52 protein-coding genes (2 of these 52 only partly in view) are annotated in these 55763 nt (G+C 67.8%); 19 read left to right on the top strand and 33 right to left on the bottom strand.

All coding sequences use genetic code 11. The annotated features are described in order from the left end of the window. A protein-coding gene (locus IE266_RS01100; RefSeq protein ID WP_189678183.1) for a helix-turn-helix domain-containing protein crosses the window boundary here: on the bottom strand, nt 1-19 show its start. The gene continues 551 nt to the left of window position 1, outside the view; 19 of the gene's 570 nt are visible here — the first part of the coding sequence; the start codon lies at nt 17-19; its stop codon lies beyond the left edge, outside the window. A 282-nt stretch (nt 20-301) separates the two neighbouring features. On the opposite strand from IE266_RS01100, the gene IE266_RS01095 reads away from it, so the two are divergent. After that, nucleotides 302-481: a hypothetical protein gene (locus IE266_RS01095; RefSeq protein ID WP_189678182.1), complete on the top strand. Its 180-nt coding sequence runs from the start codon at nt 302-304 to the stop codon at nt 479-481. 66 nt (nt 482-547) lie between these two features. Further along, on the top strand, nt 548-1327 hold the full coding sequence (locus tag IE266_RS01090; protein WP_189678181.1) for an SDR family NAD(P)-dependent oxidoreductase: 780 nt from the start codon (nt 548-550) through the stop codon (nt 1325-1327). A gap of 99 nt (nt 1328-1426) precedes the next feature. On the opposite strand, the gene IE266_RS01085 is transcribed toward IE266_RS01090, so the two are convergent. After that, nucleotides 1427-2599 carry a thiolase family protein gene (locus IE266_RS01085; RefSeq protein WP_189678180.1) on the bottom strand — a complete coding sequence of 391 codons (1173 nt, stop codon included), beginning with the start codon at nt 2597-2599 and terminating at the stop codon, nt 1427-1429. Between the two features lie 89 nt (nt 2600-2688). Between IE266_RS01085 and IE266_RS01080 the strand changes: the two genes are divergently transcribed. From IE266_RS01080 to IE266_RS01070, 3 genes are all read left to right on the top strand, one after another. Continuing rightward, complete coding sequence (locus IE266_RS01080; RefSeq protein ID WP_189678179.1) at nt 2689-3027, top strand: STAS domain-containing protein; 339 nt, start codon at nt 2689-2691, stop codon at nt 3025-3027. A 1-nt stretch (nt 3028) separates the two neighbouring features. Next, on the top strand, nt 3029-3508 hold the full coding sequence (locus IE266_RS01075) for an ATP-binding protein (protein ID WP_229863853.1): 480 nt from the start codon (nt 3029-3031) through the stop codon (nt 3506-3508). Between the two features lie 236 nt (nt 3509-3744). Then, the gene (locus IE266_RS01070) at nt 3745-5322 is read left to right on the top strand and encodes a gamma-glutamyltransferase family protein (RefSeq protein ID WP_189678178.1); all 1578 of its coding nucleotides are present in this window, start codon (nt 3745-3747) and stop codon (nt 5320-5322) included. Nucleotides 5323-5365: 43 nt separating this feature from the next. On the opposite strand, the gene hspQ is transcribed toward IE266_RS01070, so the two are convergent. Continuing rightward, nucleotides 5366-5692, bottom strand: a complete 327-nt coding sequence (gene hspQ, locus IE266_RS01065; protein ID WP_189678177.1) for a heat shock protein HspQ — start codon at nt 5690-5692, stop codon at nt 5366-5368. A 182-nt stretch (nt 5693-5874) separates the two neighbouring features. Here hspQ and IE266_RS01060 point away from each other — a divergent pair, with 182 nt between their 5' ends. Further along, a complete protein-coding gene (locus IE266_RS01060) occupies nt 5875-6459 on the top strand; it encodes a transglycosylase SLT domain-containing protein (protein WP_189678176.1) in 585 nt (194 codons plus the stop codon). A 7-nt stretch (nt 6460-6466) separates the two neighbouring features. Here the strand turns inward: IE266_RS01060 and IE266_RS01055 are convergent, their stop codons facing one another. From IE266_RS01055 to IE266_RS01040, 4 genes are all read right to left on the bottom strand, one after another. Then, the gene (locus IE266_RS01055) at nt 6467-6997 is read right to left on the bottom strand and encodes a LolA family protein (protein WP_308434556.1); all 531 of its coding nucleotides are present in this window, start codon (nt 6995-6997) and stop codon (nt 6467-6469) included. A 171-nt stretch (nt 6998-7168) separates the two neighbouring features. After that, on the bottom strand, nt 7169-10075 hold the full coding sequence (locus IE266_RS01050) for a DNA translocase FtsK (protein ID WP_189678175.1): 2907 nt from the start codon (nt 10073-10075) through the stop codon (nt 7169-7171). A gap of 18 nt (nt 10076-10093) precedes the next feature. After that, nucleotides 10094-11275, bottom strand: a complete 1182-nt coding sequence (locus IE266_RS01045) for an aminotransferase class I/II-fold pyridoxal phosphate-dependent enzyme (protein WP_189678174.1) — start codon at nt 11273-11275, stop codon at nt 10094-10096. Nucleotides 11276-11383: 108 nt separating this feature from the next. Beyond that, the gene (locus IE266_RS01040) at nt 11384-12712 is read right to left on the bottom strand and encodes an amidase (protein ID WP_189678173.1); all 1329 of its coding nucleotides are present in this window, start codon (nt 12710-12712) and stop codon (nt 11384-11386) included. An 84-nt stretch (nt 12713-12796) separates the two neighbouring features. Between IE266_RS01040 and IE266_RS01035 the strand changes: the two genes are divergently transcribed. Next, nucleotides 12797-14023, top strand: a complete 1227-nt coding sequence (locus IE266_RS01035; RefSeq protein ID WP_229863852.1) for an FAD-dependent monooxygenase — start codon at nt 12797-12799, stop codon at nt 14021-14023. 127 nt (nt 14024-14150) lie between these two features. Here the strand turns inward: IE266_RS01035 and IE266_RS01030 are convergent, their stop codons facing one another. The 13 genes from IE266_RS01030 to IE266_RS00970 all read right to left on the bottom strand — a co-directional run bounded on the left by IE266_RS01030 (nt 14151) and on the right by IE266_RS00970 (nt 28270). Then, complete coding sequence (locus tag IE266_RS01030; RefSeq protein ID WP_189678171.1) at nt 14151-14339, bottom strand: Trm112 family protein; 189 nt, start codon at nt 14337-14339, stop codon at nt 14151-14153. Next, nucleotides 14336-14977: an LON peptidase substrate-binding domain-containing protein gene (locus IE266_RS01025; protein ID WP_189678170.1), complete on the bottom strand. Its 642-nt coding sequence runs from the start codon at nt 14975-14977 to the stop codon at nt 14336-14338. Before IE266_RS01025 ends, IE266_RS01030 begins: the two co-directional genes overlap by 4 nt. A gap of 27 nt (nt 14978-15004) precedes the next feature. Beyond that, on the bottom strand, nt 15005-15919 hold the full coding sequence (gene trxA, locus IE266_RS01020; protein ID WP_189678169.1) for a thioredoxin: 915 nt from the start codon (nt 15917-15919) through the stop codon (nt 15005-15007). Nucleotides 15920-16002: 83 nt separating this feature from the next. Next, a complete protein-coding gene (locus IE266_RS01015; RefSeq protein WP_189678168.1) occupies nt 16003-19074 on the bottom strand; it encodes an efflux RND transporter permease subunit in 3072 nt (1023 codons plus the stop codon). Between the two features lie 37 nt (nt 19075-19111). Then, the gene (locus IE266_RS01010) at nt 19112-20176 is read right to left on the bottom strand and encodes an efflux RND transporter periplasmic adaptor subunit (RefSeq protein WP_189678167.1); all 1065 of its coding nucleotides are present in this window, start codon (nt 20174-20176) and stop codon (nt 19112-19114) included. Further along, nucleotides 20173-21243, bottom strand: coding sequence for an efflux RND transporter periplasmic adaptor subunit (locus IE266_RS01005; protein ID WP_189678166.1), 1071 nt, complete (start codon nt 21241-21243; stop codon nt 20173-20175). Before IE266_RS01005 ends, IE266_RS01010 begins: the two co-directional genes overlap by 4 nt. Nucleotides 21244-21312: 69 nt before the next feature. Next, nucleotides 21313-22068, bottom strand: coding sequence for a tyrosine-protein phosphatase (locus tag IE266_RS01000; protein ID WP_189678165.1), 756 nt, complete (start codon nt 22066-22068; stop codon nt 21313-21315). A gap of 21 nt (nt 22069-22089) precedes the next feature. Then, complete coding sequence (locus tag IE266_RS00995) at nt 22090-22896, bottom strand: metallophosphoesterase family protein (protein ID WP_189678164.1); 807 nt, start codon at nt 22894-22896, stop codon at nt 22090-22092. Continuing rightward, on the bottom strand, nt 22893-23666 hold the full coding sequence (locus tag IE266_RS00990) for an ATP-binding cassette domain-containing protein (RefSeq protein ID WP_189678163.1): 774 nt from the start codon (nt 23664-23666) through the stop codon (nt 22893-22895). Before IE266_RS00990 ends, IE266_RS00995 begins: the two co-directional genes overlap by 4 nt. After that, the gene (locus IE266_RS00985; protein WP_189678162.1) at nt 23663-24628 is read right to left on the bottom strand and encodes an ABC transporter ATP-binding protein; all 966 of its coding nucleotides are present in this window, start codon (nt 24626-24628) and stop codon (nt 23663-23665) included. The genes IE266_RS00990 and IE266_RS00985 overlap by 4 nt, the downstream gene beginning before the upstream one ends. Nucleotides 24629-24630: 2 nt before the next feature. After that, complete coding sequence (locus tag IE266_RS00980; RefSeq protein WP_189678161.1) at nt 24631-25446, bottom strand: ABC transporter permease; 816 nt, start codon at nt 25444-25446, stop codon at nt 24631-24633. Nucleotides 25447-25786: 340 nt separating this feature from the next. After that, nucleotides 25787-26731, bottom strand: a complete 945-nt coding sequence (locus tag IE266_RS00975) for an ABC transporter permease (protein WP_189678160.1) — start codon at nt 26729-26731, stop codon at nt 25787-25789. Nucleotides 26732-26779: 48 nt separating this feature from the next. Next, on the bottom strand, nt 26780-28270 hold the full coding sequence (locus IE266_RS00970) for an ABC transporter substrate-binding protein (protein WP_189678159.1): 1491 nt from the start codon (nt 28268-28270) through the stop codon (nt 26780-26782). 310 nt (nt 28271-28580) lie between these two features. Here IE266_RS00970 and IE266_RS00965 point away from each other — a divergent pair, with 310 nt between their 5' ends. The 4 genes from IE266_RS00965 to IE266_RS00950 all read left to right on the top strand — a co-directional run bounded on the left by IE266_RS00965 (nt 28581) and on the right by IE266_RS00950 (nt 32480). Further along, nucleotides 28581-29678, top strand: coding sequence for an ABC transporter substrate-binding protein (locus IE266_RS00965; RefSeq protein WP_189678158.1), 1098 nt, complete (start codon nt 28581-28583; stop codon nt 29676-29678). Nucleotides 29679-29776: 98 nt separating this feature from the next. Further along, nucleotides 29777-30646, top strand: coding sequence for an ABC transporter permease (locus tag IE266_RS00960; protein ID WP_189678157.1), 870 nt, complete (start codon nt 29777-29779; stop codon nt 30644-30646). Further along, nucleotides 30643-31425, top strand: coding sequence for an ABC transporter permease (locus tag IE266_RS00955; RefSeq protein ID WP_189678156.1), 783 nt, complete (start codon nt 30643-30645; stop codon nt 31423-31425). Before IE266_RS00960 ends, IE266_RS00955 begins: the two co-directional genes overlap by 4 nt. After that, entirely contained in the window at nt 31425-32480 is a 1056-nt protein-coding gene (locus IE266_RS00950; protein ID WP_189678155.1) for an ABC transporter ATP-binding protein, read from the top strand. Before IE266_RS00955 ends, IE266_RS00950 begins: the two co-directional genes overlap by 1 nt. 69 nt (nt 32481-32549) lie before the next feature. On the opposite strand, the gene IE266_RS00945 is transcribed toward IE266_RS00950, so the two are convergent. Next, nucleotides 32550-34052: a UxaA family hydrolase gene (locus IE266_RS00945; RefSeq protein WP_229863883.1), complete on the bottom strand. Its 1503-nt coding sequence runs from the start codon at nt 34050-34052 to the stop codon at nt 32550-32552. Between the two features lie 32 nt (nt 34053-34084). Then, nucleotides 34085-35053, bottom strand: coding sequence for a D-erythronate dehydrogenase (gene denD, locus IE266_RS00940; RefSeq protein ID WP_189678153.1), 969 nt, complete (start codon nt 35051-35053; stop codon nt 34085-34087). A gap of 136 nt (nt 35054-35189) precedes the next feature. On the opposite strand from denD, the gene IE266_RS00935 reads away from it, so the two are divergent. Further along, on the top strand, nt 35190-36038 hold the full coding sequence (locus tag IE266_RS00935) for a fumarylacetoacetate hydrolase family protein (RefSeq protein ID WP_189678152.1): 849 nt from the start codon (nt 35190-35192) through the stop codon (nt 36036-36038). 3 nt (nt 36039-36041) lie between these two features. Next, nucleotides 36042-36998, top strand: coding sequence for a 2-hydroxyacid dehydrogenase (locus tag IE266_RS00930; RefSeq protein ID WP_229863851.1), 957 nt, complete (start codon nt 36042-36044; stop codon nt 36996-36998). A gap of 64 nt (nt 36999-37062) precedes the next feature. On the opposite strand, the gene IE266_RS00925 is transcribed toward IE266_RS00930, so the two are convergent. The 5 genes from IE266_RS00925 to IE266_RS00905 all read right to left on the bottom strand — a co-directional run bounded on the left by IE266_RS00925 (nt 37063) and on the right by IE266_RS00905 (nt 42353). Beyond that, on the bottom strand, nt 37063-37908 hold the full coding sequence (locus IE266_RS00925; RefSeq protein WP_189678151.1) for an amidohydrolase family protein: 846 nt from the start codon (nt 37906-37908) through the stop codon (nt 37063-37065). Between the two features lie 77 nt (nt 37909-37985). After that, a complete protein-coding gene (locus IE266_RS00920) occupies nt 37986-38864 on the bottom strand; it encodes an amidohydrolase family protein (RefSeq protein ID WP_189678150.1) in 879 nt (292 codons plus the stop codon). Continuing rightward, nucleotides 38861-39334: a MarR family winged helix-turn-helix transcriptional regulator gene (locus IE266_RS00915; RefSeq protein WP_189678149.1), complete on the bottom strand. Its 474-nt coding sequence runs from the start codon at nt 39332-39334 to the stop codon at nt 38861-38863. Before IE266_RS00915 ends, IE266_RS00920 begins: the two co-directional genes overlap by 4 nt. 91 nt (nt 39335-39425) lie before the next feature. Then, nucleotides 39426-39842 (bottom strand): Cu(I)-responsive transcriptional regulator, encoded by a 417-nt coding sequence (gene cueR, locus IE266_RS00910; RefSeq protein WP_189678148.1) that lies wholly within the window; start codon nt 39840-39842, stop codon nt 39426-39428. 9 nt (nt 39843-39851) lie between these two features. Beyond that, nucleotides 39852-42353, bottom strand: a complete 2502-nt coding sequence (locus IE266_RS00905; RefSeq protein WP_189678147.1) for a heavy metal translocating P-type ATPase — start codon at nt 42351-42353, stop codon at nt 39852-39854. Nucleotides 42354-42476: 123 nt separating this feature from the next. On the opposite strand from IE266_RS00905, the gene IE266_RS00900 reads away from it, so the two are divergent. Continuing rightward, nucleotides 42477-43076, top strand: coding sequence for a hypothetical protein (locus tag IE266_RS00900; RefSeq protein ID WP_189678146.1), 600 nt, complete (start codon nt 42477-42479; stop codon nt 43074-43076). Nucleotide 43077: 1 nt separating this feature from the next. Here the strand turns inward: IE266_RS00900 and IE266_RS00895 are convergent, their stop codons facing one another. Next, nucleotides 43078-43731, bottom strand: a complete 654-nt coding sequence (locus tag IE266_RS00895) for a pseudouridine synthase (protein ID WP_189678145.1) — start codon at nt 43729-43731, stop codon at nt 43078-43080. 105 nt (nt 43732-43836) lie between these two features. On the opposite strand from IE266_RS00895, the gene IE266_RS00890 reads away from it, so the two are divergent. Further along, nucleotides 43837-44247, top strand: a complete 411-nt coding sequence (locus IE266_RS00890) for a nuclear transport factor 2 family protein (protein WP_189678144.1) — start codon at nt 43837-43839, stop codon at nt 44245-44247. Nucleotides 44248-44255: 8 nt separating this feature from the next. On the opposite strand, the gene IE266_RS27145 is transcribed toward IE266_RS00890, so the two are convergent. Next, entirely contained in the window at nt 44256-46523 is a 2268-nt protein-coding gene (locus tag IE266_RS27145) for an Ig-like domain-containing protein (RefSeq protein WP_189678143.1), read from the bottom strand. A 237-nt stretch (nt 46524-46760) separates the two neighbouring features. On the opposite strand from IE266_RS27145, the gene IE266_RS00880 reads away from it, so the two are divergent. After that, nucleotides 46761-47963 (top strand): aminotransferase-like domain-containing protein, encoded by a 1203-nt coding sequence (locus IE266_RS00880; protein WP_189678142.1) that lies wholly within the window; start codon nt 46761-46763, stop codon nt 47961-47963. Between the two features lie 73 nt (nt 47964-48036). Continuing rightward, complete coding sequence (locus tag IE266_RS00875) at nt 48037-49566, top strand: DUF2125 domain-containing protein (protein ID WP_189678141.1); 1530 nt, start codon at nt 48037-48039, stop codon at nt 49564-49566. Between the two features lie 5 nt (nt 49567-49571). On the opposite strand, the gene IE266_RS00870 is transcribed toward IE266_RS00875, so the two are convergent. Together IE266_RS00870 and IE266_RS00865 are read right to left on the bottom strand one after the other, a co-directional pair. Then, a complete protein-coding gene (locus tag IE266_RS00870; RefSeq protein ID WP_189678140.1) occupies nt 49572-50411 on the bottom strand; it encodes an alpha-1,2-fucosyltransferase in 840 nt (279 codons plus the stop codon). 61 nt (nt 50412-50472) lie between these two features. After that, a complete protein-coding gene (locus tag IE266_RS00865; protein WP_189678139.1) occupies nt 50473-51075 on the bottom strand; it encodes an alpha-ketoglutarate-dependent dioxygenase AlkB family protein in 603 nt (200 codons plus the stop codon). Nucleotides 51076-51350: 275 nt separating this feature from the next. Here IE266_RS00865 and dnaK point away from each other — a divergent pair, with 275 nt between their 5' ends. Together dnaK and dnaJ are read left to right on the top strand one after the other, a co-directional pair. Further along, the gene (gene dnaK, locus IE266_RS00860; RefSeq protein ID WP_189678138.1) at nt 51351-53261 is read left to right on the top strand and encodes a molecular chaperone DnaK; all 1911 of its coding nucleotides are present in this window, start codon (nt 51351-51353) and stop codon (nt 53259-53261) included. A gap of 76 nt (nt 53262-53337) precedes the next feature. Then, the gene (dnaJ, locus tag IE266_RS00855; RefSeq protein ID WP_189678137.1) at nt 53338-54474 is read left to right on the top strand and encodes a molecular chaperone DnaJ; all 1137 of its coding nucleotides are present in this window, start codon (nt 53338-53340) and stop codon (nt 54472-54474) included. Between the two features lie 289 nt (nt 54475-54763). On the opposite strand, the gene IE266_RS00850 is transcribed toward dnaJ, so the two are convergent. Together IE266_RS00850 and IE266_RS00845 are read right to left on the bottom strand one after the other, a co-directional pair. Next, entirely contained in the window at nt 54764-55531 is a 768-nt protein-coding gene (locus tag IE266_RS00850; RefSeq protein WP_189678136.1) for an ion transporter, read from the bottom strand. Between the two features lie 90 nt (nt 55532-55621). Further along, a protein-coding gene (locus IE266_RS00845; RefSeq protein WP_189678135.1) for a glutathione S-transferase family protein crosses the window boundary here: on the bottom strand, nt 55622-55763 show its final stretch. It continues 557 nt past the right edge of the window; the window shows 142 of its 699 coding nt (coding positions 558-699); its start codon lies off the right edge, out of view — the gene reads right to left on this strand; the stop codon is at nt 55622-55624.

The raw sequence follows: 55763 nt of genomic DNA, 5'->3' as shown, positions 1-55763 counted from the left end.
CGGTGGCGGGGTGGAACATGGGGGCGCTCGTGAAAATTCTGGTGATAATTTCATTCTGCGCCGAGTCGGTGAAATTTCAAAGCGAAATTTCACAACGGGTGCGAGGTCGTTTGGGGGGCCGTGCGACGTGGTGACGCGAAATTCACCGCTTGCCTTGAAACCGGGCAGGTGCCGAGCGGTTTGACGCAATGATGCTGCAATGCAGCATGAGGGCAGCGCGGGGATGGCGTCTTGTGGTATGCTGGCCCTGCGACCGAAGTGCCGGAGGACGCTTGGCCTGACGCAACATAGGAGCCCCGCCATGTGCCTGACCACGGAAATGCTCGCCCTCTTCCTCAACATGCTCGATCCGGCGATCATCGAGACCCATGCCGACCGCATCGCCATCCATGCCCAGCTGCAGACCACGATCTGGGAACCGAAGGCCGATCTCTGGTGCACGGATGGGCGCCACCCGGAGCGGCTGGTGGAGGCGAACTGAGCCCGTCGGCTTGACCTCGCCCGCCCCATGCGGAAGACCTGACCGCGTGGACCGAGGGAGAGCGGCATGGATATCACCGGAGCGCGGGCATTGGTCACGGGCGGCGGCGGCGGGTTGGGGCGACATATCAGCCTGGCGCTGGCGCGGGCGGGGGCGGATGTGGCGGTGACCTACCTGTCGCGCAGCGGCGAGGCGGAGAAGCTTTGCGCCGAGGTCGAGGCGCTGGGGCGGCGGGTCATGGCGGTGCGCATGGACATCACCGATGCCGCCGCGATCGAGGCGGCGGTGGGCGCGGTGGCCGGGGCCTGGGGCGGGCTCGACATCCTGGTGAACAACGCCGGGCGGGGCCGTCCGACCCTGCCGGGCGAGGATCGGCCGCGCGAGGTGGCCCATGGCGATATCGCGGCGCTGACGCCGGAGCTTTACGACCTGCTGATGGCGATCAACATGCGGGGTCCTTTCCTTGCCGCCCGCGCAGCGGCGCCATGGCTGCGGGCCTCGGGGCGGGGGCGGATCGTCAACATAGGCTCTACCATCGGGTTTTCGCCGCGGGATGCGGGGCTGTCCTTTGCCATGGCCAAGGCGGGGGCGGTGCCGCTGACGCGCTACCTGGCGACCACGCTGGCGCCCGAGGTGCTGGTGAACTGCGTCGCGCCCGGGCTGATCGAGGGCACGGGGCTGACCGGCGCGGCCTCGCAGGCCTATATCGAGAGTTGGCGCGACAAGGCGATCCTGGCGCGCACCACCGCGCCCGAGGACGTGGCCGCGCAGGTGCTGGCGCTGGTGCAGAGCACATCGACCACCGGGCAGACGGTGGTGGTGGACGGCGGCATCTCGTTCAACTGAGGGATGCGCCGGCGGCGGGCGGGGCTGGGGGGCTGTCTGCCCCCCTCTGGGCCTTGCGGCCCATTCACCCCCCGAGAGGTATTTGGAAAGAGAAGAAGCCTAAAGCCGCTCGATGGCGATGGCAGTGCCTTCGCCGCCGCCGATGCAGATGGCGGCGATGCCGCGCTTGAGGCCGCGGGTTTCCAGCGCGTTCAGCAGCGTGACCATGATGCGCGCGCCCGATGCGCCGATCGGGTGGCCGAGCGCGCAGGCGCCGCCGTTGACGTTGACCTGGTCGCGGTGCACCCCGAGTTCACGCATGAAGGCCATGGGGACGACGGCGAAGGCCTCGTTCACCTCCCAGAGATCGACGTCGTCGACATCCCAGCCCAGCCGGTCTAGCAGCTTGCGCGCGGCCGGCACCGGGGCGGTGGGGAAGAGTGCGGGCGCCTGGGCGTGGCTGGCGTGGCCAAGGATGCGGGCGCGCACCGTCAGGCCGCGCGCCTCGGCGGCTTCGGCGCTGGCGAGCACCAGGGCGGCGGCACCGTCGGAGATCGAGGAGGAATTGGCCGCCGTCACGGTGCCATCCTTTCGGAAGGCGGGTTTCAGCAGCGGGATCTTCTCGGGGCGGGCCTTGCCGGGCTGTTCGTCGGTGGTGATCACTGCCTCTCCCGAGCGGCCGTGCAGGGTGACGGGGGCGATTTCGGCCTTGAAGGCGCCGGAGCGTTCGGCGTCGAGCGCGTTGGAGAGCGAGGCGAGGGCATATTGGTCCTGGGCTTCGCGGGTGAACTGGAAGGCCTCGGCGCAGTCCTCGGCGAAGGTGCCCATCAGGCGGCCCTTGTCGTAGGCGTCCTCGAGCCCGTCGAGGAACATGTGGTCGATCACCTGTTGATGGCCGATCCGGGCGCCGCCGCGCATCTTGGGCAGCAGGTAGGGGGCGTTCGACATGCTTTCCATGCCGCCGGCGACCATCACGTCGGCATGGCCGAGCGCGATCTGGTCGAAGCCGATCATCGCCGCCTTCATCCCCGAACCGCACATCTTGTTGAGCGTGGTGGCGGGCACCTCTTCGCCGAGGCCGGCGTCGAAGAGCGCCTGGCGGGCCGGGGCCTGGCCCTGGCCGGCGGGCAGCACGCAGCCCATCAGCACCTCGTCCACGGTGGCCGCGCCGGCGTCCCTGAGCGCGGCGCGGATGGCGACGCCACCCAGATGCGCGGCGCTGATCCCGTCGAACACGCCCTGGAACCCGCCCATCGGGGTTCGCGCGGCGCCTGCGATGACAACCTCTTTCATGGCAATCTCCCTTGTCCTGTCCCCTGAATACCGAATGGTAACGAATGCCGTCTAGCGTGCATGCGCAGAATGGCGACGAGGACGCGAGGATGATCCTGACCAGCACCCTGACGGATGGCGCGAATGTGGTGACGGTTAAGGCGCCGCGCATCGATGCGGCGCTGGCGATCCGGTTCAAGGAGGATATGCGGGCGAAGACAGGCGAGGGCCCGGAACGGGTGATTCTCGACCTGTCCTGCGTGGATTTCATCGATTCCAGCGGGCTGGGGGCGATCGTCGCCGCGATGAAGCAGATGGGCGGCGCGCGTCGGCTGGACCTGGCGGGGTTGACGGAGACGGTGGACAAGGTGTTCCGGCTGACCCGGATGGATACCGTCTTTTGTCTTTACCCGTCGCTCGAGGACGCCCTGGCGGTGGACCGGGCCTGACATGCCGGACGGGCTGCGCCCGACAGGCGAGGTGCGGTTCCGCGCCTCGGGGGCGGCGGCGCAGCGGGCGATGGCGCGGGTGGTGGCAGCCTTGCAGAAACAGGGTCTGCAAGGGGCCTGTCTCGGCGCGGCCGAGATCGTGCTGGCCGAGATCGTCAACAATATCGTCGAACATGCCTATGCGGGCGCGGCGCGCGGCGAGGTCGGGATCGCCTTTGACCTGGCGCCCGGCGGGTTGTGGCTGCGGGTCTGGGATCGTGGCGCGGGGTTTCCGGGCGGTGTGCCGCCGGAGGGGAAGCCGGTGGATCTGGCCGTGCCGCGCGGCGAGATGCCCGAGGGCGGATTTGGCTGGCACCTGATCCGCAGCCTGGTCGACGAGGTGACCTACGAGCGGTGCGACGGGGTGAACCGGCTGGGCGTGCGCATTGCCGCGGGGGTCTGTGCCCGGATCGACACAATCGAGGCTCCGAAAGAGGACTGACTCGCATTTTAGAGGGTTGCCGCAATGCTGCCGCAATTGCTCCCAACTGCCGCCCCAGTGACTCAACACAAATGAAACTGTAGCTGCATATGGCTTCCCTCGGCGCTGCGCGTCATAGCCCCCACCCAGTGCGCGGCGCCGAGGATTTCTCTCCCGCCAGATCAACCTGAAAAATCCGGTTTTATCGGGTGTCGATGCCGTCTAGGCTCGGCCCGATCTGACAGGAGACCAGTGTTATGCGCGACTTCCAGGCCCCCGGCCGTTCCTCTACCTTTGCGACCGAGGGCATGTGTGCCACCTCGCACCCGCTGGGGGCGCAGACCGCGCTGGAGGTGTTGAAACGCGGTGGCAACGCGATGGATGCGGCGATTGCAGGGGCGCTGGTGCTGGGGATCTGCGAGCCGCAGATGACCGGGATCGGCGGCGATTGCTTCGTGCTCTGGACGCCGCCGGGCAGCAACGAGATCAAGGCGCTGAACGGGTCGGGCCGGGCGCCGGCCGCGGCCAGCGCCGCGGCGCTGCGGGCGCGGGGCGAGCGCGTGGTGCCGGTGCGCGGGATCGAGGCGGTGACGGTGCCGGGTGCGATCGACGCCTTCTGCCACCTGTCGGAGACCGTCGGCAAGCTGGGGATCGACGCGCTGGTGCAGCCGGCGATCCACTATGCCGAGGCCGGGGTACCGGCGGCGTCGCGGGTGGCCTTCGACTGGCCGCTGGATGCGCCCTTCCTGAAGGGCAGCGCGCGGCGGTTCTTCCTGAAAGACGACAAGCCGCTGACCACCGGCCAGATCTTCCGTGCGCCCGGCCAGGCCGAGGTGCTGCGCCGGATCGCCCTCCAGGGGCGCGACGGGTTCTATGCCGGCGAGGTGGCGCAGGACATGGTCGATTCGCTCAACGCGCTGGGCGGGGTCCATGCGATGGACGACTTCGCCGCCACCGCCTGTACGCCGAGCGATCCGGTCAGCGGGCCCTATCGCGGGATCGAGCTGGTCGAGCACGCGCCCAACGGGCAGGGGGCGACGGCGATCCTGCTGCTGAACATCCTGGCGCATTTCGATATCGCGGGGATGGATCCGTTCGGGGCGGAGCGGCTGCATATCGAGACCGAGGCCTCGAAGCTGGCCTATGATGCGCGCAACCGTTTCATCGCCGATCCGGATCATACCGCGCGCCTTCAGCACATGCTGGCGCCCGAGACGGCGGCGAAGCTGGCGGCGCTGATCGACCCGAAGACGGCGATGGCCCAGGCGGCGCCGCTGACCGAGGCGATCCACCGGGACACGATCTATATCACCGTGGTCGACAGGGACCGGATGGTGGTTTCGCTGATCTACTCGATCTTCCACGGCTTCGGGTCGGGCTTTGCCTCGGACAAGTTCGGGATCCTGTTCCAGAACCGCGGCGCGGGCTTCACGCTGGAGGAGGGGCACCCGAACGAGATGAACGGCGGCAAGCGGCCGATGCATACGATCATTCCGGGGATGCTGCGCGAGAACGGGCGGGTGCTGATGCCTTTCGGGGTGATGGGCGGGGCCTATCAGCCCACGGGCCACGCCCGGCTGGTCAGCAACCTGGTCGATTGCGGGATGGAGCTGCAGGCGGCGATCGACGCGCCGCGGGCCTTCCCCGAGGGCGGGGTGCTGAAGATCGAGCGGGGCTACAGCGAGAAGACCCGCGCCGAGCTGGAGGCGCTGGGCCACAAGCTCGAACTGCCGGAAAAGCCGCTGGGCGGAGCGCAGGCGATCCGGATCGGCGAGGACGGGGTTCTGGAAGGCGGCAGCGACCCGCGCAAGGATGGTTGCGCGCTGGGCTACTGAGGCGCAAGAGCGGGCGCTTCGGGCAGATCCCGGAGCGCCGGCTTCAGTTCAGGTGGAAGTGCAGCGGGTAGGCGCCGTCCTGGAACGGGCCGAACATGTCGCCGATGTCGGGGTGATCCACGGGTTCGCCGGAATAGTCGGCGATCAGGTTCTGTTCCGAGACATAGGCGACGTAATAGGTCTGATCGTTCTCGGCGAGCAGGTGGTAGAAGGGCTGCGCCTTGGCGGGGCGGCTTTCCTCGGGAATGGCTTCGTACCATTCGTCGGTATTGGAGAACTCGGGGTCTACATCGAATACAACCCCCCGGAAGGGATGCTTCCGGTGGCGGACGATCTGTCCAAGGTTATATTTCGCACGCTTTTTCAACATTTGTACTAGCCCTTACCCCCATAATTACGCCTTGGGCGGCGCCTTGTCCAATATTTGCACGGTATTCGCAAGAAACAGTTTGTGACGTGGGGGGGCACAGTTCGGGTCTCCGCCTATGGTTGCGAATGTGGTTTGCGAGCGGGTCGGGATGCTGTAGAATTGCCGAAAAAAGGCAGAGGCAAATGAGCAGAACCCTCGGCGTAATGATCTTGACGCTGATCCTGGCGTCATGTGGCGGCGGCTATTCCGCGCCGCCTTCGGTGCTGGACGACGCCTGCATGATCGTCCGGCAGGATTCACGCTATGTGCGCGCCTTCAAGGCGACCGAGCGGCGCTGGGGCGTTCCGGCGGCGGTGCAGATGGCGACGATCTACCACGAGAGCCGCTTCCGCAGCGATGCGCGGACGCCCTTCCGCTATGCGCTGGGCATCATTCCGATGGGGCGGCAGAGCAGCGCCTATGGCTATAGCCAGGCGCTGGACGGCACCTGGGACGAATACCTCAAGGACACCGGGCGGCGTGGGGCGCGACGCGACGATATCCGCGATGCCGCGGATTTCATCGGCTGGTACATGAACCGCTCGCGCGAGAAGAACGGCATCCAGCTGACTGACGCCCGCAACCAGTACCTGGCCTATCACGAGGGCCACAATGGTTTCGCGCGGGGCAGCCACAACTCCAAGAGCTGGCTGCTGCGCACCGCCTCGGAGGTCGAGGCGCGCGCGGTGCTTTACGAGAACCAGCTGCGGGGCTGCAGGGCCTACTGACGGGACCTCAGCGGTTGCCGGCGCGTGTGGGAACCTGGGTTTCGAACATGCTGTCGGCGAATGTCATGCCGGTTTGCAGCCCGTCGAGCACCACGGCGGTGCGGGTGCCCTGTTCGTTGGTGATGATCCAGCGTTTCAGGGCGATCGGGTTGGCGCTGAACATCAGGTCGATGAAGCCGATCTCGGGCTCTTTCGGGTCCTGCGCGCGCACAACTGTGAATTCACCGTCGAACGTGTGCGACTTGACCATCTTCGCCTGTTTCAGGTTGACGCGCCGGGCCAGGATCAGGTTCAGCGGCGTGCGTTTGAGCGGATAGGTCTCGGGTGGCTGGTTCGACTTCTTGTCATGCAGGATGACCGCGCCGCTGCCGGCGATCACCACGCCGGAGTTCGGCGGGGCGTATTCGAAGCGCATCCGGCCGGGGCGCTTGATGTAGAGCATCCCGGTCGACTTCGACCCGTCCTCGTTGAACTGGGTGAAGGAGGATTGCGCCGTCTGCAGCCCGTTCAGGTAGTCCGAGAGCGCATCAAGCGACAATTTATCCTCTGCCAGGGCATGGGAGGGGAGGAAGGGGAGAAGGGCGAGCCCGCCCGCAAGGCTGCGTCGTGTGATCATGGGGTCCATATAGTCTGCCTGTCGCCGCTCTGCACGGCGCATCCGATCACAACGGCATGAAGCCGCCGCCGGTTCCCCGGCGGCGTTGCTGTCTCAGTGCTGCTCGGGCACCAGGATCTCGCGCTTGCCGACGTGGTTGGCGGCGGTGACGATGCCCTCGTCCTCCATCTGCTCGACCAGGCGCGCGGCCTTGTTGTAGCCGATGGCCAGCTTGCGCTGGATGTAGGAGGTCGAGCATTTGCGGTCCTTGATGACGACCTGCACGGCCATGTCGTAGAGCGCATCCTCGCCGTCGGTATTGCCGCCGAGGCCGAGGACCAGGTCGATGTCGCTGGCGCTTTCCTCGTCCGGGCCTTCGAGCACGGTGTTGACGTAGGCCGGCGGGCCGAAGCCCTTGAGGTGGTTCACCACTTCCTCAACCTCTTCGTCCGAGACGAAGGGACCGTGGCAGCGGGTGATCTTGGCGCCGCCCGCCATGTAGAGCATGTCGCCCATGCCAAGCAGCTGTTCGGCGCCCATTTCGCCCAGGATGGTACGGCTGTCGATCTTCGAGGTCACCTGGAAGGAGATCCGGGTGGGGAAGTTCGCCTTGATGGTGCCGGTGATGACGTCGACCGAGGGACGCTGGGTCGCCATGATGAGGTGGATGCCGGAGGCACGGGCCATCTGCGCCAGGCGCTGGATGCAGGCCTCGATCTCCTTGCCGGCGACCATCATCAGGTCGGCCATCTCGTCGACGATGACCACGATGAAGGGCATCGCCTCGGGTTTGCTTTCCTCGGTCTCGAATACGGGTTCGCCGGTCTCGTCGTCAAAGCCGGTCTGCACGGTGCGCGAGAACATCTCGCCCTTGGCCAGCGCATCCTTCACGCGGCCGTTGTAGCCCTCGATGTTGCGGACGCCCATCTTGGACATCTTGCGATAGCGGTCCTCCATCTCGCCCACGACCCATTTCAGGGCGACAACCGCCTTCTTGGGGTCGGTGACGACGGGGGAGAGCAGGTGCGGAATGCCGTCGTAGACGCTGAGTTCCAGCATCTTCGGGTCGATCATGATGAGGCGGCATTCCTCGGGCGTCAGCTTGTAGAGCAGCGACAGGATCATGGTGTTGATCGCCACCGACTTGCCCGAGCCCGTGGTGCCCGCGATCAGCAGGTGGGGCATCTTGGCGAGGTTGGCGACCACCGGGTCGCCGCCGATATTCTTGCCCAGCGCCAGCGGCAGGCTCATGGTGCTGTCGCCGAAGTCGCGGCTGGCGAGGATCTCGCGCAGGACCACCTTCTCGCGGTTCTCGTTGGGCAGTTCGATGCCGATGACCGAGCGGCCCGGAACGGTCGAGACGCGGGCGGAGAGCGCCATCATCGAGCGGGCGATGTCGTCGGCGAGGCCGATCACGCGGCTGGCCTTGAGGCCCGGCGCGGGTTCGAGTTCATACATGGTGACGACGGGGCCGGGGCGCACCGAGACGATCTCGCCCTTGACGCCGTAGTCGTCGAGCACGTTTTCGAGCATCCGGGCGTTTTCGGCCAGGGCCTCGTCCGAGAGGTGATGCCGGGTGATGCCCGCCGGGTTCATCAGCAGGTTGAGCGGCGGCAGTTCGAAGTCGTTGGCATCGGCGTCGAAGTTCAGCGCCGGCTGCGCCTCGGCCTGGGCGCGGCGCGACGGCGCCGGGGCCTTGCGGGTCGGGTTCTGCACGACCTTCTTCGGCTCGGCGACCGGGATCTGCATGGCCGGGCGTTCCGGTTCCTCGAGCGGCAGGTAGTCGTCTTCCTCGAAGCTCTCGGGTTCGTAATCTGCTTGGTAGTCGGCGTCGTACTCACGCTCGATCGCGGGTTGCACCTGCGGCGCCGGCATGTGCGCGCGGGTCAGCGGCGGCTCGGCCACGCGGCGGCCACCGGTCAGCGGCGGTTCCGGCGGCAGCCCGTGGTTGCCGGTCCGGTTCAGGATCAGCGGATCGGGGCCACGGCCGCGGCCCTTGGTCAGCGGGCGGGTCAGGTCGGGTTCGGGCTCGACCGGGACGCCGGCCTGCTTGCGGGTGCGCACCACGTCGGCGATGCGGGCCTTGATGCGGTCGTCGCCGGGCATCTCGGCATCGAATTCGCGGGGTTCGTGTTCGACCAGTTCGGCAACCGGCTCGGCGCGGCGGATCAGGCCGGGCATCCGCGACAGGAAGCTCGGGCGCTCGCCCGCGCTCTCGCCCTTGCGCGAGACGATGCGGATCGGTTCGAAATCCTCGAGCACCGGGTCGGAGCGCAGCACGGCGGCCTCTTCGCGGCGGGCGGCGGCCATCTCGCGCCGTTCGGCCAGCCGCAGCCGCTGTTCGCGCAGCGCCGCGCCCGAGGCGCGGGCGGTCATGCCCAGCAGGGTCAGCAGGCCGCCGTAGGCCATGATCAGTCCGATCAGGGCAAAGCGCAGCCCGCGGTTGATCTCGGCGCGGGTGAAGCCCATCACGAAGGCGCCGAGCGCCAGCATCCCGACGGCCAGCAGCAGCGAGGAGAGTTTCAGGCCGACATGCGAGCCGAAGGGCAGCAGCGTCAGCAGCGCGCCCATCACCGTGTCGCCGAACAGACCGCCGAGGCCGAAGCTGTGCGTCGCGCGCCATTCCTCGCCCGGCACCAGCGTCGCGGCATAGACCGAAGCGAGCGCGATGGCGATCGGCGCGAAGATCAGCCGGTTCATCGCCCGGTCTTCGCCGTAATGCGCGGCGAAGCGGATGCCCCAGACGCCGAGGATCAGGGCGATGCCCCAGCTGCCCCAGCCGACGATCATGAACAGCGGCGCGGCCATGGAGGCGCCGATCCGGCCCATCCAGTTCTGCACCGGCGCATCGGTCGAGACCATCCAGTTCGGATCGTCCGGCGTGTAGGAGCCGATCATCGCCGCGGCGGCGATGGCAAGACCGATCAGCGCGATCCCGACAAGCTCCTTGCCGCGCTTCTCGATGGCGGCCTGCATGGTGCTGTCCAGAAAGGGATCCCTGCTACGTGTTTGATATGCCATGCTGTCCTCGGTCTCGTCTTATTTGTAGAGACAGTCGCGGAGCCGGGTGAGGCCCTGCGCCATCTCGTCCTTTGGGGCCACCATGGCGACCCTGATAAATCCTTCGCCGGGGTTCTGCCCCGGTTTGCCCTGCGCGAGGTAGGCGCCCGGCAGCACCCTCACCCCGGTCTCCTTCCAGAGCTTGAGCGCGGCCTGTTCGCCATCGTCCACCGGCAGCCAGAGGAAGAACCCGGCCTCGGGGGCGCGATAGCCCTGCACGTCGGCGAAGATCTCGTCGGCGGCCGCGTATTTCTGCTGGTAGAGGCCGCGGTTCTCGATCACGTGGGCCTCGTCGGCCCAGACGGCGGCGGCGGCGGCCTGAAGTGGCCCCGGAAGCGGTGCGCCGGAATAGGCTCTAAGCTGCTTCATTGCCGCGATGGTCTTGGGGCCGCCGGCGACAAAGCCCGAGCGCAGCCCCGGCAGGTTCGACCGTTTCGAGAGCGAGTGGAAGGCGATCACCCGCTCGGGGTCGGCGCCGACTTCCTTCGCCACGCTCAGCACACCCGGGGGCGCGTCGTCGCGGTAGATCTCGCTGTAGCATTCGTCGGCGAAGACGCGGAAGTCGTATTGCTCGGCCAGGGCCAGCAGTTCGGCCCAGTAATCGCGCGAGGCGACGGCGCCCTGCGGGTTGGCGGGTGAGCAGATATAGGCGGCGGCAGTGCGGTTCAGCACGTCCCTGGGCAGCGCACCGAAATCGGGCAGGTGTCCGGTGGCGTCGGTGGCGGGCACAAAGACCGGCTCGGCCCCGACCGAGATCGCCGCGATCATGTAGACCTGGTAGAAGGGGTTCGGCGAGAGGATCACCGGCTGTTGGCCGTTCTTGGTCTCGGGCACCAGCGCCATGGCGGCGTTGTAGAGGCCCTCGCGGGTGCCGTTCAGGACCATCACGTTCTGCCCCGGATCGAGGCTCACGCCATAGCGCCGCGCCACCCAATCGGTGATCGCGCCGCGCAGGGCATCGGTGCCTTCGTTCTGGGGATATTGGTTGAAACCGTCCGCATTCCTGACGATCACGTCGACGACCCAATGGGGAAAGGCGTGCTTCGGCTCGCCGATCGTCATGTGCACGACGTCGCCGCCGGGTGCATGGGCATCCAGAAGGGCCCGCAGACGCGGGAATGCATAGGGCGGCAGGTTCGCGAACCGCTTGGGAAATTCCATGTTTTTACTGCCTCTTACGGGATCGTTTCGCCCCGTTTTTTCCAAAGGTTAGCCGCGCGCTGGCGCTGCGTCCAGCCGCGTTGCGTCAAGAAGGCAGGATTGTGGCTTTCAGGCCAAGGCCGCTTCGGCCGCCGCGCCGATGCGCAGCAGGGCCGCTTCCTCGAAGGGACGACCGAAGAACATGATGCCGCAACTCGGGCTGCCCGCCGGCAGGGTCAGGGCGCTGAGGCCCAGCAGGTTGCCGATCCGGGTGTTGCGCAGCGCCAGCAGGTTGGCCCGCTTGAAGTAGTCCGAATCCGACTCGAGCCGCTTCACGTTGGGCGGCAGGATCGGCGAGGTCGGCAGCAGCACGGCGTCATAGCCCGAGGTGGCGGCGAGATAGGCGCGGCGGGCCTCGTGCAGCTTGTTGCGGGCGGCCACGTAATCTGGCGCCGAGAACTGCTTGCCGCCCCGGAAGCGTTCGAGGATCTCGGAATACATGCGCTGCGGGTTGGCCTCGATCACGTCGCGCCACTGGCCATATGCCTCGCCGGCGAAAAGCGGGCCGGTGGTGGAAAAGGCATCGGTGACCGAGTCGGTCTCGATCTCCTCGATCATGGCGCCGGCAGCCGAGAGTTTCGCCAGCGCGGCGGCGAAGGCGGCGCCGGGGGCGTCCTCGACCTCGTCCATGGCCAGCGTCTTGAGCACGGCGAAGCGGCGGCCCCGGAGCGAGGCGCCGCGCAGGTCGGGGGCGGTGCCGCCTTCCATCGCGGCGAGCAGCAGGCCGGCGTCCTCGACGCTGCGGGTCAGCGGGCCGACGGTGTCGAAGCTGACGATCAGCGGCACGACGCCTTCGAGGCTGAGGCGCCCGGAGGTGGTTTTGAGCCCGACGAGGTCGTTCCAGACCGCCGGCGCGCGCACCGAGCCGCCGGTGTCGGAGCCGATGCCCGCCGCGGCGAGGCCGAAGGCGACCGAGGCCGCCGCGCCCGAGGAGGAGCCGCCCGGCGCGGCCTCGGGGTCGTTGATGTTCGGCGGGGTCTGGGTGCTGGGGTTCACCCCGAGGCCGGAGAAGGCCAGTTCGGTCATATGGGTCTTGCCGAGGCAGACCAGCCCGGCCTCGGTGGCGTTGCGCAGCACCAGCGCGTCACGCTCGGGCACCCGGCCCTCGAGCAGCAGCGAGCCGGCCTCGGTTCCGACACCGGCGGTGTCGAACAGGTCCTTCCAGCTGATCGGCACACCGTCGAGCGGCGAGCGGCGGCGCCCGGCCTTGGCGCGGTCATGCGCGGCGATGGCTTCGCTCATCGCGCGTTCCTCGGTCAGGCGCGCGTAGATGCGGCCGGTCATCGGGTGGGCCTTGATGGCGTCCAGGTAGGTTTCGGCCAAGGCCACCGGGTCGATCCGGCCCGCGCCGATCTCGCGCCCCAGATCCGCCGCCGTCATCGAAAGCCAGTCGCCCATCGCAATCCCCCGAGGTGTTTCGCCGCGACCGTAGCGACGGTGTCACGCATGGACAATCCCGAAGCGAAAGCCATAGTGCGGCACATGAGCGATACTTCCGATATCCTGATCGTTGGCGGCGGCCTGAATGGCCCCGCGCTGGCCCTTTCCCTGGCGCAAGCCGGGTTCTCCGTGACCGTGATCGACGCCTTGGCCGAGCAGATCCGCGCCGATGCCGCCTTTGACGGGCGCGCCTATGCGCTGGCGCTGAGCTCGCAGCGGTTGCTGGCGGCGATCGGGGTCTGGGACCGGGTGGCCGATCAGGCGCAGCCGATGCTGGAGATCCGGGTCAGCGACGGCCACGCGGGGCTGGGGCCCTCGCCCCTGGTGATGCAGTTCGACCATGCCGAGATCGAGGAAGGCCCGATGGGCTTCATGGTCGAGGACCGGCACCTGCGCCGCGCGCTGATGGAGGCGATGGCGGCCGAGCCGGGCATCACCACGCGGTCGGGGGTGCGGGTGGTGGCGCAGGCCACCTCGACCGCCGGGGCCGGGGTGACGCTGTCGGATGGCGCGACCCTGGGCGCGCGGCTGCTGGTCGGCTGCGACGGCCGGGCCAGCGGCACCGCCGAGCGCGCCGGGATCGGGCGCACGGGCCATGGCTATGGCCAGACCGCGCTGGTCTGCGCCATCGCGCATGAGCTGCCGCATCACGGCATCGCGCACCAGTTCTTCATGCCGCCGGGGCCGCTGGCGATCCTGCCGCTGACCGGCAACCGCAGCTCGATCGTATGGAGCGAGACCACGGCTCATGCCGCCGAGATCGCCGCCATGGACGAGGAAGCCTATCTCGCCGTGCTGCGGCCGCGCTTCGGCGATTTCCTGGGCGAGATCGCGCTGGCCGGGCAGCGGTTCAGCTATCCGCTGGGGCTGACGCTGGCCAAGAGCTTCATCGGCGAGCGGCTGGCGCTGGTGGGCGATGCCGCCCACGGGATGCACCCGATCGCCGGGCAGGGGCTGAACGCCGGGCTGCGCGACGTTGCCGCGCTGGCCGAGGTGGTGACGCTGGCGGCGCGGCGGGGCGAGGATATCGCCGGGCCGGGCGTGCTGGACCGCTACCAGCAGTGGCGGCGGTTCGACACCACCACGCTGGCGCTGGCGACGGATGCCTTCAACCGGCTGTTCTCGAACGACAACCCGCTGCTGCGGCTGGGCCGTGACCTGGGCATGGGGCTGGTCAATGCCGCACCGGCCCTGCGCCGGGGGTTCATCCGCGAGGCGGCGGGGCTGACCGGCGACCTGCCGCGTCTGATGCAGGGGCTGCCGGTCTGAGGTCCACGCCCCTGGAGCCAGCGTCGCTTCGGGGGCCTTGCCCCCGGCCGCGCCTGCGGCGCGACTCCCCCGAGTATTTTTGAAGAAGAGAAGCTTGGGGCGCGGCGCGGCCTGCCCTGCCGGCGGCTCAGTCGAGGGTGCGGGCCTCGTCGACCAGCATGATCGGGATGCCGTTGCGGATCGGGAAGGCCAGGCCGGCGGCGCGCGAGATCAGTTCCTGCTTCTCGGCATCGTAGTCGAGCGAGGCATGGGACTGCGGGCAGACCAGCGCCTCGAGCATGCGGCGGTCGAAACTGACCGTGGTTTCGTCATTCATTGCCAGACCTCCTGTCCGGAACCGCCGCGCAGGGTGAATTCGATCAGCGTGACCAGCGTTTCGCGCCGGGTTGCAAGGGAAGGCGCTTCGAGCAGCGCCTGCTTGTCCTCGGGGCTGAAGTCGAGCAGCATCGAGAGGGAGTTGATCAGCAACTCGTCCTCGGCCTGTTTCAGCGTGTCCCAGTCGGTGCTCATCTGGCGCCGCTCGAAGAGCTGGCGCAGCACCTCGAGGAACTGCTCGCGGTCGAGGCCGGGGTCGCTCTCGACCTTGCCGAGGTCGCGCTCGAAGCCCTCCCAGGAGACCTCGCAGCGGCGGTAGGGAGTGAAGCCCTCGAGTTCGCGCAGGACCCGGAAGCGGGACTGGCCGGCGAGGGTTATCATGTAGCGCCCGTCCTCGGTTTCCGAGAACTGGGTGACCCGGCCGGCGCAGCCGATGGTGTGCAGCTGTGTCGCGCAGTTGGGGCGGGGGTTGGGCTGGATCATCCCGATCAGCCGCTGCGGCGTCTTGAGCGCGTCCTCGAGCATCTGGAGGTAGCGCGGTTCGAAGATGTGCAGCGGCAGCCGGGCGCGCGGCAGCAGCAGCGCCCCCGGCAGGGGGAAGACCGCAATCGTGTCGGGCAAGTCCGCAGGTTTCAGCATGACGGTCAACCTAGCGCACCGGGACGCTCAGGCAAATATCAGCGAGCTCAATTTGCGCCGGCCGGCGAGGACGATCGGATCGTTCGGTTTCAGCGCGTCGAAGATGGTGAAGAGCTGGGTCTTGGCGGCGCCTTCGTTCCATTCGCGGTCGCGGCGGAACAGGTCGAGCAACTGCGTCACCGCCTCGGCCACGTCGCCCGAGGCGTGCAGCGCCTGGGCGAGGTCGAAGCGGGCCTGCAGGTCGGCCGGGTCGGCCTCGACCCGGGCGCGCAGCTCGGCCACGGGGCCGGCATTGGCGGCCTGGCGGGCGAGCGCGATCTGGGCGTGGGCGGCTTCGAGTTCGGCGGTCCTGGCGATCTTGGCCGGGGCGCCGTTCAGGATCGCCTCGGCCTGGTCGACATCGCCGGTGGCCACATGGGCGCGCACCAGCCCCCCGTAGGCGACGGCGTTCTCGGGCTCTTCGGCCAGGATCGCCGCGAAGACCTCGGCGGCATCGGCGGCGGCGCCTTCCTCGAGCATCTGTTCGGCGGCGGCCAGCGCCTCGGCCAGTTCCTCGCCCGGTGCAACCCCACCGCCGGCCTTGGTCACGCGGTCGATGAAGGCCTTGATCTCGGAGGCGGGGACCGCGCCCTGGAAGCCGTCGATCGGCTGGCCGTTGAAGAAGGCGTAGACCGTCGGGATCGACTGGATGCGCAGCTGGCCGGCGATGTTCTGCGCCTCGTCGACGTTCACCTTGACCATCTTCACCGCGCCCTTGGCGGCGCGGACGGCGTCCTCGAGCATCGGGCCGAGGGTCTTGCAGGGGCCGCACCAGGGCGCCCAGAAGTCGACAACCACCGGTACGTCGCGCGAGGCCTCGACGACATCGGCCATGAAGGTGGCCTCGGTCGTGTCCTTGATCAGATCGGCGCCGGTCGTGGCGCTCAGGTTCAGGTCCATCATCTCCACCCTGCGTTCAGGTTCTCTGTTGCCCCCTCATATGTGGGGTCAGGTCCCGGATGTCAAAGCCTGTCGCGGGACGAGCTTCAGGCGGGGGTGCCGGTTTCCGTCGCGGTTTCGCGTTCGGGGCGGCGGACGCGGAAGACGGCGAGGTATAGCGCGGGGACGAAGACCAGCGTGACCACCGTGCCGGCGATGATGCCGCCCATCATGGCATAGGCCATCGGGCCCCAGAAGATCTGCCGCGAGATCGGGATCAGCGCCAGCGAGGCGGCGGCGGCGGTCAGCACGATCGGCCGGGCGCGGCTGTCGGAGGCGGCGAAGACCGCGTCCCAGGGATGCAGCCCGTGTTCGCGCTGCACCTCGATCTCGTGCACCAGGATGATCGAATTGCGGATCAGGATGCCGACCAGGGCGAGTACGCCGAGGATGGCCACGAAGCCCAGCGGCGCGCCCGAGGGCAGCAGCGCGCCGACCACGCCGATCAGGCCGAGCGGGGCGGCGGCGAAGACCACGAAGGCGCGGCGGAAGCCCTGCATCTGCACCATCACCAGCGTGGCGATGATGAGCAGCATCAGCGGCACCACGGCGGCGATGGGCGCCTGGCTCTTGGCGCTGGATTCGACGGTGCCGCCGACCTTGACGGAATAGCCCGGTGGCAGCTTGGCGGTGAACTCGGCCATCCGGGTCTTGAGGTCGTCGACGATGGTGGCCGGCTGGTCGGCGGTGGAGATCGCCGCCTTGACGGTGACGGTGGGCATCCGGTTCTCCTGCCGGATCACCGGCAACTCGGTGTCGAAACCGAAGACCGCGATGGCCGAGAGCGGCACCGGCTGGCCGCTGGTGGTGGAGAGCTGCAGGTTGGTCAGCGCCTCGACCGAGCGGCGGTCCTCGTCGCTGCCGCGGGCGACCAGGTCGACCAGGAAGGTGTCGTCGCGCAGCTGGGTGACGGTGGTGCCGTCATAGACGGTCTGCAGCGCCGCCGCGATCTCGCGCGAGGTGATGCCGAGCAGGCGGACGCGGTCCTGCAGGATGTCGACGCGGACCACGCGGGCGGGTTCGTTCCAGTCGAGCACGATATTGGCGGTGCGCGGGTCGCTGGCCACCACGGCGGCGGTGTCGCGGGCGATGTCGCGCAGCTGGTCGAGGTCGGGGCCGGTGACGCGGTATTGCACCGGGCGGCCGACGGGCGGGCCGATCTCGAGCAGCTTGACGAAGATGTCGACGCCGGGGAACTCGGTCTCGGTCAGTTGCGTCAGCCTGGCGCGCAGGCGGTTGCGGGAGTCGATGCCCGGTGTCTGGATCACGATCTGGCCGACGTTGGGCGCGCCGTTCATCACGTCGTAGGACAGGATGAAGCGCGGCGCGCCGCGGCCGACGTAGCTGGAGTGGAACAGCACGTCGGGGTCGTCTTTCAGGTAGGCTTCCATGCGGTCCATCTGGGCGCGGGTGGCCTCGATGGTGGCATTCTGCGGCAGGGTGAAGTCGAGGATCAGCTCGGGCCGGTCGGAATTGGGGAAGAACTGGTTCTCGACGAAGCGCATCCCGTAGATCGAGGCGCCGAAGGCCACCAGGGTCAGCGCGATGGTGAGCCAGCGCAGGCGCATCGCGCCGCGCAGCAGGAACTGGAAGGCGCGGCGGGTGCGGCCGACCTTTTCGGCGTGATGCGCCAGTTTCGAAGGCAGCATGGTCACGCCGATCAGTGGCGCGAAGAGCACGGCGACGACCCAGGAGACCAGCAGCGAAACGGCGATGACCACGAAGAGCGAGAAGGTGAACTCGCCCGCCGCCGAATTGTTCAGGCCGATCGGGATGAAGCCCGCCATGGTGACCAGCGTGCCGGTCAGCATCGGGAAGGCAATCGAGGTCCAGGCGAAGGAGGCGGCCTTGGTCAGGCTCTCGCCGACTTCGAGGCGCGAGATCATCGTCTCTATGGCGATCATGGCGTCGTCGACCAGCAGGCCGAGCGCGATGATCAGCGCGCCCAGCGAGATGCGCTGCAGGGTGAAGCCGAGGACATGCATGATGACGAAGGTGATGGCGAGCACCAGCGGGATGGTCAGCGTCACCACGAAGCCGGCGCGCAGGCCGAGGCTGACGAAGCTGACGGCGAGTACGATCACCACCGCTTCGAGCAGGGCCTGGAGGAAATGGCCGACGGCCTCTTCCACCACATGCGGCTGGTCGGCCACCTGGTGGATCGAGACGCCGATGGGCAGTTGTTCCTCGACGCTGTTCATCGCCTCGGTCAGGGCTTCGCCGAAGTCGATGATATTGGCGCCCTGGCGCATCCCGATGGCGAGGCCGATGGCCTCCTGCCCGTTGTAGCGGAAGAGTTCCGAGGCCGGGTCCTCGTAGCCGAGCGAGACCTCGGCCACGTCGGTCAGGCGGAAGAACTGGTCGCCGACGCGCAGGTTGACGTCGGAGAGGGCCTGGGTGCGATCAAAGCCGCCGCCGAGGCGGACCATGACCCGCTCCGAGCCGGAATTGATCTCGCCCGAGGGCAGGATGGCGTTCTGCGAGGCGAGGACGGCCTGGGCCTCGGCCTGGCTGACGCCGAGGGCGGCGAGTTTCTCGGTGGAGAACTGGAGGTAGACGACCTGGTCGCGGGCGCCGAAGATCTCGACCTTGCCGGTGTCCTCGAGGCCCTGCACGGCGCGGCGGGCCTGTTCGACGTAGTCGCGCATCTCGCGGGGGCTGAAGCCGTCCGAGGTGAAGGCGTAGATGTTGCCGAAGACGTCGCCGAAGCCGTCGTTGAACTGGAAGCCGGCGAATTCCGCCGGGAAGTCACCCCGGATGTCGGCCATCATGTTGCGGACCTTCTGCCAGATCTGCGGCAGGTCGCGGGCCTTGGTGGTGGCCAGCAGCTCGATATAGACCACCGAGACGCCGGGGCGGGTGATCGACTTGGTCTTGTCGAGCTGGTCGAGGTCTTCGAGCTTCTTCTCGATGCGGTCGGTGACCTGGGTGAGCGTCTCCTCGATCGAGGCGCCGGGCAGGGCGGCGGAGATCACCATGGTCTTGACCGCGAAATTCGGGTCTTCCTCGCGGCCGATCGAGACATATGCCAGGATGCCGGCCACCAGCGAGACGGCCATCAGGAACCAGACGAAGGAACGGTGCTGGAGCGCCCAGTCGGAGAGGTTGAAGCGGGTCATGGCTGGGGGCCTCCGGAAAGGGGCGGAAATGCGCGGCTCACAGCTTGCCGCCTCCGGCGAGGGGGCCCTCGAGGCGGCGGCCGACGGCCTGCCCCTCGGTGACCGAGTTGACGCCGCGGGTCAGGATCTCGTCGCCGTCGGCGATGCCCGAGAGCACCACGACGCGGCCGGCGGCGCGGGGGCCGAGCTGGACGGTGACCCGCTCCAGCTGGCGTTCGGCGCCGGCGATGCGCCAGACGGCGGGCGGTTCGGCGCCGGCGATCAGCGCGCTGACGGGCAGGGTGGTGATCTCGGCCTGGGCCAGGTCCGAGCGGGCGACCGAGACCAGCGCGCCGAGGCGGAAGGCGGTCAGGTCGCCATCGAGGCGCAGGTGGGCCGAGCGGGTGCGGGTGGCGCGCGCGCTGACCGGGTCGATCCGGTCGAGCGTGGCGGTGACGGTGCGGGCGGGGTTGGACATGAGCCGCACGGTGTAATGCGCCCCCGGCGCGGTAGCGGCGGCGGCGTCCTCGGAGAGCGCGATGACGGCCTCGCGCCCTTCGCGGGCCGCCAGGGTCACGACGGTCTGGCCGGCGTCGAGCGCGGCACCGGGTTCGGCGTGGATCTCGGTCACGATGCCGTCGAGCGGGGCGCGCAGGTCGGCCTGGTTGCGCGCGTCCTTCGCGCGGGCGAGACCGGCCTCGGCCTGTTCCAGTGCGGCCTTTGCCGAGGCGAGCGCATTGGCGGCGGATTCGGCGGCGGAGGCGCTGTCGACGCCGCGCTCGACCAGCGCCTTGACGCGGTCGCTGGTGTCCTGCGCGGTCTGCAGGCTGGCCTCGGCGATCTTGACCCCGGCCTCGGCGGCGCGGACCTGGGCGTCGAGGTCAGAGGCGTCGAGACGGGCCAGAACCTCGCCCTTGTCGACGGTGTCCCCGGCATCGACCGCGCGTTCGGCCAGGGTGCCGAGCTGGAGGAAGCCGAGGTCGATCTCGGAGGCGGCGCTGACGGTGCCGACCCAGGCGGATTCGATCCCGGCCTGCGGGGCGACGATTTCCGAGATGACCGGGCGTTCCTCGGCCAGCGCGGGCGTGGCGAGCAGCAGGAGGGCGAGCGTGTGGCGGATCATTTCGCGGCCTCCGACAGGCGGACCTTGCGGCCGGGGTAGAGCAGCTGGGCACCGAGGGTGACGACCATCTCGCCCTCTTCGAGCCCGGTTTCGATGAAGATGCGGTCGCTGGTATAGCGGCTGATGGTCACCGGGCGCAGCAAGACCGACATGCTCGCCTCGTCGACGATCCAGACGGCCGGGCCTTCGGCGGTGGCCGAGAGAACCGACCAGGGCAGCGCGATCCCCTTGCCGTCGGATTGTACCGCCGAACCGCGCACCGCATCGCCGTAGCTGAGGCCGGGCAGCGAGGCGTTCATCGCCACCTTGACCTGCACCGTGCCGGTGGCGACGTTGACCAGCGGCGAGATCTCGCGCACGCGGCCGGTGACCGCGACGTCGGGCCGGTCGATCGGCGAGAGCTGCACCACGGGGGGCGTGGCATTCTGGGCGGCGTTGGTGAGCACCGCCTCGGGCACGTTGAAGACGGCCTCGTAGCCCTCGCCCAGGGCGAGTTCGAGAATGGGCTGGGCCGCCCCGATGATCTGGCCCGGTTCGGCCAGGCGGCGGATCACGGTGCCGCTGGCCGGGGCGAGCAGGACGGTGTCCTCGAGCGCGGTCCGGGCCTGGGCCAGTTCGGCCTCGGCCTGGGCCTGGCGGGCGACGGCGGCGGCGAGCCGGTCGGTGGCGGCGTCACGGTTGGCGCGGGTGGTGGCGCCGCGTTCGAACAGGTGGGCCTGGCGGGCCTCGTTGTCGCGGGCGGCGTTCAGCTCGGCCACGGCGGCGGCAACGGAGGCATTTGCCCCACGCAGAGCCTGTTCCTGCTGCACCCGGTCGATGCGCGCGAGTTCCGCCCCGGCGGCGACATGGTCACCGTCATCGACCTCGATGGTGGTGATGCGGCCTCCGGTCGGGAAGGCGGCGCGCAGGGTGTCGGGGGCGGCGATCTCGCCCGTCAGCCAGAGGCGGCGGCTGAATTCGGTCGTGGTGGCCGGGGTGGCGGTAACGGTCAGCGTCTGATCGGCCAGCGCGGCGGACGCGCAGAGCATCAGCGCCATCGCCACCTTGAGGAAAGCGCGGTTCGCCATGTCGTGTTCCTTTCGCCGTCGCCGGCAGAATCCCGCCAATGCGGGTCTCCGTCAAGCAGCGACCAAGCGTCAACCGGGCTGGCCGGTGATCCTGGCGTTCAGGCTGTCGATCTTTTCGGCTTCCAGCCCGGCGTCGGCGAGGTAGCCGCGGACCGATCCGTACTCGGCCTCGATGCTGTCGAGCGCGCGATCCATGGTGCGGGCCGGGCTCTTCAGCATCCGGGCATAGGCGACCGTGTCTCCGCCACGCTGGCGCGAGAGTGCGAGGAATTCGGCCACCAGGTCGGAGATCAGGTCGGCGCTGAGGGCGTAGTCGGCGAGGATGTCGTCGCGGCCCACCCCGGCGATGCCCAGCAGCAGCGCCGAGACGATGCCGGTGCGGTCCTTGCCGGCGGTGCAGTTGAACAGGATGGTGCCTTCGCGCGCCTCGGCCATGGCCGAGAGGATCTCGCGCAGGGCCTCCTGCCGGCTGTGCAGGGCGGTGATGTAGAAATCGAGCAGCGGGTCGTCGGAGGTCGCCCGCGCCTGGCCCATCGTGGCGGGGGCAAGGTCGTCGAACAGCGGCAGGTTCAGGAAGTCGACGCCGTCATGCGCGGCGAAGGGGTTGGGGGCCTCCCTGACCTCGTTGCGGGTGCGCAGGTCGATCACGGTGGCCAGCCCCTCGTCCAGCAGGCGCCGGTCCTCGCCGGGGGCAAGGCGGTGCAGGCTGTCGGCGCGCAGGAAGCGGCGCCAGGGCAGGGTCAGCCCCTGGGTATTGGTGTATCCGCCCAGGTCGCGGACGTTGTGGGCGCCGGAAATCGGCAGGTGGCGCATGTCTTTCAGCATCCGGGAAACATCCTGCGATTGTCAGGAAAAGGCAAGCAGTCGCGCCCGGTCGATCACGGTTATCTGCCGCGCCTCGGGGGTCAGCGGGACAAAGGCGACACTCAGCCCGGAGGGACGCCATTCGCAGAGGCCGAAGCCCGAGCCCTCGACGATGCGCAGGTCCTGGCGGTCGAGCAGGTCGACCGTGGAGTGCAGCCCGTTGGAGACCACGATCGGAATGCCGTGCCAGTGGCTGACCCGGTTGATGTGGATATGGCCGCTGAGGATGCCCGCCACCGGGTGGCCGCGCAGGGTTTCGGCCAGGGCCTCGGTGCTGGCCATGTCGATGGTGCCCCAGGGCAGCCCGTCGGGATCGACGCGCGGCGGGTGGTGCATCACGATCAGCTTGGGGCGGTCGGAGTGGCGGGCGAGGGCGGCGCGCAGGAAGTCCATCTGCTCGGCGTCGATGGCGCCGGCGACGCGGCCCGGCACGCCGGTGTCGAGCGTGATGACATGCAGCGCGCCCTGCAGCGCGTCATGGTAGAGGGGCTGGTCGGAAGCGCCGTCGCGGAACACCGCGTTGAAGCCCTCGCGCTTGTCGTGGTTGCCGAGCGCCAGCACCAGCGGCACCGGGATATCGGCGATGATCTCCTGCAGCAGGCGATAGCTCGAATCGTGGCCGGTATTGGTGAGATCGCCGCTCATCACCACGAAGTCGGGCTTTTCGGGCATCGCGGCGATATGGGCGACGACCCGGCGGAGGGTGGCCTCGGTATCGGAGTGCAGGCCCATGTCGCCGGAATCGGCGTGCGAGAGGTGCAGGTCGGTGAGGTGGAGAAAACGGGTCATGCGGCGGCTCCGGCGGCGGTCAGAAGGGAACGGGTATAGGGATGCGAGGGCGCGGCCAGCACCTGGTGGGCCGGGCCGGATTCGAGCGTCTTGCCGTGCTGCATCACCATCAGGTGGTCGCAGATGCTGGCGACCACGGCGAGGTCGTGGGAGATGAACAGCATGGCGAGGCCCAGCTCGTCCTGCAGGTCCATCAGCAGGTTTAGGATCTGCGCCTGCACGGAGACATCCAGCGCGCTGACGGCCTCGTCGGCCACCAGCAGGGCGGGGCGGGTGACGATGGCGCGGGCGATGGCGATGCGCTGGCGCTGGCCGCCCGAGAACTCGTGCGGATACTTGCCTGCATCGGCGGCGCGCAGGCCGACGTGGTCCAGCGCCTCGTCGACCCGGCGGGCGGTGTCGGGCGCGCCCATCACGCGCAGCGGCTCGGCAATCGACCAGCCGACGGTGCGGCGCGGGTCGAGCGAGCCATAGGGGTCCTGGAAGACCATCTGGAACCGCTGGCGCAGGCGGCGCAGCTCGGCCGTCGAAAGCGCGTTCAGGTCGTGACCGTCGAAGCGGATGGTGCCCTGGTCGGGTCTCTCGAAGGCCATGACCATGCGGGCCAGCGTCGACTTGCCCGAGCCGGATTCGCCGACGATGCCGAGGGTCTGGCCCCTGTCTATGCTCAGCGAGGCATTGTCCACTGCGACCAGCACCGGCGGCGGTTGCAGCAGGGCGCGGCGCGGCAGGCGATAGCGGCGGGTGACGTTACGGACGTCCAGGATCATGCCGGCACCTCCAGCGCGTGGCAGGCGGCGCTGCGGGTGCCGAAGGCGCGCATCGCGGGTTTGACGGTGGCGCAGTCCGGGCGCTCGACCGGGCAGCGGCCCGAGAAGCGGCAGCCGGCGGCGAGGGCATGGAGCGCGGGCACGGTGCCGGGGATCGTCGGCAGGCGGGGGCGCCTGCCTGCCGCGTCGCGTTGCTGCGGGGCGGGGTCGGGGCGGGCGCCGAGCAGGCCGCGCGTATAGGGATGGGCGGGGTCGTGCAGCACCTCGGCCGTCGGGCCGCGTTCGACGATGTCGCCGCCATACATGACCATGATGTCCTGCGTCGCGCGGGCGACCGAGGCGAGGTCATGCGAGATGAACAGCAGTGCCATGCCGCGCTGTTCGGCAAGGCGGACCAGCAGGTCGGTAATGCGCAGCTTGACGTTGGCGTCCAGCGCGGTGGTCGGTTCGTCGGCGATCAGCAGGGCCGGGTCGCAGGCCAGCGCCAGGGCGATCAGCACGCGCTGGCGCTGGCCGCCCGACATCTCGTGCGGGAACTGGCGCAGGCGGGCTTCGGGGTCGGGGATGCCGACCTCGCGGAACAGGTCGAGCGCTTGGGCGCGGGCGGCGGCGCGGTCCATCCCGAGGTGGATGCGCAGCGGGTCGGCCACCGTGTCGCCGACGCGGCGGAGCGGGTTCAGCGCGCTCATCGGTTCCTGGAAGATCATCGCCACCTTGCGGGCGCGCAGGCGCTGCCAGTCGGCCTCGGTGGCGGCGGACATGTCCTTGCCGTCGATCAGCAGGCGGCCCGAGACCTGCGCCGCCTCGGGCGCCATGCCCATCAGCGAGAGTGCCAGCATGGTCTTGCCCGAGCCGGATTCGCCGACCACGCCCAGCCGGTCGCCGGGGCGGATGGTCAGCGAGGCCTGGCGCAGGGCGGTGGCGCTGCCGAAGGCGACGGAGAAGCGGTCGAGTTCGAACATGATCAGCGCTCCCGCACCAGCCGGGGGTCGGTGACGTCGCGCAGCCCGTCTCCCAGCAGGCCGAAGCCCATCACGGCGGCGACGATGCAGAGGCCCGGATAGATCGCCAGCTGCGGGGCCTGGTACATCAGCGTCTGCGCCTCGGAGAGCATCCGGCCCCAGGTGGGCGAGGGCGGTTGCGCGCCGAGACCGAGATAGGAGAGCGCGGCCTCGGCCAGGATCGCCACGGCGAATTCGATGGTGGCCTGCACGATCACCGGGGCGGCGATGTTGGGCAGGATGTGATCCCTGGAGATGGCGAAACGGTCGAGGCCGGCGGCGCGGGCGGCGGCGACATATTCGCGGGTCCAGACCTGGTTGGCGGCGGCGCGGGCGACGCGGGCGAAGACCGGGATGTTGATGAAGGCGATGGCGAGGACGGCATTGGTCAGCGAGGGGCCGAAGACGGCGGCCAGCATGATCGCGAAGAGCAGGGCCGGGAATGCGAAGCCGATGTCGGCGATGCGCATGACCAGGTCTTCGACCCAGCCGCCGATGGCCGCCGCCAGCAGGCCGAGCGCGGTGCCGATGGAGCCGCCGAGCAGCACGGCGGCCAGCGCCACGGCCATCGAGTTGCGCGCGCCGGCCATGAGCTGCGAGGCGAGGTCGCGGCCGAGCTGGTCGGTGCCGAGCCAGTGGATGGTATCCGGCGCGGCGAACTTGTTGCGCACGTTCATCACGGTGAAGTCCTGCGGCGTCCAGACCAGCGAGAGCGCCGCCGCGCCGATGACGAGGGCGACGAGGACGGCGCCGATGAGGAGGTTGACGGGGAGCTTCATGGGCGTCTCCCACGGCGAAGAGCGGCCCTCACCCCCAGCCCCTCTCCCGAGGGGAGAGGGGAGCAGGTTGCGCTGGGCTGGGTGGCGGGGCGCCTCCTGCCGAGGCGTGTGGCGGCCCTCACCCCCAACCCCTCTCCCTGAGGGAGAGGGGAGCAGGTGGCGAAGTTGGCGCTGGCGCACCTCGCTGAGCGTGCGCCGCCCCCCACCCCTCTCCCCTCCCCACGAGGGGGAGGGGAAGCACACTTGTCTGCCGTTGCGCCGCCAGGCCGCTTCAGCGCCTCCCCTCCCCCTCGTCGGGAGGGGATGGGGGTGGGGGGCCATACACTAGGCTCGCCGCAGATCATGCCCGTGCCTTCAGGCGCGGGTCGATCACCAGGTAGAGCAGGTCGACGATGAAATTGGCGGTCACCACGATGGCGGCGAAGAGCATCACCAGCGCCTGCACGGTGGGCAGGTCGCGGTTGGCGATGGACTGGAAGATCAGCCGGCCGAGGCCGGGGAGATAGAAGACGTTCTCGATCACGATGGTTCCGGTGACGAGGGCGGCGAACTGCATGCCGACGATGGTGACGATGGGCACCAGCGCATTGGGCAGGACGTGACGCCAGAGGACGCGGGTGCGCGAGAAGCCCGAGGCGCGGGCGGTGCGGACATAGTCCTGCCGCATCACCTCGAGCGCGGAGGAGCGGGTGACGCGGGCGAGCACCGAGGATTGCACCAGCGCCAGCGCGACGGTGGGCAGGATCAGCGCGCGCATCGCGGCGACGGGATCGGACCAGCCGGGAAAGCCGCCGGGCGGCAGCCAGCGGAGTTTCACCGCGAAGATCAGCACCAGCAGCATGGCGAGCCAGAAGGCGGGCACCGCGATGCCGAGCTGGCTGAGCAGCATCACGCCCCAGTCGCCGGCCTTGCGGTGGTTGGCGGCGGCGCCGATGCCCATGACCAGCGCGAGCAGCACGGTGAAGATCATGCCGGAGACGGCGAGCGAGATGGTCATCGGCAGGCGCTCGGCGATCAGGTCGGCGACGGGCACGCGGAAGGAATGCGAGACGCCGAAATCGCCGGTCAGCGCATGGGTGATCCACGACCAGTAGCGGGCCAGCAGCGGCTGGTTCAGGCCGAGCTGTTCGCGCAGGGCGGCGAGCGCGTCTTCGGTGGCGTCGAGGCCAAGGATGGTGAGCGCAGGGTCACCCGGCAGCACGTTCATCACGGCAAAGACCACCGCGGAAACGGCGAGCAGAGTCAGGGCGAAGCCGAGGGATCGGCGGAGCAGGAAATACCACATGCAGGAGAGCCGGAGGGGCGGGCCGTTACCGGCCCGCGCCCCGGTGGTTCAGTCGACGGTGATGCCGGCCAGCGGCTGGAACAGCACCGGCGAGGACTGCCAGAAGCCCTTCACGTTGGTCTTGATGATCGAGATCTGCGGCATCTGGAACAGGAAGCCGTGGACCGCGTTGTCGGCCAGGTATTTCTGGCCCTCCTTCAGCAGCTCGTTGCGCTTGGCCGTGTCGGTCTCGGTGCTGATGCTGTCCCAGAGGGCGGTCATCTTGGCATCGTCATAGCCGTAGAAATACTTCGGCCCGCGGGCGAAGTTGCCCATGTCGTTGGGCGAGGTATGGGCGATGATGGTCATGTCGTAATTCTGCTTCTTGTAGACCTCGTCCAGCCAGAAGCCCCATTCGACGTTCTCGACCTTGGCGTCGATCCCGGCCTCCTTCAGCTCGGCCTGGATGATCTCGGCCGAGCGGGTGGCATAGGCGAAGGGCGGCACGCGCAGGGTCATGGTGGTGCCGGCGACGCCGGCCTCCTCGAACATCTTCTTCGCCTTCTCGGCGTCATGCGGATAGGTGCCGGTCAGGTCGACATAGGCGGGCCCGTGCGGCGGGTAGAAGCTGCCGATCGGAACGGCGACGCCATACATCGCGCCCTCGATGATCTCCTCGCGGTCGATGGCGGTGGAGATGGCGCGGCGGACCTCGACGTTGTCGAAGGGCGGCTTGGCGTTGTTCATGGCGAGGATGACCTCGCCCTCCGTCGAGCCGACGTTGACGCTGAAGCGCGGGTCGGCCTCGAACTGCGGCAGCATCTCGGGGGCACCGAAGCCCGGGTAGGCGTCGATCTCGTCCGACAGGATCGCGGCGGCGGCGGCGGCCGGGTCGGCGATGAAGCGGAACTCGACGCGGTCGAGCTTGACCTCGCCGGCGTGGCGCCAGTCGGGGTTCTTGACCAGCGTCAGGCGGTCGCCGCGGGTCCAGCTGTCATACTTGAAGGGGCCGGTGCCCACGGGGATGGTGGCATTGCCGTCAACGCTTTCCTCGGCGACGATCGAGGCATCGCCCTGCGCCATGTTGAACAGGAAGAAGGCGTCCTTGTTCTTGAGCGTGATGACCACGGTCTGGGCGTCGGGCGCCTCGACCGAGGCGATGGGTTTGAAATAGCCCTTGGAGGGGTTCACGCTGCCTTCGGCCATGGCGCGGTTGAAGGCGAAGAGGACGTCGGCCGAATCGAAATCGGTTCCGTCGTGGTATTTCACGCCCTGCGCCAGCTTGAAGGTATAGGTCAGGCCGTCGTCCGATACGGTCCAGCTTTCCGCCAGTTGCGGCAGCACGTCTCCGTTCGGAGCCACCGTGGTCAGCGACTCGTAGACGTTCTGGGTCAGCATCCCGTCGATCGAGGCGGTGGCGTCGGCGGTCGGATCGAGCGAGGTCGGCTCCTGCTGCAGGCCGATGACCAGCTTGGCCTCGGCCAGCGCCGGGCCGGCGCCCAGAAGGGCGGCAAGCGCAAGGCCGGCAACGGTAACATTTCGGGAGGAACGGATCGTCATATGCATACTCCGGTGTTCTGGCGGCAAACCGCACGAAAGAAGGACCGCGCGGCGCTTCCTGCCGATACGGTGCCCTAGCGTCACGGGCCGGTCAACGATCTTTGCACCGGTTTTCCCGTCACCGTTTCGCCGGAATTTTCTTGCCAATCGCAGGGCGCTGACTTCTATTCGGGCATTATCCGGGAAACGGATGGGGATGCGGCACGCCCGACCGGATATCGCGCTGCGTCAACAATTTTATGTCACCTGCGCGTCATCTAGACAGTCTAGTGCCGGCGCAGGTCAAAAAAATGTGGGAGACCGAACTGAGATGAAAAACGGATTTATGGCCACAGTGAGCATGATCGCACTGGTCGCCGCGCCGATGGCGCAGGCGCAGTCGATCGACGAGCTCTATGCCGCCGCCAAGGCCGAAGGCATGCTGACCACCATCGCGCTGCCCCATGACTGGTGCGGCTATGGCGGCGTGATCGACGGGTTCAAGAAGAAGTATCCGGGCATCGAGGTGAACGAGCTGAACCCGGATGCCGGTTCGGCGGACGAGCTGGAAGCGATCCGCGCCAACAAGGACAACAAGGGCCCGCAGGCGCCGGACGTGATCGACGTCGGCCTGGCCTTCGGTCCGGCGGCGAAGGACGAAGGGCTGATCCAGCCCTACAAGGTCTCGACCTGGGACACGATTCCGGATGGCGCCAAGGATGCGGAAGGATTCTGGTACGGCGACTATTACGGTGTGATGTCCTTCATCGTGAACAAGGACCTGGTGGACAACTCGCCGATGTCCTTCGCCGACCTGCTCAAGCCGGAATACGCCGGTTCGGTGGCACTGGCGGGTGACCCGCGCGCGTCCAACCAGGCGATCCTCGCCGTGCTCGCGGCCGGTCTGGCCAAGGGCGCCGAGCCGGGCAAGCCGGCCGCCGAAGCCGGGCTCGAGTTCTTTGCCGAGCTCAACAAGGCGGGCAACTTCGTTCCGGTGATCGGCAAGGCCGGCACGCTGGCGCAGGGCACCACCCCGATCACCATCAAGTGGGACTACAACGCGCTCGCCGACCGCGACACGCTGAACGGCAACCCGCCGGTCGACGTCATCGTGCCGTCGGACGGCGTGCTGGCCGGTGTCTATGTGCAGGCGATCTCGGCCTATGCGCCGCATCCGAACGCCGCCAAGCTCTGGATGGAATACCTGTATTCGGATGAAGGTCAGCTCGGCTGGCTGGCCGGCTACTGCCACCCGATCCGCTTCAACGATCTCGCCAAGAAGGGCGCGATCCCGCAGGAGATGATGGACAAGCTGCCGCCGGCAGAGGGCTATGAAAAGGCCGTCTTCCCGACGCTTGACCAGGTGAACGCCAACAAGGAAGCCGTGGTCGGCGGCTGGGACAGCGTCGTCGGCGCGAACGTCCAGTAAGACCTTGATCGCAGGAGGCTCCGGCAGCGTGCCGGGGCCTCTCATTTCACGAACAGGTGCGCGTCAGACGCACCGTGCCACAGGGACACCATAACCGTATGCCAGCGCCGCACAGGACCGGCTTCCAATTGCCGTTGAAATGGCTGGGCATGGCGCCTTTCGCGCTGTTCACCTTTCTCTTTCTGCTGTTGCCGACGCTCTACATCGTGGTCGGCGCCTTTCGCACGCCGCTGGGCGAGTTCACCTTCCAGAACATCCTCGACCTGAACACGCCGAGCATCCGCTCGGCCTATTGGGTGTCGATCAAGGTCTCGGTGCTGTCGGCGCTGTTCGGCTGCCTGATCGGCTTCGGCATGGCCGCCGCGGTGACGTTGGGCAGCCTGCCGAAGTGGCTGCGCAACCCGCTGATGACCTTCTCGGGCGTCGCCTCGAACTTTGCCGGGGTGCCGCTGGCCTTTGCCTTCATCGCCACCCTGGGGCCTGCCGGCCTGATCACCATCTGGCTGCGCAAAGAATTCGGGATCAACGTAAGGGCCTACGGCTGGAACCTGCTGTCGACCTGGGGTCTCATCATCACCTACCTGTTCTTCCAGATCCCGCTGATGATCCTGATCATCGCGCCGGCGCTGGACGGGCTGAAGCGGGAGTGGCGCGAGGCGGCGGCGATGCTGGGGGCCACCGGCGGGCAATACTGGCGCATGGTGGCGCTGCCGATCCTGTTCCCCTCGCTGCTGGGCACCTTCGCGCTGCTGTTTGCCAACGCCTTCGGAGCGGTCGCCACCGCCATCGCGCTCACCGGGCCGTCGCTGAACATCGCGCCGATCCTGCTCTATGCGCAGATCCGGGGGGACGTGCTGGGCTCGCCCAACCTCGGCTATGCGCTGGCCTTCGGGATGATCGTCATCACCGGCATCGCCAACGCGGTCTATATCTGGCTCAGGGCCCGTTCCGAGAGGTGGCTGAAATGAACCGCTGGCTGGCCTGGGGCGTGCTGATCTTCGGCGTGCTCTATTTCATCCTGCCGCTGTACGGCATGGCCGAATTCTCGCTGTCGATGCGGCGCGGGGTCTATTCCTTCGACGCCTATACCAAGGTGCTGACCGATCCGACCTTCCAGCAGACCTTCAGCTATTCGGTGATGATGGCGGTCTTCACCATCATCTTCGGGGTGCTGCTGGTGGTGCCGACGGCCTATTGGGTGCGCCTGAAGATGCCCGAGGCGCGGCCCTTCGTCGAGTTCATCACCCTGCTGCCGCTGGTGATCCCGGCGATCGTCATCGTCTTCGGCTATATCAGGCTCTACAACACGTCTTCCTGGCTGCCGCTGACTGGCAGCGTGACGGGCACCAACCTGCTGCTGATGTTCGGCTATGCGACCCTGTCGCTGCCCTACATGTATCGCGCGGTTGACACCGGGCTGCGCACCATCGACGTCGCCACGCTGACCGAGGCGGCGCAGTCGCTGGGGGCGAGCTGGGCGACGATCCTGGCGCGGATCATCCTGCCGAACGTGCTGGTGGCGGTGCTTTCCGGCGCCTTCGTCACCTTTGCCATCGTGATCGGCGAATTCACCATGGCCGCGCTGCTCGACCGGCCCGCCTTCGGGCCCTACATGCAACTCCTCGGCGCCAACCGCGCCTATGAACCCGCGGCGCTCGCCGTGATCGCCTTCGCGATCACCTGGGCCTGCATGGGGCTGATCCAGCTGGTCAGCCGGTTCAGCAAACATACGAAAGCACAACGCTGATGGCCTTTCTCGAACTCGACAACCTGGAGAAATTCTACGGACCGGTCCAGGTGGTGAAGAAATTCAACCTCTCGGTGGAGAAGGGGGAATTCATCTCGTTCCTGGGGCCATCGGGCTGCGGCAAGACCACGACGCTGCGGATGGTCGCGGGCTTCGAGACGCCGACGAGCGGAAGCATCCGGATCGACGGGCAGGACATCGTGCGGCTGCGGCCGAACCAGCGCAACATCGGCATGGTGTTCCAGTCCTATGCGCTGTTCCCGAACCTGACGGTGGCGCAGAATGTCGGTTTTGGCATGAAGGTCGCCAGGCGGCCCAAGGCCGAGATCGACGCGCGGGTGAAGGAGATGCTGGGCATCATCGGCCTGCCGGACCTGGGCGCGCGCTATCCCTTCCAGCTCTCGGGCGGGCAGCAGCAGCGGGTGGCGCTGGCGCGGGCGCTGGCGATCCAGCCGCAGGTCCTGCTGCTGGACGAGCCGCTCTCGGCGCTCGACGCGCAGATCCGCGTTTCGCTGCGGTCGGAGATCCGGGCGATCCAGCAGAAGCTGGGAATCACCACGATCTACGTCACGCACGACCAGGAAGAGGCGCTGTCGATGTCCGACCGGATCGTCGTCATGCACAAGGGCAAGGCCGACCAGGTCGGCACGCCGGTGGAGATCTACAACCGGCCTGCCACGCGCTTTGTCGCCGGTTTCGTCGGCACGCTGAACCAGATCGAGGGCCGGGTCGAGGATGCCGCCAACGGGCTGGTCATCGCCGGCGGGCAGAGCCTGGCGCTGGGCCGGCGGCTTGAGCAGAGCAATGGCACCTCGGTCGCGCTGGCCTTCCGGCCCGAGGCGCTGCACCGGGGCGAGCATCCGGGCGAGATCGGCCTGACGGGCCGCATCGCAGAGGTGCATTTCCTGGGCGCGGTGATCCGGATGAAGGTCGATATCGGCGGCACGCAGGTCTCGCTCGACAGTTTCAACCGTGCGGGCGCGGACCTGCCGCGGGCGGGCGATGACGTGGCCCTGTCGATCGCGCCGGGCGACGTTCTGGTGCTGGGCGACTGACCGGGGGGCCAAGAATTTCCAGGAAATTCTTGGCAAAATTCTCTGGAGAATTTTGTCCCCGACCGGAGGTTACATTACCGCGCCGATCTGCCAGGGCACGAACTCGTAATCGCCGAGGCCCTGGCGTTCCGACTTGCTTTCCTCGCCCGAGGCGACGCGCAGGATCATCTCGTAGATCTCGCGGCCCTTCGCCTCCAGCGTGACGCCCGCCGTCAGCATGTCGCCGGCGTTCACGTCCATGTCGTCGGTCATGCGGGCATACATCTCGGAGTTGGTCGCCACCTTGATCGTCGGCGCGGGTTTCGACCCGAAGGCCGAGCCGCGCCCGGTGGTGAAGACCACCACGTTGCAGCCGCCGGCGATCTGGCCGGTGACCGAGGCCGGGTCGTAGCCGGGCGAGTCCATGAAGGTGAAGCCCTTCGCCGTCACCGGCTCGGCGTATTTGTAGACGCCGGTGAGCGGCGATGTGCCGCCCTTGGCCGCCGCGCCGAGGGATTTTTCCAGGATCGTGGTCAGCCCGCCCTTCTTGTTGCCGGGGCTGGGGTTGTTGTCCATCGAGCCTTTATTGCGAGCGGTGTAGTCCTCCCACCAGCGGACAAGGCCGACCAGCTTGTCGCCGACCTTGCGGTCGATGGCGCGGCGGGTCAGCAGGTGTTCGGCGCCGTAGATCTCGGGCGTTTCGGCCAGCACGCCGGTGCCGCCCTGCGCCGCCAGCAGGTCGCAGGCATAGCCGAGCGCCGGGTTGGCGGTGATGCCGGACCAGGCGTCCGATCCGCCGCATTGCAGGGCGACCTTCAGCTCGGAGGCCGGACAGGGCTCGCGCCGGGCCTCGTTGACGATGGGCAGCATCGCGCGGACCTTCTGGATGCCGAGCTCGATGGTCTTCTGCAGGCCCGCGACGTTCTGGATGTTCATGGTCTGGAAGGTCGGCCCCTGTTTCAGCTGGTAGGCGTCGAGCAGCCAGTCGATCTGGTTCATCTCGCAGCCGAGGCCCACCATCAGCACGCCGCCGTTGTTCGGGTGGCGGGCATAGCCCCACATCACCCTTTGCAGAGCCTCGAATCCCTCGCCCGAGCCGGCCATGCCGCAGCCGGTGCCATGCACGAAGGCGGCGACGCCGTCGACGTTGGGATAGGCGGCCAGTTCCTCGGGGCCGAAGGCATCGGCAATGCGGCGCGCGGCGGTGGCTGAGCAATTCACCGAGGTGACGATGGCGATATAGTTGCGCGTGCCGACCGCGCCATTGGCGCGGCGGTAGCCCATGAAGGTGTCGGGCGTGGCCGCCGGCCTCACCGGGCGCATGTCGGTGCCGAACTCGTAGTCCATCTCGGTGTTGCGGAAGGCCACGTTGTGGGTGTGGACGTGGTCGCCCGGCGCGATGTCCTCGGATGCCAGCCCGATGAACTGCGCGTATTTGCGCACCATCTCGCCCTTGGGGATCGCCCGCGTGGCGATCTTGTGGCCCGAGGGGATAAGGGCGCGGGTAGGGTGGCCTTCGATGTCGGTGCCGACCTCGAGAGCGCGGGTTGCGGTGACGACGTTGTCGTCGGCGTCGAGGCGGATGAAGGGCAGCATGGCCTGGGTCTCCCGTGGCTGGCGAAGGGTCAGCGGTTGAGGTCTTCTTCGATGTAGGTGCGCACGATCTCGTGGAAGCTGGTCTCGGCCTTGAACCCCAGCGCCTCGGCGCGGCGGGCGAGGAAGCGGCGCGGCCAGCCCTCGACGATGCGTTCGATCAGCGGGTCGGGCTGGCGCTTGATCAGCGCCACCACGTTGTTGCCGGCGATGTCGCGCAGGGCCTCGATCTGCTCGGCCACGGTGCAGGCGACGCCGGGCATGTTGAGCGCCCGGCGCGCGCCGAGTTCGGCGGTGTCGAGTTCGGCCGCGCGCAGCAGGAAACCGACGGCCGAGCGGGGCGAGGCGTGCATGTGGCTGACCGTGTCGGGCACCGGCAGGATCGCCTCCTGGCCGTTCAGCGGTTCGCGGATGATGCCCGAGAAGAAGCCCGAGGCCGCCTTGTTCGGCTTGCCGGGGCGCACGCAGATCGTCGGCAGGCGGATCGAGACGCCGTCGACGAAGCCCTTGCGCGAGAAGTCGTTGATCATCTGCTCGCAGATCACCTTCTGCGCGCCGTAGCTGGTGAGCGGGGCGGTCAGGAATTCGTCGTCGAAGATCTCGGGGAAGGGCGCGCCGAAAACGGCGATGGAAGAGGTGAAGACGAGGCGCGGGCGATAGGCGCCGCCGCTCTTGTCATGTTCGGCGCGCAGGGCCTGCAACAGCTCCCAGCAGGGGAACATGTTGACCTGCCAGCCCTTGTCGAAATCAGTCTCGGCCTCGCCCGAGACGATCGAGGCGAGGTGGAAGACGATGTCGGGGCGGTCGGCGGCAAGCTGCGCCATGAGGCCCGGATCGGTGACGCTGCCGGTCAGCTGGCGGGTCACCGGAACCGGGTTCGGCGGATAGGCCATGTCATGGGCGACAATCTCGGCCGGGGCGCCCTGCCAGCCATCGCGGGCGAGCCTGGCCGCCAGTTTCTGGCCGATCATTCCACCGGCGCCGAGAATCAGTATCCGCATATTTTCCTCCCCTGTCGCGCCGCCGCGGCTGGGCGCTGGCCTTTTCATTCCACCCGCGCTAAGCCAGAGTCAAACAATTTGGTATACCGGATTCCGCTGAGGCGCGATCCGGCACGGCGAACAGGAGGAACGCGCCATGAAACTCGTCCGTTACGGTGAACCGGGGCAGGAGAAACCCGGCCTGATCGACAGCGCCGGGACGCTGCGCGACCTCTCGGCCCATGTCGGCGACATCACCGGGGCGGTGCTGTCGGATGCGGCGCTGGAAAGGCTGCGCGCGCTCGACCCGGCCTCGCTGCCGGCGGTTCAGGGCAATCCGCGCTTCGGCCCCTGCGTCGGGCAGATCGGCAAGATGTGCTGCATCGGCCTGAATTACTCGGACCATGCCGCCGAGACCGGCGCGCAGATCCCCGAGCATCCGATCCTGTTCATGAAGGCGACCTCGGCCATCGTCGGGCCGAACGACACCGTGGTGATGCCGCGGGGGTCGAAGGCGACCGACTGGGAGATCGAGCTGGGCGTGGTGATCGGCAAGACGGCGAAATACGTCAGCGAGGCGGATGCGCTGGACCACGTGGCCGGCTATTGCATCGTCAACGACGTGAGCGAGCGCGACTTCCAGAACAAGCTGACCGGGCAATGGACCAAGGGCAAGTCCTGCGACACCTTCGGGCCGACCGGCCCCTGGCTGGTGACGCGCGACGAGGTTGCCGACCCGCAGAACCTGGCGATGGCGCTGGATGTGAACGGGCAGCGCCGGCAGACCGGCAATACCTCGACCATGATCTTCAACGTGCGCCAGATCATCGCGCATCTCTCCTCGCTGTTCACGCTGCATCCGGGCGACGTGATCGCCACCGGCACGCCGCCGGGCGTCGGGCTGGGGATGAAGCCGCAGCCGGTCTTCCTGAAGGCGGGCGACGTGATGGAACTGACCATCGAAGGCCTGGGCCAGCAGCGCCAGACCGTCAAGGCGGATGATTGAGCGATGAAACAGCACCTGCTTCTGATCGGAAACGGCCCCGCCTGGATGCGCGAGCGCCTGGAGACCGAATTCACCGTGCACCCGCTGCCGCCCGAGGCGGAGCGTGCCGCCTTCCTGGCCGACAAGGGTGCGGCGATCACCGCCTGCTGCACCTTCAGCGGGATCGCGACCGAGGTGATGGACGCGCTGCCGAACCTGAAGATCATCTCGTCCTACGGGGTCGGCTACGATTCGATCGATGCGGACCATGCGGCCAAGCGCGGGGTCATCGTCACCCATACGCCGAACGTGCTGAACGACGAGGTTGCCGACACCGCGATCCTGCTGTGGCTCGCCACCTCGCGCAAGCTGGTGGCCTATGACCGCTATGTGCGCGAGGGCCGCTGGCTGAAGGAAGGCGCGGCGCCGCTGACCACCAGCCCCGAGGGGCGGACGGTGGGCATCCTGGGCCTGGGCCGGATCGGGCAGGCGATTGCCGACCGGCTGGGCGTCTTCGGGGCGACGGTGGTCTACCACTCGCGCACCGAGAAGGACGTGCCCTATACCTTCTACCCCGACCTGGTGGAGATGGCGAAGGCCTGCGATGTGCTGATCTGCATCACGCCGGGCGGCGCGGGGACCAAGCATATCGTCAATGCCGAGGTGATCGACGCGCTGGGGCCGCAGGGCATCCTGGTCAACGTCGCGCGCGGGTCTGTGGTGGACGAGACCGCGCTGGTCAAGGCGCTGCAGGAGGGCCGGCTGGGCGGCGCGGGGCTCGACGTGTTCGAGTTCGAGCCGAAGGTGCCGGAGGCGCTCTTCGCGATGGAGAACGTGACGCTGCAGCCGCATGTCGGCAGCGCCACGCATGAGACGCGCCGGGCGATGGGCGAGCTGGTCTGCGACAACCTCAGCCAGTATCTGAAGGACGGCCGCGTGCTGACGCCGGTGCCGGAATGCGCGGCAATCGCCAAGGTCTGACCCTTGGGGGTGGGCGGAATTCTTCGAGAATTCCGCCCGTTTTCCTTGCAGGAAAACGGCGTGGTCAGAGGGTGACACCGTAGACGCGCTGGGCGGTGCCGTTGCAGATGGCGCGCTGCTCGTCCTCCGAGAGCGGCGCGATCAGCCGGCGGAAGGCCGCGATCCAGTCCGGCAGGCCGGCGCGGGTGTCGACCACCGGCCAGTCGCTGCCCCAGAGACAGCGTTCGGGGCCGAAACATTCGATCACATGGCTGACGTAGGGACGGATGGCGTCATCGGTCGCATTGTCGGGCCGGCAATAGGCCAGCACGCCTGAAAGCTTGGCGACGAGGTTGCCACGTTCGGCCAGGTCCCGGACATGGGCGCGCCAGGGGTCGAGCCCGCCGCCGGCTATATCGGGCACGCCGCAGTGATCCAGCACGAAACGCGTGTTCGGGCAGGCATCGGCCAGCGCCGCCGCCAGCGGCAGCTGGTCGGCGCGCATGACGATGTCGAAGGTCAGGTCGCGCGGGCCGAGCCGGGCGATATTGCTGCGGAACGCCGCCCCCTGCGACAGCGCGTCGGGCGCCTCGTGCAGGATGCGGCGCAGGCCGATCACCGGCAGGTCGGCGATCTCTTCCAGCCAGGCGTCGAAAGCGGGCTTGTCCTCGGGACGGCAGGAGGCGATCACGCCCAGGATGCCGCTGCCCGGCTGCCGCGCAAGGGCCGAGGCGAAGCGGGCCTCGCGGACGTAGTCGTCGGCGTCGCCCTCCATGAACAGCGTCGCCGAGATGCCGCGCCCCTCGGCCAGCGACTGGTAGTCATCCAGCGTGAAGGCGCGCCCGGCCAGCGGCGGATGGCGGTCGGCCCAGGCATAGCCGAGCCGGTCGCGGTAGAGCAGGTGCTGGTGCGTATCGAGCAGCGGGATCATCGCGGCGGCCCCCGGTTGTCGGGGGCAGCCTAGGCCATTTCACCCTGCGGTTGAACCCTGCGCGAACAGGCCGCGCGTCAGACGCCCAGCAGCCGGCGGGCGTTGTCCTTGAGGATCAGCTGCTTCACCTCGTCGCGGAAGCCGGCCTGCTCGAAATCCGCGAGCCAGCGGTCGGGCGTGATGGCGGGCCAGTCCGAGCCGAAGAGCATCTTCTTCTTCAGCAGCGAATTGGCGTATTTCACCAGGATCTCGGGGAAATACTTGGGGCTCCAGCCGCTGAGGTCGATATAGACATTGGGCTTGTGCTGGCAGACCGCCAGCGCCTCTTCCTGCCAGGGGAAGGAGGGGTGGGCGAGGATGATCTTGAGGTCGGGGAACTCGGCCGCCACGTCGTCGAGCGCCATCGGGTTGGAATACTTGAGCTTCATGCCCATGCCGCCCCGCATCCCCGAGCCGACGCCGGTCTGGCCGGTGTGGAACAGCGCGATCTTCCCCTCTTCCTGGATCGCGTCGTAGATCGGGAAGAACTGGTGTTCGTTGGGCCAGAAGCCCTGCATCGTGGGATGGAACTTGAACCCCTGCACGCCGAAATCGCGCACCAGGCGGCGGATCTCGCGGATGCCGGCCTTGCCCTTCCAGGGGTCGACCGAGGCGAAGGGGATCAGGATATCGTCGTTCTCGGCGCAGATCTGCGCGACTTCCTCGTTCGAGTAGCGGCGAAAGCCGGTCTCGCGTTCGGCGTCGACCGGGAAGATCACGGCGGCGATGTTGCGCTCGCGGTAATAGGCGGCGGTCTCCTGCACCGAAGGGAGCATTCCCTGTGCCCCGGCCGGGTTCTTGAAATACTTGGCCATGCCGGCCTGGAACTCATCATAGCCATCGTCGCGGTGGCCGCAGCAGGGCTCCTCGGCATGGGTGTGGATGTCGATGGCAACGATCTTGTCGAAGTCGATCATGGGCTGTGCTCCAGGCCGTTGAACTTTTGCAGGATAGCGATCAGCGTGCCCAACTCGTCTGGGGTGAGACGGCTGTGCTCGCGGCTGATGTGGGTGAGGAAATCGGGCTTGCGGGCGGCGACGAAATCTTCGCCCTCGGGCGTCAGGCGCAGGCGGACCGAGCGGCGGTCCTCCTCGGGGATGATGCGTTCGACCAGGCCGCGGTCGACGGCGCGCTGCACCAGCTTGGTCATATGGGCGGGCTTGATGCGCAGCTTGCGGGCGATCAGGCCCTGCCGCGCCTCGGGGTTCAGGCCGATCACCCAGAGCACGGTGAATTCGCCGGGCTTCAGGCCGTGCTGGCCGAGATCCTCGTAGAACCCGTCGAACAGCCGCACCTGGGCCAGGCGCAGCATCAGGCCGAGCGAGGCCGACAATTCGCCGAAGGCGATGGTCTCGCCGCCGGTCGTGTCACCGAGCCGCGCGTTCATCGGCGCGGCCCCTGGCTGGTCATGGTCTGAATCATGTCCGGCGATCTTCCCCCTCGCGGGGTCTTATCGCCGGAAATAGTATCCATGTAAACTATCTTGCGGCCTGCTCGGGTTGGGCCGGGCCGTGGGTGGCCAGGTCCTCGAGGATCGGGCAATCGGGCCGGTTGTCGCCGGCGCAGCAATGCACCAGATGGGCCAGCGTCTTTCGCATCGATTGCAGCTGGGCGATCTTGGCGTCGATTGCCCCGAGGTGCTCTTCGGCCACCGAGCGCACATGCGCGCTTTCGCGGGTCTCGTCCTCGTAAAGCGCCATCAGGGTGCGGCAGTCCTCGATCGAGAACCCCAGCTCGCGCGCGCGGCCGAGGAAGGCGAGCTTGTGCAGGTCCGACTCGCGGAAGGCGCGATAGCCGTTTTCCGCGCGTTTGGGTCTGATCAGGCCTATTTCCTCGTAGTAGCGGATGGTCTTGGCCGGCAGGTTCGAGCGTTCGGACACTTCCTTGATGTTCATGTCGGTCTCCTAATGGGCGGTGGCGGCGACGGCGGGCCGAAGAGGCCGGGGCGCGGCCTCGTCCATGGCAGGGGCAAGGCGGCGCAGGCGCAGGGCGTTGCTGAGCACGAAGACCGAGGAGAGCGCCATCGCCCCGGCGGCCAGCACCGGCGAGAGCAGCAGGCCGAACGACGGGTAAAGCACCCCCGCCGCGACCGGGATCAGCGCGACGTTATAGCCGAAGGCCCAGCCGAGGTTCTCCTTGATGTTGCGCATGGTGGCGCGCGAGACGGCGAAGGCGTTGACCACCCCGCGCAGGTCGCCCGACATCAGCACCACGTCGGCGCTTTCGATGGCGACGTCGGTGCCGGTGCCGATGGCGATGCCGACGTCGGCATGGGCCAGCGCCGGGGCGTCGTTGATGCCATCGCCGGTAAAGGCGACGCGGCCATGCTGGCGCAGGTCGTCGAGCGCCGCGACCTTGCCGTCGGGCAGCACCCCGGCGATCACATGGTCGATGCCGGTTTCCCGCGCGATGGCCTCGGCCGTCTCGCGCTTGTCGCCGGTGATCATGGCGACCTTGAGCCCGAGGGCGTGCAGCGCGGCGACGGCGGCGCGGCTGGCCGGTTTCACCGGGTCGGCGACGCCGATCACGGCGGCAATGCGCCCGTCGATGGCGGCAAAGAGCGCGGTGCGGCCACGGCGGGCGAGGTCGGTCTCGGCCCCGGCGAGGGCCGTGGCGTCGACGTCTTCGCGGGTCATCAGCCGGTCGGCCCCGACCAGCACGTCATGCCCGTCGACCTTGGCACGGACGCCGTAGCCGGTGATCGAAGTGAACTCGGACACGTCGGCCACGCGCAGCCCCTCGGCGCGGGCGCCGCGCACGATGGCCTCGGCGATCGGGTGTTCCGAGCGGGCCTCGACGGCGGCGACTAGGGCCAGCACCTGCGCCCGCTCGAAGCCATCGGCCAGGATCAGGTCGGTGAGCTCGGGGCGGCCCTCGGTCACGGTGCCGGTCTTGTCGAGCGCGACGACGCCGACGGAGCCCAGCTGCTGCAGGGCATCGCCCTTGCGGAACAGCACGCCCATCTCGGCGGCGCGGCCGGTGCCGACCATGATCGAGGTGGGGGTGGCAAGGCCCATGGCGCAGGGGCAGGCGATGATCAGGACCGAGACACCGGCCACCAGCGCATTGGTCAGAACCGGCGCGGGGCCGAAGATCAGCCAGGCCAGCACGGTCAGCAGGGCAAGGCCCATGACGGCGGGCACGAACCACAGCGTGATGCGGTCAACCAGACCCTGTATGGGGAGTTTCGCGCCCTGCGCGTCCTCGACCATGCGGATGATCTGGGCCAGCACGGTATCGGCGCCGACGCGGGTGGCACGGAAGGTGAGGCTGCCCGCGCCGTTCACGGTGCCGCCGGTGACGAGGTCGCCAACCGCCTTGGCAACCGGCACCGGCTCGCCCGTTATCATGCTTTCGTCGACATGGCTGTCGCCCTCGGTCACCTCGCCGTCAACGGCGATGCGTTCGCCGGGGCGTACCAGGATCAGGTCGCCGGTGCGCAGGGTTTCGATCTCGACCTCGACCGCCTCGCCGTTCTTCAGCACGCGGGCGGTATGGGCCTGCAGGCCGAGCAGCTTCTGGATCGCCGCGCCGGTGCGGCCCTTGGCGCGGGCTTCCAGCCAGCGGCCGATCAGGATGAGGACGACGATCACTGCCGCGGCCTCGTAATAGACCGCGCGCACGGCGTCGGGCAGGAGGGCGGGCAGGAAGGTTGCCACCAGCGAATAGAGATAGGCCGCCCCGGTGCCGACGGCGACGAGGCTGTTCATGTCGGGGGCGCCCTTGAACAGGGCGGGGAAGCCCTTGAGATAGAACTGCCGGCCAGGGCCGAGCAGCACGGCGGTGGTCAGCGCGAACTGGATCAGCCAGCTGGCCTGCTGGCCGATGGTCATGGCGATGGCGTGATGCACCGCCGGGATCATGTGGCCGCCCATCTCCATCAGGAAGACCGGCAGGGCGAGGGCGGCGGCGATGAGGACGCGGCGGCGCAGGTCGGCGGCCTCTTCCTCCTTGCGGGCGGTGCGGTCCTGGGTGGCGGTGGCCTCGGCCAGGGTCGCCGGATAGCCCGCCTCTTCCGAGACGCGCATCAGCGCGGCGGGGTCGGTGGCGCCTTCGAGATAGGTGATTCGCGCCGTCTCGGCGGCGAGGTTCACGTTGACCTCGACCACGCCCGGCACCGCGGCCAGCGCCCGGTCGACCCGGCCGACGCAGGAGGCGCAGGACATCGAGGCGATGTTCAGCGTCACCGTCTGGCGGCGGGCGGGATAGCCGAGATCGTCAAGCTTTTGCGCGGCTTGCGCGACCTGTTCGGGGGTATCTGCGGTGAAACGCGCGGTTTCGGACGCGAGGTTGACGGCGATGTCCGACAGGCCCTCGACGCTGTGCAGACCGCGATCGACTCGGCCGACGCAGGACGCGCAGGTCATGCCTTCGACGGACAGGATAATGGGTGTGTGAATGCTCATATCGGCCTCCAGCAGGATGTTCCGATAGCCCAGATAATGGTTCCAGTCACGGGAAGGTCAATAGCGCATCGCAAATTTCCCGCGGGGCTGGTTTTCGGCGCGGTTGCGGAGGAGACTGCGGGCATGGACCGCTTCTTTCGCCTCGACCTGCCCGTCCTGGTCTTTGCCCGCAACGTGCTGGTGCTGAGCCTGCTTGGGCTGGTTCCGCTGCTGGCGGTCTTCGTGCTGCGCACTCCGGGATTCGCCGAGCTGCTGCTGGGCAATGGCGAGGCGATGCGGCTGTTCCTGCGGCAGGTGGTGACGAATGGGTTGCCGGTGGTCTTCGTAATCAACTATGCGAGCCTGTTCCTCTTCGCTGCATTGGCCGAGGGGCGGCGGTTGGGACCCGGACTGGTGCTGCTGGGCGATCCGCTGCTGCGGGTCTTGTTGTTCGTCGGGCTGCACGCGCTGATCTATCCGCTGTCGGCGGACTGGTTCGGCTCGTTCGGGGGCGACAGGATGCTGGCGCTGCACGTGGTCGGGCCGACGCTGGTGCGCTCGGCGCAGTTCGGGAATATCTCGGGCGTCTATCTCTATGCGACGCTGGCCGGGGCGCTGCCGCTCTATGCCGCTGCGATGGCGCGCATGGGGTGGCTGCGCTGGCCGCTGGCGCTGGGCGTCTTTGCGCTGGCCGCCGCGCTGCTGACCGGCGCGGCAGAGCTTATCGTGCGCCTGCAGGGCTGAGTCAGAACTCGGGCGCGGCGAAGAAGCGTTGCGAGGCGCCGCCGTCGGGGTGGCGCAGGCGCAGTTCTTCCGAGTGCAGCATCATGCGCGGATACTCGAGCGCGGCGCCTTCGGCATAGAAGGGATCGCCCAGGATCGGGTGCCCGAGCGAGAGCATGTGCACCCGCAGCTGGTGGCTGCGCCCGGTCTTGGGGAAAAGCCGCACGCGGGTGGTGCCCTCCTCGTGGCGCAGCACTTTCCAGTCGGTCTGCGCCGGGCGGCCGCGTTCGTGGTCGACCATCTGGCGCGGGCGGTTCTCCCAGTCGACGATCAGCGGCAGGTCGACGGTGCCGGTTTTCGGCTCTAACAGGCCGGAAAGGCGGGCCACATAGGTCTTGCGGGTCTGCCGGTTCTCGAACTGGAGGCCGAGGTGGCGCTGGGCGTGCGGGGTCAGCGCGAAGACCATGACGCCGGATGTGTCGCGGTCGAGGCGGTGGACCAGAAGCACCTCGGGAAAGACCTTGCGGATGCGCTCGATCAGGCAGTCGGCCAGGTGCTCGCCCTTGCCGGGGACCGAGAGCAGGCCCGACGGCTTGTTCACCACGAGCAGATGCGCATCGTGGTGCAGGATGTCGAGCGGCACGTCGGGCGGCGCGTAGGGGGTCGAGGTGATCATCGCGCCGACTTAAGGACAGAGGGGCGCGGGGGCAAGACGCCGCAACGTCGCCCTTGCGGGAAAGCGGTGCGCGGGGGAGGGTGACGGCAACAGGGGAGGGACGAGATGCACGAGACAATCGCACGGATGATGGAAGTGGTCGCCAAAGGCGACGACACGCTGATCGCGGGCTTGCTGGCCGAGGACGTGCGGTTCCAGCCGCCGACCTACTGGGCCACCTGGACCGGCCGCGCGCCGGTTGCGGCGGTGCTGGGCCATGTCGGCAAGGTCTTCACCGAGTTCCGCTATCGCCGGGTGATGGGCGAGGGCAAGGATTGGGCGCTGGAGTTCCAGTGCAAGGTGGGCGAGCTGGACGCGGTGGGCGTCGACCTCATCACGCTGGACGACGCGGGGCTGATCGAGACCTTCGAGGTCGTGATGCGGCCGCTCAAGTCGATCGCGGCCCTGCGCGAGGCGATGAACGCGCGGGTGCAGACCGACCCGCGCTTTCTCGAGTTCCGCAAGGCTCTGGGTTAGGGACGGGGTCAGAACACCTCGACCAGACCGTCGATGGTGGGCCGCAGGTCTACCGCCAGCACGTTTTCGACCAGGATAGAGCCGCCGGTGGTCTGTTCCAGCAGGACCCCGGCCAGCGTATCGGTCAGCCGCACCATCACGTCACCTTCGAGCACCAGGATATCCTCGGTGATGTCATAGTCGGTGATGCGGTCGTCGCCGGTCAGGTTGGCGTCGAGCGCCATGTCGAAGATGAACTGGTCGGCACCGGCGCCTCCGGTCAGGACGTCGTTGTCGGTCACGCCTCCGGATGTGCCGCCGGAGCCATAGATCTCGTCCTTGCCACTGCCGCCGGACAGGATGTCGTCGCCCGCGTCGCCCCAGAGCGCGTCGTTGGCCGCGCCGCCGTCGATCGTGTCGTTGCCGGTGCCCCCGTGCAGCTTGTCGTCGCCATCATCCCCGTTCAGAACATCGTTGCCGGCATCGCCCGAAATCGTGTCGTCGCCGTCGCCGCCATTGATCGTGTCGCGGCCCGTGCCCCCCTTCAGCGTGTCGCCGCCGATCCCGCCGGTGATCCTGTCGTTGCCGGTGCCGCCGTCGACCGTATCGCCATTGAGGGTGCCGTCCCCCGTCGCGGGGCCGCTTACGATGGTGTCGTTGCCGGCGCCGCCCATGATGGTGTCCATCCCGGCGCCGCCATCGATGATGTCATTGCCGGTGCCGCCGAGGATCAGGTCATTGCCGCCGAAGCCGCGAAGGGTGTCGTTGCCGCCGAAGCCCTTGAGGATGTCGTCGAATTCGGTGCCGTTCAGCACGTTGTCGGCATCGTCGCCGATCAGGTTGGGCAGAACGGTCACGGTGACCGTCGCCGAGGCGGTGAAGGTGCCGTCGCTGATCGTGTAGGTGAAGGTGTCGGTGCCCGAGAACCCGGAGCCGGCCTGGTAGGCGATCCGGCCGTCGCCCGTGATCGAGACCGTGGCATTGGCCGAACTGCCCAGGGCGACGATGGAGATCGGATCGTTGTCGATGTCGCTGTCGTTGGCCAGGGCGTCGATCGTGATGAGATGCCCGGCCGTGACCTGTGCGGTGTCGTTCACCGCGCTAGGCGGATCGCCCACCGGGTTCAGCAACACGTCCTCGAGCCCGAGTTTCGCGAGCGAGAAGCCCTTGAGCCGAACCTCGGTTCCGTTCGGCAGGGTCAGGACGACGAACCTGCCCGCCTTGTAGGCCTGCTCGACCGCGCTGACGCCCTCGTGGCGATGGAAGGCCGAGAGGTCGATGACATCGATGGCATCCTCGAAATCGGTGATCATTTCCTTCCCGTCATCGGGGTTGACGACGAAGGTGTCGCGCCCCTTGCCCCCGGTCATCACGTCGTCGCCGAGACCGCCCTTGAGGGTGTCGTTGCCGGATCCGCCGAACAGCTTGTCGTTGCCGGACCCGCCGCGCAGGTCGTCGCGGCCGCCGCGCCCGTAGAGCCTGTCGTGTCCGGAACCGCCGTCCAGCAGATCGCTGCCGCCCAGGCCGTCGATGGTGTCGTGGCCGCCCAGCCCGAAGATGCCGTCATCGGTACCGCTGCCGGTAATATCGTCGTCGACCTCGGTGCCCTCGTGGGTGACGTGGCCGCAAGCCTTGGCAATGGCGAGCCTCACCGCATCGGAGAAGTCGGAGCTGTTCGAGCTCAGCACCACGACCGCGCCGGTGCCAAGGTCGCTGACCAGGGTCTCGTACAGGGCCTTTTCCGAGGCGGTGACGGAAAACACCGGGAAGACATGGGCGGCCACCAGGGCGGATGCCGCCTGCAGGATGGAGGGATAGTCCTCGCCCAGGCCGTTGCCGTCGAGGATCGCGTCGCCGTTGTTCGCGGGAACTCCGCCGAAGTCGCCGGCCTGGTGGAAGGCCGAGTCGGTCGAGAGCATCACGATCCGCATGGTGTCCGGGCGGTATCCGATCTCGTCCTGCCGCACGGCCACCTGCATCAGGGCCTCGAGTTGCGCCTCCTGGACGTCGGCGCCGCTGCGGGTGGTCATCGCGTTGATCGAGGCGATCACCGCCGCGTTGTCGGAGGACACCGACAGGTGGGTCTGGTAGACGTAGTCGCCCGAGGCGCCAAAGGTGCCGTTCGGCTTGTCGATGAAGCTCGCCACGGCGAAATCGGCATATGGATCAATGTCTTCGACCGTCGCGATGACGTTCGCGATCTGGGCTTTCAGGATTGGCAGGTCGTCGGTGTAAGAGCCGGAGAGATCCTGTAGAAAGACGAAATCAATCGTCGGGCAAGAGAAATTTCCGGACAAGCTTGACCTCCAGTTCAACCATCACGTGAAACCCGGTCTGAACAAGAGCAGCCTTTCCTTACGGCAAGATTACAGAAGAAATGCCTTATTTTCCGTATGTTAAGTACATGTTTCGCCGATCCGCCACCGCGGCGCAGAAGATGCGCCGATAACGAATGCTGAAATAAAAGTCAGCATGATTGACACTTCTGCGGTGATGCGGTTGCTGGCGGGCGCAAGGGACTCAGGAGTGTCTGCATGAACTGGGAACAGGTATTCGCCAGCCGGGCCAGCCGGATGAAGGCGTCGGAGATCCGCGAGCTGCTGAAGCTGCTGGCGCAGCCCGACATCATCTCTTTCGCGGGCGGGATCCCCGACCCCAAGCTGTTTCCGGCGAGCGCCTTCCAGGACGCCTATGCCGAGATCTTCCGGGATGGCGCGGGCGAGGCGCTGCAATATTCGGTGAGCGAGGGCTATCTGCCGCTGCGCGAGTGGATCGCGGCGCATATGGCGACCATCGGCATTCCCTGCACACCTGACAACATCATGATCACCTCGGGCAGCCAGCAGGCGCTCGACTACCTCGGCAAGATGCTGCTGTCGCCGGGCGATACTGCGCTGGTCGACTGGCCGACCTACATGGGCGCGCTGGGCGCCTTCAACGCCTACGAGCCTAACTACGACCGGCTGGACCCCGGCACCAACCGCAGCGCCGCCGACTATGCCGAGACGGCGGCCGCGGCCGGTGGCCGGGTCAAGTTCGCCTATATGTCGGTCGATTTCGCCAACCCCACCGGGCGCACGATGAACCGCGCCGCGCGCGAGAGGGTGCTGGACCTGGCGGACGAGCTGGACATGGCGGTGATCGAGGACGCGGCCTACCAGGCGCTGCGGTTCGACGGCGAGGCGATCCCGCCGATCCTGGCGCTGGAGATCGCGCGCAAGGGCGATATCGAGGAGTGCCGCACGCTCTATTGCGGCAGTTTCTCCAAGTCGCTGGCGCCGGGTCTGCGGATTGGCTGGGTCTGCGGCTCGCAGAAGGCGATCAGCCAGATGGTGCTGATCAAGCAGGCGGGCGACCTGCATACCTCGACGATGAACCAGGCGGTGATCGACCGGGTGGCGCGCAATGTCTTCGACGACCACGTCGCGATGCTGCGCAGGGTCTATTCCGAGCGGCGCGACCACATGCTGGCGGCGCTGGAACGCTACATGCCCGAGGGTGTGAGTTGGACCAGCCCCGAGGGCGGCATGTTCGTCTGGCTGACGGTGCCCGAGCACATGGACGGGGCCGAGCTGCTGGCCAAGTCGCTGAAGACCCAGCGCGTGGCCTTCGTTCCGGGCCGGGCCTTCTATGCCGACGGATCGCAGGGCAACAACCTGCGCCTCAGCTTCTCGCTGGCGGACGAGGAGACCATCGAGGAAGGCATCCGCCGGCTGGGCCTGCTGCTGGCGGACTGACGGCTTCCCCTCGCCAAAGGCCGGAGGGGCGGTTAGGCTGGGCGGCATTCGGATACTCATGCAAAGGTTGCCCATGTCGCGTTTTTCCCTCGCCGCCTCGACCGCCCTTGTCACCCTGTTTGCCGCTGGCGCCGTGCGGGCCGATGTCACGGCCGATGACGTCTGGCAGAATATCAGGGCCTATGCAGGGGCTTTCGGCGGCTCTCTCAGCGTCGAGACCGCGCGCAGCGGCAATAAGCTGAAGGTGGGCGAGCTTACGATGCATTGGGGGCTGCCGATGGACGCGGGCCGGGTGAGCCTGACGCAGTCGGGCTTCGACCTGGTCGAACAGGGTGATGGCACGGTTGCGGTGGTGATCCCGCAGGACTTCGCCATACATTTCGCGGTGGAGCCGATGGACAAGCCGCGGATGGCCGGCACCGGCGTTCTGGGGCACGATGGGATGGTTATCGTTGCCTCGGGCCAGCCCGGGGACGTGACCTACACGTCTTCGGTCGGGTCGATGACGGTGACGGTGACCGACCTGGAGATTCCCGAGGTCGAGGCCGCGGAGGCCGAGATCAGCGTGACGATGACCGATTTCACCTCGGAACAGCGTGTGGTGGTCGACAAGGTCGTCTCGCTGACCGGCCGCACGCAATATGCCACGCAGGACATGGTGATGAACTATGTCGGGCCGGGCAACGCAAACATAGAGTCCACCGCGAAGATTTCCGGGGCCTCGGCGACCTACGCGCTCGACCTGCCGCGCAACGGGATGGATGTGCTGAACCTCGCGGCGGCGATCCGCGACGGGCTGAAGGGGCATGTCGCGTCCGAGATGCAGGGCTACGAGACGCAGCAGTCGATCAGGATCGACGGCGAGCGGGTGCAGGAGCAGCACAACAGCTTTGGACTCTACACCTTCGGCATGTCGCTCGACCGGGACGGGGTGTCGATGGAGGGCACCGGCAAGGACGCCAAGGTGCGCGCCTACATGCCCGAGGTGATGCCGCTGGACCTGGAGTTCGCTGCCGAAAGCACCGCGGGCCGCTTCGTGCTGCCGATCTCGGCGGGCGAGCAGTTGCAGGAGGCGGCGATCTCGGTGGATGTGACCGGGCTGACGGTGGGCGACATGCTCTGGGGCCTGATCGACCCCGGCATGACTATTCCGCGCGACCCGGCGACGCTGCGGCTCGACCTGACGGCGCAGGTGAAGAGCTATCTCGACTGGCTCGACTTCATGACCGTCGGAGCGAGCATGGAGGCGGGCGAGGTGCCAGGCGAACTGCACGCGGTTACGCTGAAGGACTTCACGCTGGAGGCGGCCGGCGCATCGCTGACCGGGTCGGGCGAGGCCACCTTCGACAATACGGATCTCGAGACCTTCAAGGGCTTTCCCAAGCCGACCGGAACGCTGGACATGACCCTGAAAGGGGCAAATACGCTGATCGACCGGCTGACGGGCATCGGCGCGCTGAGCGATGACGAGGCGATGGGCGCGCGCATGGGGATCGGCATGATGGCCAAGCCCGCGCCGGAGCTGGGCGAGGATGTGCTGAAGTCGCATATCGAACTGACCGGCGAAGGCCATGTCATGGCCAACGGCATCCGGATGCGCTGAGCGCCTCAGATGGCAGTCCAGCCCTGCGGCAGCAGGTCGGGGTTGGACAGTTTCGGATCGGCGAACCAGCGGGCGGGCGCGGCAACGCGCCTGTCCGGGTTGGCGTTCAGCCAGGCGGCCCACCACGAGAAGGACGAATTGGCGATGATGTTGTGCCGGCACAGCGACATCAGGCGCATGTCCTCGTAATCGGCCTCGGGGCCGTTGAAATCGACCACCACGCGCTCGCAGGGCAGGGGCAGGTTGTCGCGCGCCCAGGCGGGGTCGTCGGAGAAGACGAAGACCGTGGGGGTGCCATCCAGCCCCTCGAGGATATGGGCCAGGGCCGCGTTGTAATAGGCGGCGTCGCAGGTGCCATGCGCGCCGGTGGTCAGGTAGTCGCCGCGCCGGACGTGCAGCGAGATCGAGAGGCCCGAGGCGATGCGTGCCGCCATCTCGGCGTTGCGCGGGTCGCGGAGCGCTGGGAAGGCGAAATCGGCCCGGATAGTGTCGGCATGGGCGGCGAAATAGCGTTCCGACTGCCAGTAGCCGTGCAGGTAGCTGCCGTCCTCCCAGGTCTCGAAGGCTGGGTTGTAGCCGAGGCCCCGTTCGCGGTGAATCCTTGGCGGCAGGCCTGCAAAGCGCCAGAGCAGGTAGCGCAGCGGCGCCTCGCGGCGGTCGGGCGGCAGGCGGTCGGGCTTGGCGAGCGGCAGGTCGAAGACGCGGGTGAGCACGCCTTCGTTCCGCGCAACCGCGCCGCGGGAATCGAGCGCCACGCCGGTGCAGAGCCGTTCGGCCAGGGCGCGGCCGGCGGCGTATTGGAACATCTGGTTGCCCAGGCGGCCGTGCAGGCGGGTGATGATCATGGCGGCTCCGGGGTTTCCTGTGCCCAGCATTAGCGGGCGGCGGGGGCGGTGTTAACCCCGGCTAGGTGACAACGCGCAGGGTCAGGTTGATCCGCCCGCCACGGGGCAGCAGGTCGGAGGAGCCGAAGCGGATGCGGTCGACCCCGTGATAGGCCAGCCGCGCCGCGCCGCCAAGCAGGGCGACATCGCCGGATTTGAGCCAGATCGACCGCGTAGGGTCGCTTCGCCGGGTGCCGCCGACGCGGAACAGACCCTCGTCACCGAGGCTGATGGAAAGCACCGGCCAGGAGAAATCGGCCTCGTCCTTGTCCTGGTGCAGGCCCATCCGCGCGCCCTCGCCGTAGAAGTTGACGAGGCAGCAGTCGGGCGTGCGGGTCAGGCCGGTGACCTGTTCCCAGAGGTCCAGCACCTGCGGCGGGATCGCTGGCCAGGGCATGCCCGAGGGGTGACGGTCGACATAGCGATAGCCGGTGCGGTCGGAATACCAGCCGAAGCGGCCCGCCGAGGTCATGCGCACGCTCATCGGCTTGCCGTAGGGCGTATCCGGCGCATAGGGCGGCGCTGCGGTGGCGACGGCGCGCAGCACCTCGACCAGCTGCACCTGCGCGGAGCGGTCGAGCGTTTGCGGGCGGATCAGGACACCGTTGAGGTCAAGGTCGGGCATGGGCGGCAGGATCGGGCAAATGCGGCGCAATGCAAGGGGCCGCCGGAATATTCCGCGGCGGTTGCCGAGACCGGCACAGGGGTGTTCCAGAGACACCAAAGCGACATTTTTGCCGATCTCGCCTTTGTGAGCGGCTTGCGGCCTCCGGACCCCCTCCTTATATACCCGTCGAAGCCCGGTAGGCAGGGCACGTGCCTTGCTGCTCCGGGATGGGTTTGCCGATGCCGCAACGGGTCGGCGTCCAGAAAATCGCCTTAATTGGAAGGGATCAAACAATGGGTAAAGTCATCGGTATCGACCTCGGGACGACCAACAGCTGCGTCGCCATCATGGACGGCAGCCAGCCCCGCGTGATCGAGAACTCGGAAGGCGCACGCACCACGCCCTCCATCGTCGCCTTCACGGACGACGAACGCCTTGTCGGCCAGCCGGCGAAACGCCAGGCCGTCACCAATCCGACCAATACCGTCTTCGGCGTCAAGCGCCTGATCGGCCGCCGGATCGACGATTCGCACCTCGCCAAGGACAAGAAGAACCTGCCCTATACCGTCATCGACGGCGGTAACGGCGACGCATGGGTCGAGGCCCATGGCGAGAAGTATTCCCCGAGCCAGATCTCGGCCTTCATCCTCGGCAAGATGAAGGAAACCGCCGAGTCGTATCTCGGCGAGGACGTGACGCAGGCCGTCATCACCGTGCCCGCGTATTTCAACGACGCCCAGCGTCAGGCCACCAAGGACGCCGGCAAGATCGCCGGCCTCGAAGTGCTGCGCATCATCAACGAGCCGACTGCGGCCGCCCTGGCCTATGGCCTGGACAAGAAGGAGAGCGAGACCATCGCGGTCTATGACCTCGGCGGCGGCACCTTCGACATCACCATCCTGGAAATCGACGACGGCCTGTTCGAAGTGAAATCGACCAATGGGGACACCTTCCTCGGCGGTGAAGACTTCGACATGCGCATCGTCAACTACCTCGCCGAGGAGTTCCAGAAGGAGCATGGCGTCGACCTGCGCAAGGACAAGATGGCGCTGCAGCGTCTGAAGGAGGCCGCCGAAAAGGCCAAGATCGAACTGTCGTCCTCGTCCCAGACCGAGATCAACCAGCCGTTCATCTCGATGGACCCGAAGGCCGGCCAGCCGCTGCACCTGGTGATGAAGCTCACCCGTGCCAAGCTGGAAAGCCTGGTGATGGATCTCATCAAGGCCTCGCTCAAGCCCTGCCAGGCCGCGCTCAAGGATGCCGGTCTGACCGCGGCTGACGTGGACGAGGTGGTGCTTGTCGGCGGTATGACCCGGATGCCGAAAGTGATCGAGGAAGTCACCAAGTTCTTCGGCAAGGAGCCGCACAAGGGTGTTAACCCGGACGAGGTGGTCGCCATGGGCGCCGCGATCCAGGCCGGCGTGCTGCAGGGTGACGTCAAGGACGTCGTGCTGCTGGACGTGACCCCGCTGTCGCTGGGCATCGAGACGCTGGGTGGCGTGTTCACCCGCCTGATCGACCGCAACACCACGATCCCGACCAAGAAGAGCCAGATCTTCTCGACCGCCGAGGACAACCAGAACGCGGTGACCATCCGCGTCTTCCAGGGCGAGCGCGAGATGGCGGCGGACAACAAGCTGCTGGGCCAGTTCAACCTGGAGAGCATCCCGCCGGCACCGCGCGGCATGCCGCAGATCGAGGTGACCTTCGACATCGACGCCAACGGCATCGTGTCGGTCAGTGCCAAGGACAAGGGCACCGGCAAGGAGCAGAAGATCACCATCCAGGCATCGGGTGGCCTCTCGGACGAGGACATCGACAAGATGGTCAAGGACGCCGAGGAGAACGCAGAGGCCGACAAGGCCCGCCGCGAACTCATCGAGGCGAAGAACCATGCGGAAAGCCTCATCCATTCGACCGAGAAGTCGATGGAGGAGCATTCCGACAAGGTCGACCCGACCACCATCGAGGCGATCGAACTGGCCATCGCCGCGCTGCGTGACGAGATGGAATCGGGCAAGGTCGAGAAGATCAAGTCCGGCATCCAGAACGTGACCGAGGCCGCGATGAAGCTTGGCGAAGCCATCTACAAGGCCAGCCAGGAAGATGGCGACGAGCCGCCGGCCGCGGACATGCGCGGCGGTGACGACGACGACATCGTCGATGCCGACTTCGAAGACCTCGACGACAACAAGCGTGCCTGAGGCCCAGCGGGAACAGGCGGTGGGTCGGCCCGATAACCGGGCCGGCCCCCTGCGTTTCCGGAGAAAGGGATAAACGATGTCTAAGCGTGATTTCTACGACGTGCTTGGCGTGTCCCGGGGGGCCTCTGCGGAAGAAATAAAGAAGGCCTACCGGGGCAAGGCCAAGGAGCTGCACCCCGACCGCAACGCGGACAACCCCGAAGCCGAAGCCCAGTTCAAGGAGGCCAACGAGGCCTACGAGGTGCTGAAGGACGCCGACAAGAAGGCGGCCTATGACCGCTTCGGTCACGCGGCCTTCGAGGGCGGGATGGGCGGCGGTGGCCGCGGGGCGCGGCATGGCGGCGACTTCTCCTCGGCCTTCTCGGACGTGTTCGACGATCTCTTCGGCGATTTCATGGGCGGCCAGCGCCAGGGCGGACGCCGCGCGGCGCGCGGGTCGGACCTGCGCTATAACCTGCGGGTGACGCTGGAGGATTCCTTCAACGGCGTGCAGAAGACGATCAACGTGCCGACGGCCGTGGCCTGTTCCTCGTGCAACGGGTCCGGTGCCGAGGGCGGTGCCGAGCCGACCACCTGCCCGACCTGTTCGGGCATGGGCAAGGTGCGGGCGCAGCAGGGCTTCTTCACGGTCGAGCGGACTTGCCCGACCTGTTCGGGCCTGGGCCAGATCATCAAGAACCCCTGCAAGTCGTGCCATGGTGCAGGCCGGGTCGAAAAGGACCGGGCGCTGAACGTCAACATCCCGGCCGGGGTGGAGACGGGCACCCGCATCCGGCTGGCCGGCGAGGGTGAGGCGGGGATGCGCGGCGGACCGCCGGGCGATCTCTACATCTTCGTCGAGGTGGAGCAGCACGAGCTGTTCGGCCGTGACGGCACCAACCTGCATTGCCGCGTGCCGGTGAGCATGTCGAAGGCGGCGCTGGGCGGTGCCATCGAGGTGCCGACCATCGACGGCGGGCGCGCAAGGGTGCAGATCCCGGCGGGCAGCCAGTCGGGCCGGCAGATGCGCCTGCGCGGCAAGGGTATGCCGGCGCTGCGCGGCGGTGCGCTTGGTGACATGTTCATCGAGCTGGCGGTCGAGACCCCGGTCAACCTGACCTCGCGCCAGAAGGAGATCCTGCGGGAGTTCGACGAGCTTTCGGAGGACAACAACCCGGAGAGCAAGTCGTTCTTCTCGACGGTCAAGTCCTTCTGGGATGGTATGAAGGGGTGAGACGCGGTCCGGGCCATGCCCGGCAGGGTGTCCAGTGGACACCCTGAGCGTCGAACGCGCGAAGCGCCGGGCGGCCGCGTCCGGCGCCGGACGGTGCCCAAGATCCCCGCACCACCGCCCGGAACAAGCCGAAGGCGCCGGGCGAGCGCCGGCCCGTCCCGGCGGGCTGGCGCTTTTGCACCGGCGCACCGCGTACAGAGTCATCTGTTCGTGGCAGGAATAAAACGCAGACCTCAACCGCAGCAGCGCCATCCCACGGGCCGGCGCTTGCCCGGCGCGGCGCAAGTGGCTAGACCACGCCCTCGGTCTTGATCCGGATCGTCTCGCCGCAGTGCTTGCAATGCACGGCGTCGGGGTCGTGCAGCATCAGCCCGCAGGTCTCGCATTCCTGACGCACCTTGGTCGGGCGGAACAGCACGGTGGCCAGCCGCAGGAACAGGGTGACGCCGACGATCATCACCCCGACCGAGAGCATCCGCCCCGAAGTGCCGGTCAGGGTGATATCGCCAAAGCCGGTGGTGGTGAGCGTGGTCACCGTGAAATAGAGCGCATCGGCATAATTCGCGATCTGCGGGTTGACGCCGTATTGCAGCGCATAGATCAGCCCGGTCATCACGAAGAGGAAGACGAAGAGATTGACGGTGGCCAGCACCACCTCTTCGTGCCTGCGGAAATAGGCGAAATCCTGGCGCAGGCGGGCGAGCAGTTCGTAGGTGTGCAGCAGCCGCAGGGTGCGCAGGATCCGCAGGAATCCAAAGCCCTCGCCGGCAATCGGCGCGAGGAAGGAGACCATCGCGACGATGTCGGCCCAGCTGGTCAGCCGCAGGAAGAACCGCTTCTTGCGCTTCTCGATCCAGAACCGGAAGGCGAAGTCCGACAGGATCAGCGCTCCGAGAACGGCGTCCATGGCCTCGATAACGTCGGTATGGGGGAAGAAGGAGGTGCCAATGACGAACATCACCGTCGCGATGTCGAAGCCCAGCAGCCCGTAACGGAAGCGATGCGCTTCGGGCGTGTCGTCCTCGTAGAGCGATTGCAGGTGGGTCAGTGCGGCCATCGGTCTCCGTAGGTGCGAGCGGTCCCGGAGCGGCGGGGCCGCTCCGGGACTATCATAACCGGCAAGGCGGGGTGGATGGCAAGCCCGCGATCAGTCGCGCGCCGGGATGTTCAGCCCCTTCTGCACCGCGGGGCGGGCGAGGAAGCGGTCGAGATAGGCGACGAGGTTGGGGTGGTCATACCAGCCGACCAGCTCGCGCGCGCCGTAGAAATCGAGGCTGCGCAGCCAGGGG

The sequence above is a fragment of the Seohaeicola zhoushanensis genome (assembly GCF_014656415.1).
Lineage (GTDB): Bacteria > Pseudomonadota > Alphaproteobacteria > Rhodobacterales > Rhodobacteraceae > Seohaeicola_A > Seohaeicola_A zhoushanensis.
Note: the sequence above shows the minus strand (reverse complement) of the source record. Positions and strands in the feature narration are given on the sequence as shown.

What these genes read in the sequence shown, in the direction of transcription:
- IE266_RS00895 (WP_189678145.1), bottom strand. Translation starts at nt 43,731, where the DNA reads ATGATCACCTCGACCCCCTACGCGCCGCCCGACGTGCCGCTCGACATC.
- IE266_RS00935 (WP_189678152.1), top strand. Translation starts at nt 35,190, where the DNA reads ATGAAACTCGTCCGTTACGGTGAACCGGGGCAGGAGAAACCCGGCCTG.
- IE266_RS00965 (WP_189678158.1), top strand. Translation starts at nt 28,581, where the DNA reads ATGAAAAACGGATTTATGGCCACAGTGAGCATGATCGCACTGGTCGCC.
- IE266_RS01090 (WP_189678181.1), top strand. Translation starts at nt 548, where the DNA reads ATGGATATCACCGGAGCGCGGGCATTGGTCACGGGCGGCGGCGGCGGG.
- IE266_RS00950 (WP_189678155.1), top strand. Translation starts at nt 31,425, where the DNA reads ATGGCCTTTCTCGAACTCGACAACCTGGAGAAATTCTACGGACCGGTC.
- IE266_RS01095 (WP_189678182.1), top strand. Translation starts at nt 302, where the DNA reads ATGTGCCTGACCACGGAAATGCTCGCCCTCTTCCTCAACATGCTCGAT.
- IE266_RS00990 (WP_189678163.1), bottom strand. Translation starts at nt 23,666, where the DNA reads ATGATCCTGGACGTCCGTAACGTCACCCGCCGCTATCGCCTGCCGCGC.
- IE266_RS00870 (WP_189678140.1), bottom strand. Translation starts at nt 50,411, where the DNA reads ATGATCATCACCCGCCTGCACGGCCGCCTGGGCAACCAGATGTTCCAA.
- IE266_RS01010 (WP_189678167.1), bottom strand. Translation starts at nt 20,176, where the DNA reads ATGATCCGCCACACGCTCGCCCTCCTGCTGCTCGCCACGCCCGCGCTG.
- IE266_RS01035 (WP_229863852.1), top strand. Translation starts at nt 12,797, where the DNA reads ATGAGCGATACTTCCGATATCCTGATCGTTGGCGGCGGCCTGAATGGC.
- IE266_RS00980 (WP_189678161.1), bottom strand. Translation starts at nt 25,446, where the DNA reads ATGAAGCTCCCCGTCAACCTCCTCATCGGCGCCGTCCTCGTCGCCCTC.
- IE266_RS00995 (WP_189678164.1), bottom strand. Translation starts at nt 22,896, where the DNA reads ATGACCCGTTTTCTCCACCTCACCGACCTGCACCTCTCGCACGCCGAT.
- IE266_RS01015 (WP_189678168.1), bottom strand. Translation starts at nt 19,074, where the DNA reads ATGACCCGCTTCAACCTCTCCGACTGGGCGCTCCAGCACCGTTCCTTC.
- denD (WP_189678153.1), bottom strand. Translation starts at nt 35,053, where the DNA reads ATGCGGATACTGATTCTCGGCGCCGGTGGAATGATCGGCCAGAAACTG.
- IE266_RS01000 (WP_189678165.1), bottom strand. Translation starts at nt 22,068, where the DNA reads ATGCTGAAAGACATGCGCCACCTGCCGATTTCCGGCGCCCACAACGTC.
- IE266_RS00915 (WP_189678149.1), bottom strand. Translation starts at nt 39,334, where the DNA reads ATGAACGCGCGGCTCGGTGACACGACCGGCGGCGAGACCATCGCCTTC.
- IE266_RS01080 (WP_189678179.1), top strand. Translation starts at nt 2,689, where the DNA reads ATGATCCTGACCAGCACCCTGACGGATGGCGCGAATGTGGTGACGGTT.
- IE266_RS01075 (WP_229863853.1), top strand. Translation starts at nt 3,029, where the DNA reads ATGCCGGACGGGCTGCGCCCGACAGGCGAGGTGCGGTTCCGCGCCTCG.
- IE266_RS00905 (WP_189678147.1), bottom strand. Translation starts at nt 42,353, where the DNA reads ATGAGCATTCACACACCCATTATCCTGTCCGTCGAAGGCATGACCTGC.
- IE266_RS00875 (WP_189678141.1), top strand. Translation starts at nt 48,037, where the DNA reads ATGTCGCGTTTTTCCCTCGCCGCCTCGACCGCCCTTGTCACCCTGTTT.
- IE266_RS01005 (WP_189678166.1), bottom strand. Translation starts at nt 21,243, where the DNA reads ATGGCGAACCGCGCTTTCCTCAAGGTGGCGATGGCGCTGATGCTCTGC.
- IE266_RS00925 (WP_189678151.1), bottom strand. Translation starts at nt 37,908, where the DNA reads ATGATCCCGCTGCTCGATACGCACCAGCACCTGCTCTACCGCGACCGG.
- IE266_RS00890 (WP_189678144.1), top strand. Translation starts at nt 43,837, where the DNA reads ATGCACGAGACAATCGCACGGATGATGGAAGTGGTCGCCAAAGGCGAC.
- IE266_RS01025 (WP_189678170.1), bottom strand. Translation starts at nt 14,977, where the DNA reads ATGCTGAAACCTGCGGACTTGCCCGACACGATTGCGGTCTTCCCCCTG.
- IE266_RS00850 (WP_189678136.1), bottom strand. Translation starts at nt 55,531, where the DNA reads ATGGCCGCACTGACCCACCTGCAATCGCTCTACGAGGACGACACGCCC.
- IE266_RS00985 (WP_189678162.1), bottom strand. Translation starts at nt 24,628, where the DNA reads ATGTTCGAACTCGACCGCTTCTCCGTCGCCTTCGGCAGCGCCACCGCC.
- cueR (WP_189678148.1), bottom strand. Translation starts at nt 39,842, where the DNA reads ATGAACATCAAGGAAGTGTCCGAACGCTCGAACCTGCCGGCCAAGACC.
- trxA (WP_189678169.1), bottom strand. Translation starts at nt 15,919, where the DNA reads ATGATGGACCTGAACCTGAGCGCCACGACCGGCGCCGATCTGATCAAG.
- dnaK (WP_189678138.1), top strand. Translation starts at nt 51,351, where the DNA reads ATGGGTAAAGTCATCGGTATCGACCTCGGGACGACCAACAGCTGCGTC.
- IE266_RS01070 (WP_189678178.1), top strand. Translation starts at nt 3,745, where the DNA reads ATGCGCGACTTCCAGGCCCCCGGCCGTTCCTCTACCTTTGCGACCGAG.
- IE266_RS00975 (WP_189678160.1), bottom strand. Translation starts at nt 26,731, where the DNA reads ATGTGGTATTTCCTGCTCCGCCGATCCCTCGGCTTCGCCCTGACTCTG.
- IE266_RS00900 (WP_189678146.1), top strand. Translation starts at nt 42,477, where the DNA reads ATGGACCGCTTCTTTCGCCTCGACCTGCCCGTCCTGGTCTTTGCCCGC.
- IE266_RS00865 (WP_189678139.1), bottom strand. Translation starts at nt 51,075, where the DNA reads ATGCCCGACCTTGACCTCAACGGTGTCCTGATCCGCCCGCAAACGCTC.
- IE266_RS01030 (WP_189678171.1), bottom strand. Translation starts at nt 14,339, where the DNA reads ATGAATGACGAAACCACGGTCAGTTTCGACCGCCGCATGCTCGAGGCG.
- IE266_RS01060 (WP_189678176.1), top strand. Translation starts at nt 5,875, where the DNA reads ATGAGCAGAACCCTCGGCGTAATGATCTTGACGCTGATCCTGGCGTCA.
- dnaJ (WP_189678137.1), top strand. Translation starts at nt 53,338, where the DNA reads ATGTCTAAGCGTGATTTCTACGACGTGCTTGGCGTGTCCCGGGGGGCC.
- IE266_RS00970 (WP_189678159.1), bottom strand. Translation starts at nt 28,270, where the DNA reads ATGACGATCCGTTCCTCCCGAAATGTTACCGTTGCCGGCCTTGCGCTT.
- IE266_RS01045 (WP_189678174.1), bottom strand. Translation starts at nt 11,275, where the DNA reads ATGGAATTTCCCAAGCGGTTCGCGAACCTGCCGCCCTATGCATTCCCG.
- IE266_RS01085 (WP_189678180.1), bottom strand. Translation starts at nt 2,599, where the DNA reads ATGAAAGAGGTTGTCATCGCAGGCGCCGCGCGAACCCCGATGGGCGGG.
- IE266_RS00880 (WP_189678142.1), top strand. Translation starts at nt 46,761, where the DNA reads ATGAACTGGGAACAGGTATTCGCCAGCCGGGCCAGCCGGATGAAGGCG.
- IE266_RS00960 (WP_189678157.1), top strand. Translation starts at nt 29,777, where the DNA reads ATGCCAGCGCCGCACAGGACCGGCTTCCAATTGCCGTTGAAATGGCTG.
- IE266_RS01050 (WP_189678175.1), bottom strand. Translation starts at nt 10,075, where the DNA reads ATGGCATATCAAACACGTAGCAGGGATCCCTTTCTGGACAGCACCATG.
- IE266_RS00920 (WP_189678150.1), bottom strand. Translation starts at nt 38,864, where the DNA reads ATGATCGACTTCGACAAGATCGTTGCCATCGACATCCACACCCATGCC.
- IE266_RS00955 (WP_189678156.1), top strand. Translation starts at nt 30,643, where the DNA reads ATGAACCGCTGGCTGGCCTGGGGCGTGCTGATCTTCGGCGTGCTCTAT.
- IE266_RS01040 (WP_189678173.1), bottom strand. Translation starts at nt 12,712, where the DNA reads ATGGGCGACTGGCTTTCGATGACGGCGGCGGATCTGGGGCGCGAGATC.
- hspQ (WP_189678177.1), bottom strand. Translation starts at nt 5,692, where the DNA reads ATGTTGAAAAAGCGTGCGAAATATAACCTTGGACAGATCGTCCGCCAC.
- IE266_RS00930 (WP_229863851.1), top strand. Translation starts at nt 36,042, where the DNA reads ATGAAACAGCACCTGCTTCTGATCGGAAACGGCCCCGCCTGGATGCGC.